Genomic DNA, 57,671 nt, shown 5'->3' with positions numbered 1-57,671 from the left:
AAAGCGGAATCCTATTCGGAAACCATGTATATGTCAAAGCAAGGGATATACGAACAACTGATGTCTGAACATGGTGAAAAATTCACTGAGGATGAAGCCCAATATGCAATTGATAATTTAATAGCTGATTATAATAAAAATGCTTTGGAAAAAGCGAAAAGTTACCAGGAATCAATGAGCATGTCACCTGAAGCGATAAGAGACCAGTTGGTGTCTGAGTATGGTGAAAAATTCACACAAGAAGAAGCTGATTACGCGATTAATAATTTAGATAATTAAAACAGAGAAAATTAATCGGTTTGTAGTAAAATGAACATTAAATAATATTTTGAGAATTCAAGGATTGATGACCGAACATCTGTTATTTTTTATAGCGGATGTTCGGTTCTTTTTTTATGCGACAATGGTAGCGTGGGTGTAAGTAATTGAAATTCATTTCATAAATTGAGACGACTGTAGAAGATGAGTGGAGTGTAGTGAAAAATATATGTCAAATTGAAATCAATTATAAGTTATAACAATATGAGGTGAAACTACAATATACAAAAGGATCAGTATGATTAATACACCCATAATAAAACTAATCCTTGCAAAGATCTTACTTTCCTTGTCGATTATAGGGTATAAAACTATTAATAAAGTTCCAAGTCCAAGCGGTATTAGGGCTAACATTATAGATGCCTCGTTAGATAAATATAACATTATAGATACCTCCTTAGATAAATATAAAACTATTTTACCATTTATTAGATTGAAATTGTCCGAACAACCATGCTTTTTATCAAAATTGCGCGCTTTATTGTCGGAAAAACATGTTTACTGTCCAAACTAGGTGCTATACTGTCGGAACAAACATGTTTACTGTCCAAACTAGGTGCTTTACTATCGGAAAAACTATGTTTACTGTCCAAACTAGGCGCGTTACTGTCGGAAAAACTATGTTTACTGTCCAAACTAGGCGCGTTACTGTCGGAAAAACTATGAATACTGTTCAAACTAGGTGCATTACTGTAGTATCCACTATGAATGCTGTCCAAACTAAGTACTTTACTGTCGTAACAACAATGAATACTCTACACCTCGAGCGCCTTTCTGTCAGTACATCAATATATTTATTAAAAGATCCCCGATCCTATTCACCAAGCTGAAAACAGATCATTTCCTCACTAAAATGGGTTTATACAGTCGAAAATCGAATTTGTTGAAATATATCGAATTTTGTATGATTTAGTCAAACGCTTAATTCCTCATTACTACAGTTGTTATTCTCTCTATTAATCTATCAAGTTTTAACGAGTTTTATTATTTAATTTAAGGAGGTGATTAGTAGCTATACTTCACAATTAGTTTTTCTTCGTAATTCGAGGCCGTTTTCGCATTGTTATACGAACTATGAAATAAGTGAGTATATACCTAGTGTAGTGGATCTTTCTCTTTGTTAAAAACGTCATATGCATAAATTTATTTGTTGATACCCTAAATTAGTTTCAATAGCAAAAGGTTTTGAAAATAGCCTAAGTAAATACCTTTAGCCTAAAATAATTGAAAAGATGGTGAGGTTATGAAAAGTATAGTAAGCAGTTCGACTAAATATTCGATAAACATCATTTTTTTCCTGTTATTATTTGTTTTTATTCCATCAAATGTATTTGGTGCTGTAGATGATGAAAGTGAAGAGCTAGAAGCACCTCCAGGATATGATGTAATTGATAGAGGTACATATCAATTATATTTACCTGATGATTCTGCTGCATCTGGATCTATTTCGAAATCGCTAAAAACAGATCCCACTACTGTACAAGAGGTGGGAGACAAGGGAAACAGCAACGGTTATGTGGAACCGGAATTAATTGTTCCTGCGCTTGATGACAACGAGGCTTTTCCATTCGACACATATGAAAATCGAACAATATTTCATGGAATTGAACCGTTTGAATATATCCCGATAAATTTTATTGTAGATCCTGGGTACAACGATCATTATTACAATGCGGAATATTATGAGAAGCTTGCAGGAGAGTCATTAAGTGTTCTAAATAATGCGTTAGATAAATATGATCCAAATATTGACACGTTCAGAGCAATATATAGTCCTGATAATGGGTTATTAAATTCTGTTTTTCCTGTCGGTACTCCTAGAGAAATTACCTTATTATTGGACAAAAACTCATATTTTGCTGAGGGATTGACATTGGATGTAGAGGAATGGTGGGAGAGAGCTGCATATGGAAATGAGAAAACGGGAGGACCTGCTACGGCTAGTTTTCAAAGATCTTACGGGTTGACTGAGTCACAGCAAGAAATGGCAACACTTACTCATGGGTTTGGCTTAGGTATTTCAACTGAATTTACTAGCAAAGCTTTTGCAGTAGAATTTAAAGTAGGCGTGAGCTTAAATTATAATTACTCTGATTCAAGAAGCTATGCGTTTTCTAGAACGATAAATGAGGCTAACACAGAAACATTTACTAAGCCTTTTGGAACAATAGCTGGTGCAAATCCATATAAATGGGCAGTTTATAACTTAGTTACGCAATCTAAAGTTAATTTTACGCAAGCTAATCATTTTCATGAACTTAGCAAAGCGTTTGAAAATGACTTAGACGATTATGGCCTTAGACCTGATAAAAATTCTTATGTTATTAAAATGGTCAATAAAGGGTATGCAACGATGGAAGTACCAATTTATCCAGAAGATTCTCTTTTAGAAGTCCCATCAAACGTACGTGTAGATTCATCATTTGCTGACTTGACGACAACTTTGTCTTGGGATCAAACTTCTGATCCGAATGTAGACGGCTTTATCGTATATAAAAATGATAGTATCGCCGCACTCATTCAAGACCCAACTGTTACGAGCTGGTTAGACGTGAATGTAGAACCAGAAAAAAATAATGTTTATTGGATCAAGTCTTACCATGAAGATACCCTTTTTGATAATAGAACATTATATAAAACGGTATCACGTCCAAGTAGTGAAGTTTTTGGGAAAGTTGAATTAACAGCTGCATCGTTAAGAGATATTGTTCAAACTAGCTGCTCTATTCCTTTTTCTTGGGAAGATGATCAACTACCAGCTGGAGAGAGAACATATTATAGAGTATATATTGGTAATCCTGAAGCAGGCGGTGAAGAAGTAGGAGCATTTGAAGGCACAGATGCTTCAGTGAATATTTCAGCTGAATTATACGATGTATTAGTTGAAAATGACAATGTAGATTATTATATTGTGAAGGAAGTTTTATATAATGATAAATTAATTAAATCACCTACTTCTAAAATAGCTAATAACTTTGCTGTAACAGAAACTGCATTTCTATTTACTAAAACAGGATTTAACGGCGAGTGTGTTGCAGTCAGTAAAGGTCAAAAAGTTTCTGATGTGAGTTCAATAGATTTTCCGAATAATAGTCTATCATCTATATTAGTAAGAGGAGATGTATATGTTACACTACACAAAGATAAAAGTTATGGTGGTTTAACTCAAACGATATTTGGTAATGCGACTTTCCGCGACTTAGATTCAAAAGAAATAGGCGCTAATACGGTTTCATCCCTAGAGGTACAAGAAAAGAAAGATGGTATTTATCTTTTCACAGGCTCACAGTATATGGGCGACATGCTGTATAAATCTAGAAATAATGATGGAATATCTTCATTTGATGATATTCAAGCAGATATTGGTTTTCCAAATGATGATTTATCTTCAGTAAAGGTTGTGGGGCCGTATGCACTTATAACCTATCAATATAAAGGTTATGATGGTGAAGTTTCTTGGTTTAATGATGGCGGTGACAAAACATTAGATGATAGAGCCATAGGTGATAATCGAGCATCAGCTATCAAAATAGTAAAAGGTGAAGGTGTTCACTTCTTTAAAGATAAAAACTTCAAAGGAGAGCACAATAGGTATAATAATTGGTTATTGTGTGGATTAATTACTAAGGATGGATGTGAAGGTGGCTTTCCTAATGATGCATTAAGTTCAGTACTCGTTATAGGAGATTGGGCTGCTGTATTATATGAACATATGAATTATGAGGGGAATATGTCTTCGTATAAAGATGGTTCAAAGTGGCTATCTGGTTCAAATGTTGGCAAAAACCAAGTTTCATCATTTATGATATTACCAAAAGGAGTTTATTTATTTAAAGATAAAAACTATAATCCACTAAATACGTATAAAAGGATTACTAAAACAGGAGCTTATTCTACTACAGAGGAAGTTGGAATTACAGAAGGTTCATTATCCTCAATATATATTGTCGGGGATTACAAAGCGACTTTGTTTACAAAAACTAATTTTGGGGGAACAAGTCAATTATTTACAGTGAGTGATAAAGACCTAAGTGATAATCCTGTTGGAAACAATAATGTAAAATCTCTTACAGTTGAGGAGAAATAATATAACATAAAGCTCAACACACATTGAGTGCTTCTCCTAGATCATTTTAACAAGATAGGCAGGAACCTTATAACGGGTTCCTGCCTTTATGGTATCATTGTGTTTATTTTTTGGGTGTGTGAATAAAATTATAATTGGGATAAAAAGAGAGGTTGGTAAATACTTATTATTTTTTTAGTTGCTAAATCATTCTATTTTCTGTAAAATAATTAAAAATCAAAATAAGATATAAGTTATGATAGGACATAGTAGTTTATTATCTCACTGTGTATAGAGATCTGATGGGTGGTGAAAATCAGAACAAAGATAAGAACGAATTACCTCCTTGAACTTTCTTTGTGAACACATTTTAGCAAAGAACGGATGATGCGTTATTCGATTTAAGTGGAAGAGAAATCTTCAATTAAGGGTGGTACCGCGTTAACCACGTCCCTTTATATAGGGGGCGTGGTTTTTTATATTTAAAGGAGGAGGAAAAACATGGATAATTTCAAGAAACTTACGAATGAACAAACAATGGAGGTTGAGAGGCAGCTGAGAATTTACAAAAATGGGGTTCAAGAAATTATTCCGGAAACAGAGCTGCAAGACAAACTCTCAAGGTCTTTATTAAAGAATGAACCATTAAAAATTAAATTAGGTTTAGATCCTTCTGCTCCTGATGTTCATTTAGGGCATACTGTCGTATTGAATAAATTGAAACAATTTCAAGATAACGGCCACATCGTCCAATTAATTATAGGTGATTTTACTGGAAAAATAGGAGATCCAACTGGTAAATCTGCAGTAAGAAAGCAATTAACAAATGAAGAGGTAAAGAAAAATGCAAAAACGTATTTTGAGCAATTCAGTAAAGTGTTAGATATGGATAAAGTAGAGTTATATTACAATGCAAAGTGGCTTTCATCTCTGAATTTTGAAGATATCATTCATCTTTCAGCAAAAATAACAGTGGCACGTTTAATGGAAAGAAATGATTTTTCTAATCGAATATCTACAGGAAAACCTATTTCCCTTCATGAATTTTTCTACCCTCTCATGCAAGGCTATGATTCAGTTGTTTTAGAAAGTGATGTTGAGTTAGGCGGAAGTGACCAACATTTTAACGTTTTGATGGGAAGACATCTACAAGAGCATTATGAAAAAGAGAAGCAAGTGGTGATGATGCTTCCATTACTAGAAGGGTTAGATGGTGTAGAAAAGATGTCAAAATCAAAGAATAATTATATAGGTATTGAAGAAGAACCTAGCCAAATGTTCGGAAAAACAATGTCTATACCTGATAGTTTAATTCTCAAATACTTTAACTTAGTAACGGACTTATCAATAGAGGAAAAGCAACAAATATCTCAAGGGTTAAAAGACGGTTCCTTCCATCCAAGGGATGCGAAAATCTACTTAAGTAAAACTATAGTAGATATATTTCATGGTAATGAAGCTGCTGAAAAAGCAGCAGAACATTTTAGAACAGTGTTCCAAAAAGGTTCGATTCCTAAAGACATCCTAGAAGTAAAGTGGAATGAATCTCTGAAGGTACCAATAGTTGAATTACTGGTTAAATTAAAGATGCAGAACTCCAAAAGTGAGGCTAGAAGAATGATTAAAAATGGTGGTATTAGGATTAACACCATTAAGATCAATAACTCTAACCTATTAGTAAATATCGAAGATGGAATGATACTACAGGTGGGAAAAAGAAAATTTGTAAAAATAAAAGTATAAAATGCAACTTCACTTTTATGTAGTCTTTAAGTAAATGAAAATAGCAGCTGTATAACAAGGTGAGGAGCCCATATGTAAAAAGGTTTGGAAAATGGTAACTATTCTATACTAAATATTGTTTATATACTTTCCTTGTTTACTAGAAAGCGACATGCTAATCTTCAAAAACAAATGAATAGGCTAGAATATAAAGTTAAAAACTAAAATAACATTTGGCTATCTAAATTTGTTGAAGGATGTACAATATCCATCGACACCTGTTCACTGTGATCACGTTATAGCTGTATGCCTAACCTTTTATATAAAGTGAAATTATTATTGAAATATAAAAATTGTAAGTGAAAAGTAGTTTCACCACCACCTCAATGACTGTCTATAAATTCTTTGTTGTTTTATAAACACAATTTCCGTTGTGATTATTAATTATTAGATGGGATTTTATAGTATTGTAGATGTAATAAAAATGGAAAATTATTTAGGGTTATTTTTCACAATATTATTAAAGGAATGACTCATATGAGCAAGTTTTTCTCCCCGTTAAACGTATGTATAATCTCGATTGTTATAGCTGTTGCTTTATCATTTACATCTTATGCTGAGATGACTAATTTAATCAGCCTTAGTTTCTACTTATTAATCGTATTATTCATCCATGAGCTAGGACATGTCATTGGTGGGAAACTTGCAGGATACAAGTTTCTATTTATGACAGTTGGTCCAATAACGATTGAACGAAATCCAAATTTAAAAGTTATACCTAATAATAATTGGGTGGCATTTGGTGGGCTTGCTAGTTGTGTACCAACAGAGATAAACTTAACTAATTTAGTGAAACGACATAAAATATTTGTTGCAGGTGGTCCCGTACTAACTGCCATTGCTAGTATTATTAGTTTATTAATATGGAACATGACAGATTCCGAAATAGCAATGATATTCATGATTTTCAATATAGTCATTTGTTTCGCAACCGCAGTCCCATTTCAAGGATCAGATGGTAGTGTTTTTCTTCTCTTGCAAAAAGGTGGAAAAGAGGCAGAAACACATTTAGCAACGCTCTTATTACTGAAAGAAATGATATCTCCAAAAAATCCAATAGATTGGGATAAACAATTGATTAAAGAGGCACAAAACGTAGATGTTTCATCTGATACAATCACAAATGCTTATTTATTGTTCTATTATCACATAGTGACGGCCAATTATTACAAAGCATCTGAATCGATCGCATTGTATAAACAACTTCCAATTACAAAAAAAACGAAAATGAACTTACAGTTTATTACTCATATTCAACAAATTGATTCTTTGCTAAAACCAGAGCCTGATTATCAATTCATTAAAAGCTTACATTTGCAAATGTCTAAAATAATAGAGCCTATTAGCTATAAAAGAAGTGAGGCGATACTTGCTTATATAGATGGTAATGTAGAACATGCAAATCACCTACTTGAAGAAGTGATGGGAAAGTGTATGAAAAGTATCGCTCAATATGGATTTTATGAAGCTGAAGTTCAACTTACTCAAGTTGTAAAGAAACAATTAAAGAATATCCATGCTATAAGGAATGTAGATGAAAGAACACTTTAGTAGAACAATCCTAGTTTATATAAGGTAAACAATCTGGCGCTGATCTGTAACAAGGATTAGTGCTTTTCTTCATTTTAGGGCCATATTGTGGAATAAAGCTTATCGAGCTAATGGATAGAGCACTCATTTAATATTCTTGTTTGGGAATAAAACAAAAGACATAAAATACGTCAAAAGTATCGACATATTTTATGTCTTTTGTTATTATTGACTTAAATTACGTCAAGGAGTGAAGAAAATGAGTGCAAAGAACACTAAAACCATTCGATACATCGAACCATCGCAACGTGCTGGCATGAGGTTCATGCAACAAGGTTATGAGGGTAGCATCATCATGCTGAACCTGCTGCGTTTTCGTGATGTTGCCGATTACACAGCCAATCCTGAGCTAGAATCAGAGCTCCCAATTAGTGGTGCCGAAGCTTTCAACCGCTATATCGAGCACACCCTCCCATTTCTCCGTGAAAGCGGGGGAGAAGTCATGTTTCTTGGCGATAGTGGAGAGTTTCTTATCGGTCCAGAAGACGAAAGATGGGATCTTGTCATGATAATTCGCCAGAACAGCGTGCAGTCGTTTCTTGCTTTTTCAAGTAATCAAGACTACCTAGCCGGTATAGGACATCGGACTGCAGCAATCGAAGATTCACGCCTTCTGCCTATGACAGAACTTCCGATACCGATTTAGTTAAAGGAAAATGCACACATTAGATAAATGTCAATTAACCCCGAAATGATAGCGGATCGAAGGTGAGTTGACGTTTAATTTTCTGTAAATTCATCATGCTTTTCATGTAAGAATCGATTGTATTCTTTTACAGCAAAACTATTAGGAACATATTTTTTTGCTAATTCGTTATGCAACTTAGCTTTTGAATAATCTTCTAAATAAATATAACAAGCGCATAATTTTAGGTGGGGAATCCATGTGTAACATGATTGTTGAAAAATGGGGAATCCACTATCTTCTAATTGAGGTATTTCGAAAGTTGTTGCTATTTTATACCAACTGATCGCTTGGTGAATTTCTTTTTTTAACTGAAAGCATTTTGCCAATCTGCAACATATTTCAGCTCTTGGGGAATCAACCTTAAAGGAGGCTAAGCAATACTCAATTGCATTATCATAATCTTTAAGGTTAATATAAGTGTCGGCAATCTTCCATATAGCAAAAGACTTAAGTTCTTTATCCTGATTTTCTATAGCAAGAATGTTTTTATACAAGTAAATTGCTTGATCATAATATTTATGATCTAAGCATTCATTAGCATAATGTAAAATATCCCTCGGAGAAAACGTTACCCCTTTGGCTATAGCTTTCTCGTATATTATAATATTTCGATTTGATTTCTTTCGCTCTCTTTTATGCTTTATAGTAATATCTGTTTTTAATACTTTACCGGAAACCTCAATTACTTCATGAACATATCCATGCCATTTGAAATTACATTGCCTTTTCAATATACGATTACGATAGGTTGTTACTAGGTTGTCATTTGAGCTACATTGGTTTACCATCATGACAGAATCAGGGTTAAGCTCACCTAGGTTTTTTTTCAATTCAGCAATTTTATGTTGACTTTCTGTTGGCACAATATGATCGGCATCAAGCCACATAATATAATCTTTTGTAGCTTTTGAGAAAGAGTAATTCCTAGCCTTTGAGAAATCGTCCACCCATACAAAGTCATAAACTTTATCAGTGTATTTCATTGCTATTTCCTTCGTTCTATCGGTTGACCCAGTATCAACAATAATAATCTCATCTATTAAATCAACTATGGAAGATAAACATCTATCTAATACTTCTTCTTCATTTTTTACAATCATACATAGACTAATTTCTGGCTTGCTAATGTTATTCACCTCTTTTTTTATATTAATAGAAGGTAAACAATTCTAAAGCTTTTCTCACTATTTTATGACCGATTGGAGGAGGTGTTACATTTTAAACTAAGCATTTAACGTCAAACACATTTTTCATCAATACCTTGGCTAATGTCCTTTGCAAAAGGGTATGTGTATGAATATAAATAAAAGAAGTGTGAAATCTCACTATATTGCTGAAAGGATATGGTAATTATGTCAAAGTGTAAATGTAAAGGAGATCTAAATAAGGGAATTATATGTAATTGTGAATTTGATACTTTTACATTATCAGACGGTAACCCTCAAACTCCGTTTGTGCCTATAGAATTAACGACTGATTCGATACTAGTTAAAGAAAAGGATTGTATCTTAAAGATTGATTCGATGGTAGACTTACAAGCGGACATTATGACTCTAGGGCAGATTGATGTAAATTATGTAGTAGAACGTATTACAGGTGGGGATGCTACAACAATATGTATGTATAATGTGTTTGAAGAAAGGCTGGATAGTGTTTTTACGTTAACCCCAAATAACACAGTTTGTGATACTCCACCAATAGGCAGTCATAGGTATAGATTATCGATTACAGATGCAAATACAGATTTAAATAATATGCTTGATAGTACTTGTCGGTGCATAAATGTCACTACTTTCAAAAAAGATAAGGAAAAGTAAAATAAGTGTATGTTACATTAGCTATTGAAAATTTCCCAGTATGTAAATCCTTTCATTTTTACATGTTAGTCCAAGGTGTTTGTGTCACGATATAAACTACAGCGCAGGGGCGACCAATAAAATGAAACCTTATTAAAATCAACAATAAAAGATATCTTCTTATATGTCACAAAGAAGTGCCTTTAACGGAGAGGTTTTCTTTGAATAATAATAAATCCTGATTTTAATTATACGGAGAGTGTGTTTAAAATGCGTATTTTATTTTTAGAAAAACATCCGATGTGGATTCACGGACTGCCTAGAGGCTTTAAAGACTTAGGTCATGAAGTCAAGGTATGTGAAATAGCATCAAAATCCGAACTTTTTAATACGATAGCTATTTATAATCCTCATCTCATATTTTCAATGGGATGGACAAGAGAGCATAGAAAAGAAAAACAAAACTGGTTAAAGGAATATCTTGAAAAAACAAATATCCCTCATGTTTATTGGGCTACTGAAGATCCCGCACATACAAAAACTTTTACATTACCATTAATTCAAAATAGTAAAATTGATTTTATTTTTACTATTTGTCCTTCTTTTGTGAAAATCTACAAAAAGTTAGGTATACCTTCAGCTCGTTTAGATTTTGGATATCATCCAGACACACATTTTAATACTAAACCTGAACCTAAATATGCAAAGTCCATAGCAGTAGTTGCTAATGCATACCCACATCGTCTTAGAAAAAAAACTAATCTTTACCGTTACAAATCTACTAAAATATTAATTGAACCGTTAATAAAAGCAAATATACGAGTTGATTTTTGGGGAGTAGGTTGGAAAAACATGCTAGATATACTTGATGTGAAAATTCCTGATGATTGGATTCATGGTTATCTCCATTATTTAGAGACCCCAAAAGTATATAGTAGTTCTCATATCATCATAGGCCTTCAAAACCAGCAAAAACAACTTACACAAAGAACTTTTGAAATATTAGGTTCAAAAGGGTTTTTTATAACATCTGATACGCAAGAGATAAGACACTTATTTACACCAGGATATCACTTAATTACATCCTCTTCAGCAGAAGAAACAGTAGAATTAGTAAAGCATTATTTATTAAAAACTGAAGAAAGAGATATTATAAGGAAACAAGGTAAAGACATGGTGGAAAAAAATCATACTTATAAACATAGGGCATTGTATATAATCGACATATTGCAAAGAAATGGGATAATAGAAAATATGATTGGATAAGTGTATTCATAAGATTTCTCTCAGGTTACCATATATAATTAACTCTCTAGCGAAAATTAGAGCAGTCTTTTAATCTCGATTTGATTTATGTTTTTGACAAGTGAATTATTTTCTATATAACCTCGTATTGTTAGGTTGGGATAAGTAATAACATTTTTACCGATAACTGAACCAGGATTTAGCACACAATTAACTCCAATTTTCGAATCATCACCTACAATTGAACCTAGGTAATTTAAATTAGTTGGAATAGTTTTATTATCTATCGTCGTTACTTTTATTTTCCCTCCAAAAGGAACATTTTTAAAATTTGATAAATGTACCCCACCGCCAAGATTGACATTTTTACCGAGTATAGAGTTACCCACAAAATTATAATGAGGAGCACTAGATCCATTTAGTATTATTGAATGCTTGATTTCTGAGCAACTACCAATTATACAGTTATCACCAATGATTACGTTATCTCTAACATATGCCCCGTGATAAATCTTAACATTTTCTCCGATTATAGCGGGTCCCTTAACGTAAGCACCTCGTTCTATAAAACTATTTTTACCAATAAATATATTTTTATTATTCACAGAATTCTCATCTTCTACCTCTCCATTTATAGTAGGATTTTGATTTGAAAATATTGTCTGAATAAAATTAGGTAATATTTGTAATACTTCCCAGTAGTGTTCTTTATCACTAAATATTTTCTTCATAAAAAAATCTTCATAGGTTAAAAGATCTTTTATTTTATACAACCAAATCCCTCCTTTGGCAATTACTAAACTTTGTTACAAAATACTATGTATAAAAGATAGTAATTATTCAAGGTACATACGTGGTGTAAACGTCAAGTATGTGTTATGTTACCTAACTTTCTTTCAATTCTATACATTTAGTCATCGATATGTTAGTCCTGACAAAATTCTATCAATTCTTTCTGATTAAATATTCAAACTAGAGAAATAACACTAGAATAGAGTCCAAGACAAATGATAAACAGTGATGGTAAAATTGTATATGCCGTTGTTATTTGAAAGTCTAATTGATGAGGTAATATGAATAAAAATAGATAGAATACATAAATGGGTTTTTGTAGCTAATGAGTATAGTTAATTATCTTGGTTGTAATTTCACACTACCTTACAGTAACGACAATTTGGATGAGAAGGTTTTTTAAATGATGAAATAAGGAATCCAGTAAAGAAATATTTTTCAACCAAGAATATATACGAGGTTTTTACTGATTTAGGTGTTGGTATGTCGTTTAATGCTAACAACCAAGACCCTTACTATAATAAAAGTAATAAAGAAGAAAAAGAGAGTTTCCTTACGTTATGTGATTTTTTAAAAAGATACCTTAACTAAGGGGATTATTGCGAGTGATATACTTGTTGATTTGGAGAAGACGAAGAAGATAGAAATTATGATTTAGACCAAACTATCGACCTTAATAACATTGAAATCAATAACATCTCGATATTCGAGAAAACTTTATTGATATTAAGGAGATAGTATTCAGTTAACAGTGACTTTCACGAATGAAGCTTCCCTGAAAAAGAAATTCAATCTAAGAGCAATCGACCCGAAACCATAACAGTAGATTATTTTACATAAAAAAGATATCTTAGTTTTTTATTACAGTAGTAGGCCATAAATATGGTAAGTGGATCTGAATCCGCAACACGGTGACTATTATTAGGTACTCCCATTTGTTGTGCTTATCTACCACAACATGGTGCTTGTATATAGAAGTGTGAGTACTACAAAAGTCCAACAGTAGAGATTCTACTGTTGGTAAACGCCATGATCATTTTTATATTTCAACCATTCGTTTATTTCATTCATAAGGTACATTCTTTTATCACCAATTTCAAGATAAGGTAGAAATCGATAGGTATCATAACTAGATAACTGAACTTTTAAACCATCGTCTTCATTAATAATTTCATTTAGTTCATCTTCAGAAATATGTAGATATTCAAGTAATTCAGACTGAGTCAATAAATCATCATACTCTTCTTTTTCTGTATCTTTTTGAGTAGAATTAGAGACTATGTGAGCACTCCAAACTATTGAGGAAGAAAAGATTAAAACATATAGCAGATATAAGAAGTATTTTTTATTTTCCATAGATGTACTACTACCCCTCTCTATCTTAATATACCTCATCTATAATATCATATAACAACAAGTTTTTTATAACTCAGAGTGTGTTATTTTTTTATGGTTTTTATATTTCCACTACTTGTTATCTACTATTAACTTACACGATATGGAGTAAATGTGAAATGCAGGTACGAGTAGATTTTTAATTTTGTGGCATGTTATAAAACTACAAGTTTGCCAGTTATGATAAAATTAGGAAGGAAATATGAAGGTGAGCCCTTAAACATTATGACAGTTTAGTAGATGGGTAATTATGATGAAAAATAACTTATGGTCAGGAATATTGATGTCTTGAATAGTGTTTAATAGTTGGTTGTTAGTAGAATTAATTAACAGCTTCATTAAAGGGGCTGGTTTAGATGGACTATCGTTTTGTTTATTTTTAGTGGGATTAACACTTTTCTTTTATGTAGGTAAAAAGAATGGTGGAATTAGGTTTTAGTTTTCTAATAACAAATATCTTTTTCTACTAACACTTATTAGTTTAATAAAAAATGGAAGTTCTTATCAAATTGACGATAATCTGGAATAAAGGTTAGCCTCTATTTTTATGGCCATATTGTGGAGGAATTCTTAGATCACTTATTGGACATTAACTTTCCAAATTAGTCTCTTCATACTATGGCGCCATATAGCAGATTATTATAAAAAACTATTATGTATTTTGCTAGCTTCAACTATCATTACAAATAGAAGATACATAATAATCCAACATAGGAACAAATGGTTTAGACAATCCTACAAAAAATGATTTTCGTAAATTCACATTTGACTTTGTAGTCGAACACTCTACAACAACTACACGAAAATTTGAATTCCCCGAGCGTTGGATATGGAAGGAAACCACAAACAAAATAGATAACCTTCAAGATAGATATTGGTTTGGTAAAGGATATAGTCGAAATAAGGATAGTGAGCACTTTGCAAATTATGGGTGTGAATTTGTTTTTTACTCAAAAGGGTTGAATGAAGAAGAAATAAAAAAGGCTTTTAATTCCATAATTTTTAAACTTTATTTAGACACAGAAGAAGGAGAAAGAATTGAAAAGGAATATAAAGTTGGTAAGTTAATTAAATTCGATAGCAACGAAAGTTCTTTAAACAACTGGTGAGGTAGTTTTAAAAAAACTATTGATGGGGGTATTGAAATGAAAATAAGCAAAAGCAATGCTGAACATTACATATGGGGGGATAACAGTGACGGGTGGCACTTAGTGAAAAATCAAAATTTAAGTGTTATTCATGAACGTATGCCAGCTAATACGTCTGAATCAAATCATTATCATAAAGAAGCACACCAATTTTTCTTTGTCTTATCAGGAATAGCAACCATTATAGTAAATGGTAAAGAGATAACCTTAAATCCTCAAGAAGGAGTTGAAGTTCCTCCTTTGCTACCTCACCAAATGTGTAACAAGTCAAATAATGAAGTTGAGTTTATCTTGATATCTCAACCTTCAAGTAAAGGTGATAGGTTTTTGGTAGATTAAATTGTTTGAACAATTTGGAGATGTATTCTAAACATAATTTAAGCAACTTCAATACTCTATTTCATCATGATGAAGAATTTTGCTCCTAAAATAAAACATTTAATATAAACCTCGTCCTAAAAGATATTACTTTTTCCAAAATGGGTCAACTAGAAAAATGAATCGCTGATCTTATAATCCGAATGCGCGTTTCTTTAAGAAACGTGCCTTTTTCCTTTTTTTGTGCTTTATCATTTTTCGGTCAGAAGACCCCCACTTCAAACCGAAAATGATGGAGGAGAATCCGTTGTCATAAACACTTACAAAAAACAATTAGGACATTTCAAAATCAACAAGGAAAACTCAATATCAATTGGTTTATCTGATGCTAACCTTACTGGATTTCTTACAGACTATTTCTTTACACACTCAGACACTGGGGAGAAATATCTGTATGGAATAGTGAATATGTCTAAAAATGTAAAAGAAATAAGAGTTAGTTATGATTTACCTAAGACGAACAATTTGCCATCAGAAAGGATTACAAGAAAGTCTTCAGTAGAAAATAATTTGTTCTTGTTTAATATGGGTGATAACACAGAAATGGGTGTAAATTGTTGTTTTCTTTTTATGATGGAGATGGCAATTTAATTAAAAAGTCTTCTGAGTTTGCTTATTAAACAAACAATGGGGGGTCTTGAAGGCTATTATCAATCTCTTTTTTATTTTTATTGAATTCGCACCATTAATAATGAAAAAAAGACAGTTTAAGAGCTATTTGACGGAAAGTTTTTAGAAAGGGTAAACAACGCATAAAAATGTTAAGTGGCGTGTAGTTCAATATATTTTTTATTGCAAGAAATGTCAAAACCTATTATAATTTAAATGGAAATTCAATATTTAGTAGTATAATTAAGTTGATAATACAATATTTTGTTATCTAGTAAAAAAGGTGTCGGAAAATCGACATAGGTGTTCGGAAAATATGGAACATCTCTTTATAGGGAATTTGGTGAAAATCCAAAACTGTACCCGCAACTGTAAGTGCTGATGAAATAAGCGAAACCACTGTGAAGTACGATTTCATGGGAAGGGCTTAAAGTAAAGCGAAGCACAAGTCAGGAGACCTGCCTTTTTTATGAAGTGCTATTTTCTTCGGGAGTTGGGAGAATAGGACGAGGAGAAGAAAAATCATTCAAACATTTTTTTTGAATGATTTTTCTTAAAAGGGTGATAATTCTCTCTTTTACATATCCATCGTTCTGTTCGCTCATCTTACTAAGGATGAGCTTTTTTATATTTTAGGATGAACAGGGTCTAGCTCTGCCTTCTAACCTATTGAATCACCACACAATATAACTAGCTTGTGAAATGTTTTCATTGCATGTAGGTGGCAAGCGAGATTCATACGCATTTTTATTAAAAGGGGATGGAAAGAATGCAAAAGGTATTAGTTGAGTATCAGCAGCTGGCTGATGGTACGTCTGAAATGGTTTTAGATTATGTTCAAAAAATAGCTGATAGATTTCCTCATTTATCATTTGATGAATATCGAGAGAAATTGATGCTAGCATTTGAGAATAAAGATGAATGGCATAATGACCAACTAACTAACGTGTTAATATTATCAGCATTGGAAAGAATTACAGCGTTAGAGCCTGATTGGACATTCTTTGCTGCAAATATATACCTTGATTCGCTTTATCAAAAAGCGGCTAAAAATAGAGGTAAGCAGTCAGGTTGCCAATATGGTTCCTTTTATCAATTGCTATTAAAGCTGACAGAGATGGGAATTTATAGTCCGAAATTACTGGCACAATATTCAAGAGAAGAAATTGATTTATTAGCAGACATTATCGTACCAGAGCGGGATCAACATTTTACATATATCGGTTTATTAACATTATCGGATCGCTATTTGGCGAAGTCTCATCAAGGAGAAGTATTTGAGCTACCACAAGAGCGATTTCTCATCATTGCAATGACATTGATGAGTAACGAAAATAAGGAAAATAGATTAGCACTTATTAAGGAATCGTATTGGGCACTTTCTAATTTGTATATGACGGTTGCAACACCAACACTTGCTAACGCTGGAAAAAGCTATGGTCAGTTATCAAGTTGTTTTATAGATACAGTTGATGATAGCTTGCAAGGAATATATGATTCAAATACAGATATCGCGAATTTATCTAAAAATGGTGGAGGGATAGGTGTTTATTTAGGAAAAATTAGAGCGAGAGGTAGTGACATAAAGGGTTTTAAAGGTGTTTCATCAGGGGTTATACCTTGGATGAAGCAGTTAAATAATACGGCGGTCTCTGTTGACCAGCTTGGTCAAAGGCAAGGAGCGATTTCAGTTTATTTAGATGTATGGCATAAGGATATATTGTCGTTTCTTGATACGAGATTAAACAACGGAGATGAAAGGCTACGTACACATGATCTATTTACCGGAGTGTGTATACCTGATGTATTTATGGAGGTTGTTGAAAAACGAGGTGAATGGTATCTTTTTGACCCACACGAAGTAAGAAAAACAATGGGTTTTTCATTAGAGGATTATTTTGATGAGGAGCTTGGCAAAGGGTCTTTCCGAGATAAATATTGGGAATGTGTCAACAATCCTAGACTTTCAAAAGAAGCTGTAACGGCGATAGATATTTTCAAGGCTATTATGATTTCACAGTTAGAAACAGGAACACCATATATGTTCTACCGAGATACAGCAAATAGAGCAAACCCAAACAGACATAAAGGAATGATATATTGTAGTAATTTGTGTACAGAAATTATGCAAAATATGAGTCCTACAGTTGTTGTTGAACAAAAGGTAGATGATGGACAAATCATTACTGTGAAAGAGCCTGGGGATTTTGTCGTTTGTAATCTATCATCAATCTCATTAGCTAAAGCAGTTCAGGATGATGTCCTTAACCGATTAATAAAAATACAAGTTCGTATGCTTGATAATGTAATAGATTTAAACGCAATTCCTGTATTACAAGCAGAAATAACAAATGAAAAATATAGAGGGATTGGGTTAGGTACATTTGGGTGGCACCATTTATTAGCATTAAAAGGTATAGCGTGGGAAAGTGAAGAAGCTGTCGCTTATTGTGATGAACTGTATGAACAAATTGCGTACGAAACGATTCAAGCTAGCATGGAATTGGCGAAGGAAAAAACACCCTATCCTGCATTTTATGGATCAGATTGGGAATCAGGAGAATATTTCGAATACAGAAGATATCATTCAAAGCAATGGATTGAGTTAAAAGGAAATGTTAAGAAGTACGGTATTCGTAACGGCTATTTGCTTGCAGTAGCACCTAATTCATCAACTTCAATTATTGCAGGGTCTACAGCAAGTATTGATCCGATATTTAGAAAAGAATACTCTGAAGAGAAAAAGAATTATAAAATACCAGTTACTGCTCCAGATTTAACACCTCATACAAATTGGTATTACAAGTCGGTTTATACTATTGACCAAAAGTGGAGTATTATGCAAAATGCGAAACGACAGCGTCATATCGACCAATCGATTTCATTTAATATTTACGTTCGGAATGACATAAAGGCGAAAGAATTATTGGAGCTTCATACACTTGCTTGGCGAAATGAATTAAAAACAACCTATTATGTACGGTCAACATCGACTGCAAACATTGAAGATTGCGATAGCTGTCATAGCTAGAAGAGGGGGATATTGATGATTACAATTGCAAAACGAGAGCTTATGGATACACAAGCACCAAACTGTTCAACAAGTATTGTCAACGGGGCAAGTTCAAATATATTAAACTGGGATGACGTCCGTTTTCCTTGGGCATACCCAAAATACAAAATAATGTTAGCAAACTTTTGGACACCGTTTGAAATTAATATGGGCAAGGATATAAAACAATTTCCTCAACTCTCTCAAGTTGAGCAGGAAGCTTTTTTGAAAATCATTGGATTATTAGCTCTTTTAGATAGCGTTCAATCTGACTATGCAAGTAAGGTTGCTGACTATATTACAGATTCTTCTGTCAATGCACTTATGATTATGCTGGCTCAGCAAGAGGTCGTTCACAATCACTCGTATTCCTATGTTTTATCAAGCATCGTACCAAAAAAAATTCAGGATGAAGTGTTCGAATATTGGCGTACAGAAAGTACATTACGAAAACGTAATGACTTTATCACGAATGGATATAAAGATTTTACTAAACAACCATCCATCGACAACTTTTTGCACTCGATTATTTATGATGTGATTTTAGAAGGCTTGTTTTTCTATAGTGGCTTTGCTTTCTTTTATAATTTAGCACGAAATCAAAAAATGGTTGCAACATCAACGATGATTAATTATATAAATAGAGATGAACAAATTCATGTAGGCTTATTTGAAAAAATATATAAAGAAGTTTTGAAGGAAAATCCAGAGTATAACACTCCAGAACTGGAGCAGTATGCAATTAGTGCATTCCGGAAAGCAGCAGAATTAGAAATTGAATGGGGACGTGAAATAATAGGTAATAAGATGGATGGAATTGTATTTGAGGAATTGGAGCAATACATTCAATATATGGCCAATAAACGTTGTCATCAATTGGGGCATGGTAGAAATGTTTTTCCTCATGCACCGATAAAAAATCCATTGCGATGGATTATCGCTTACCAAGAAGTCGATTTAGGTAAAACAGACTTTTTTGAACAAAAATCTCGTCAATATACAAAAGCATCCGATGTGAATGGTTTTGATGATTTGTAATAAATGAAAGCTTCATAAATGGTTTCTAGAAACTTAAGGGGTATCTGTAAGTGGAATCTTTGTGTTTTTTTAATAATCATCTTACCCACACAACCTTTTAGAGGGGCATTCAAAATGGAATATAACTGAATAGGATATACTATCGTAAAGTACTAGTACCATACATTAAGGATATGGATATTGAAGATTATTTAATTAGAACACGTTAAAAAAAGCATCTCAATCAATAGAGATGCTTTTTGTTTAGAGAACTATTAGCTTCTTAAATGACTTAAAATCCTTGTGAGTACGTATGCCCCCAAAGCATAATTAGTAGCAGAATCAAAAATTCATTACCGCTTCTCATTAAAGTATAAAAAATACCGAGATGTTGGTCATATATGTACAGAATAAACAAAAGTGTAAGTTCTACGATAGTGACGATTGGACAGGAAATTATTATTTTTTACCAACAATTTCTTTAGTTTGGGCAATTACAGTTTCTAAGCTATTTAATTCATTAGGGTCTTCAATGGAAATAGAATAGAATGTATTACCATCAGCTAAAAAAGATGCTATATCAATACTTTCGTATGTAAAGCCTAGTTTCTTAAACGTGTTTAAAATGTTAAAAGCTTCTTGGCTAAAAGCCTCTTTAGAAACAAAGTAAGCATCTGGAGCATGAGGTTTTATGGTAAGGCTAATTCCAATAGGTTCAACTCCAGAGTATATATCCTTAGTAAGGTACTTATTCTTAGGAAGTGTAACATGTGAGCTCATTTCTTCTATGGGAATATTTGTATTTTTATTCAGCATTACCTTGAACATTTTATTTATCAATTCACTTTGACTCTTTTCGATTCGATAATGGTAATCATCGAAAATACTATATTTTTTATAATAAAGTCTTCCTTCATCTCTTCTGTCCTTTTTATTTATAACATCAACAATATGTTCATTTAAAATTGAATTATAATGAACACCTGAAATTTCTAGATCACCATTATAGGTTTCGTTAATGTAGATCATAGCATTATTCTTAGCGGTGAAATACTCTAAAGGAGATCCATAAATTGAACTGTGCACGATTATGGATAAGGTTGCGAAGATAATGCTGAAAAGAAATGAAATAATATACTTAATTTTTCGATAATTTTTATTAAACTTTATAATACACACTCCTAATAAGTAGGCTGCGCAAATTTCTATAATGTTGCTAAATAAAATGAAGATATTAATATCAGTAGCTTTTGAAGCACTTATTATATAATGCACTATTAAAGTGGTGGATAGCATCCACCATATCTTGTATCCAACAAAATATAAACAAAATGCAAGAAGTAATGTAATAGGCAAAGTAGCTAGTAGACCATGATCTAAAACTGTGTAACTAATTATAATAGCTGTTAGTAAAGTTCCACCAACATCCCTGAATTGATGAACTAATTCTTTTGTGTCCATTAGGCATCTCCCCATGTTAAATATTAGGTTTTCTCTATTCTTAACAATATCATATTTTACAAGAAATATTTTTCAATATTACAAGGATTTTTTTGAAGCTACAAGAATACCATCTCCTTAGCATAGATTAAGCTGGCGATAGTCAGCTTTTTTGTAGATCAATCAATGCTGTATTAAATCTAGTTTGTATAATAGCAGTTATGAAAAGTTGTGGAAATAAGTACATTTACATAGATTTCTACACATTTTAATCACGGGATATATGTTAGTCCAACCTTCTGGTTGCCGAATTCCTCTCCAATGGCTACATGGGCAGCAGGACAAACCCTTATAGAAGTTGGGGCAGATATAAATGAACCAATGGTTAAATCAATGATTAATTATTTGATTAGTACAAATGATTTGGAAACAGGGATGTGAGCTTCTGTACTACTTGGAAATAATGATTATCCACATGCACCTTGGTGGCATTGGCAAGTAGGCGTTCAGAACAAATGGATGTTTAACCCTAGTTCAGAGTTGGCTGCCTATCTTGTTCATTGGTCTTCTGAAATAGATGAAGCTGCTGAAATTGGCTGGAACTCCATACAAAAAGCAGTAAATCATTTAATGGATCAAAAGGAAATGGGTAGGCATGAAATTAACACAACAATTATGTAGAATAATAGAGCCTTATGAAGCTATATTTAATTCTAAACTTTCATATACATTACACAACGTTAATGAAAAAATCATGGTGCTGGCCGAGCAATGTGTCGATAAGAATGTATCTGCCTGGAATGAAGGTTATAAAGCTCTTCCCTTAGATTTTATTGCTAGTCCAAAAGATCCTCTTTGTGATAGGTTTGGTCATTAGTTGAACAAAATCTAGATTTTTATGTTAAACAAATGTCTGATGAAGGTATATGGGATTTATCATGGAGTTGGGAGAGTTATGAAGAACAATTCGAAACTGCACGAAATTATTGGAAAGGAATTCTTGTCGTTGATAGATATAATAAACTAAAGAAGTTCGGATTATTGGAATAGAAATTCTATTATTACCTAATGATTTGATAAAACTATTGATTTAGTTCAAATATGTGACTTCAGTCTTTCTCATAAATTGATTATAAGGGACATAAAAATGATAATAAAACAGTGCTTTAAAAGTTGTTAAAACAAATTCAAAGCATAGTAATATTAATAGAGAATTAGAAAGAAATGTGCTTAATAATCTTTTTCTTTTGAGCTAGGCTCTAATGTGTAAACGGGGTTGCTATCAGCAAAATCGAACTGCAAGGTGTGAATTTTTATATAGTTATCATAAATTTACAAAAGAAAAGATGAGAAAAACATTTTTGTATACGTGTTTTTTTCTTAATTTAATAGGCTTTATTTTCTCTTACATTCTAGTAGTATTCTATAATTTTTATAGTCTATAATCCAAGAAAAGATACCCCCTAACGTTAGTTTTTTTCGTGTTTAGTTCTTAGTTCGAAAAGGAACAATCAATGCGAAAACATCTATGAACAAAAGCTTAAATGATTTCTACAGAAAGTTAGAAGTTCATTTTGGGAGGTGTATTTATCTATAAAAAAATAAATACTCTTATTTGTTTATTCATTATAGTAATGTTAAGTGCTGGTTGTATAAAACAACCTAACCAATTATTATCAAATGAATTAGCAAAAACACATCGAAGTAATTTGTCAGAAAATAGTAATGGAGCGTTATACAAGTCAAATGATTTACAGTCACTATCGAAGATGGTCATTGAAGCACCGCTACTTCAACAGTTACCTGAACTTCCAAGAGGTTGTGAAGTTACTAGTCTTGCGATGCTACTTTCATATGCAGGACTTCAAATAGATAAAATGGAACTAGCAGAAAAAATTCCGAAAGTACCTTATTATAATCAAGGATTGTACGGAGACCCTAATGATGGGTTTGTTGGCGATATGTATTCATATGATAATGATGGCTATGCTGTGTTCAATAAACCAATTGAGAGTCTTGCAAATCACTACATGCCTGGGCAAATTATTAATTTAACTGGAAAACCGTTTGAATTAATTGAAGATTATATAAAAAAAGGAGTACCTGTATGGGTAATCACTACAAGTACTTATAATGTTGTACCAAAAAAATATTGGGAAACGTGGGAAACAGCTTCAGGATCGATAAAAATAACTAAAAAGGAACATTCAGTGCTATTGACTGGTTTCGACAATAAGTATGTTTATGTAAATGACCCTCTTGTTGAGGAAAAAAATAGGAAACTAAATCGTGAAGAGTTTTTTAGTGGATGGAAGCAACTAGGAAGTCAAGCCATTACGCTATCTCTTAAATTAAATCCTGTTGCTCACCATAGTTTTTATTAAGTGAATTTGATATAAATCAACTTAATCAATGTCTTACGAGAACCTTTTGACTAGGATTGCCTAGAACAGAGTAACTATAAATCTGGGTGAGAGTTATTTGAATCATTATCATCATGTTGAAAGGTTAGAACCTCTTCAACTGGTTGATATGATTGGCCATAAAACTTTTCGTCTTTATATGTATGAATGTGCTCATACGTTTTTTTCATGCTGCGGAATATCGTTTGTTCAACGTCTTTTTCTGTTTCGTTATGAGGCGTCCAATATAAAATTTCCATCTCATTTACTTTATCAGTTGCTAATGACCGACGACGATAAGTAATATTTTTTGCATGTGTAAAGCCTTCCCGTTTATAAAATCGAAAGCGCTTTTCTGTATCTGTATCTTCATAATCAAGGGGTTCAACTTCAAGTAATATTGGCTTTTTTTGCTGTTTCATTTTGTCAATAAGCTTATGTCCTAGCCCTTGACCTCGCGCATTTTTTGATACAAATAAATAATCGATCATAATGAACTCTTCTGTTTCGACGTACATCAAGACGTGATGAAGCCCTTCGTCCTTGAAATAAATTTTACTCTTTTCTTTTAATAGAGCTTCCATATGCTCCTTAGACTTCATTTCTTCGATAGGAAAGTATTGGTTTAATTTTTCATACCAATTCATAACATAATGTCTCCTTACTTTATTAAGTACAATTCTGAAAAACTAAAATAGATAAGGGTTAAGAATAGCACTACTCATCAATTTATACAACTACTAATAAGAATTGACTATTATGGTAAACAACTCAGTATATTATGACCAGTTGAAAGGTATTAAATTCAACTTAATAACTAAAGTGAAATATATTTTTTCCAATAAATATCAAAAACATATTGATAATTAGCGTGAATATGTTATAATTGCTTAGCATCGAACGTTTGTTATCAAGTTTTATATAATGCCAGTCTATATTTGAATTTTTCTAATTCACTGGCGTGATCATCGGAGTCACAAGGATGAAAGAGAGGTAGGGCTTTCATTGTTTTAGATGAACGAATGTTAATTTGTGCTAGTAATCTTATGAAAGAAATTTAGGTCAAATTATGTATAAATATAGTTAATGGAGTAAATAATTCATGTATTATAAAGAGTTATCACTTCAACATTGGTGCTTTTTATAATATGTGAATTTTTTATTTTGTATAGAAGTGATAATGAAGCATATTATTAAATTTTGGAGGTATTTTTATGCAAACAAACGGTAAAGTAAAATGGTTTAATGCTGAGAAAGGCTTTGGATTTATTGAAGCTAATGATGGCAACGATGTATTTGTACATTTTAGTGCAATTACTGGTGAAGGCTTTAAAACTTTAGAAGAGGGACAAGAAGTTCAATTTGATATCGTTGAAGGTAACCGTGGCCCTCAAGCTGAAAACGTTGTAAAGCTGTAATAGGAACACAATAAATAAACTAAACCCGATGTGTAATCTACACATCGGGTTTTTTTATTTGCAGGTTTGTTTAATAACGCAAGTTTCCACATTTTAAAAGAGAAGATGCCCTATGTTTATGACTTCGATCAATACAAAATAATCTATTTGAAAAAACATACGATAGATGATATCAATACATGTTGATGGAATATTAAGTGACGATTTTGCAAAAGTTTCAGCTAAGAGCGTGTAAATCCTTTATATCTACTCCCCTGAAATGTCAATTTTCCTTGATCGCCTTCGACGAGCATACCATATTCTTTGCCGCTAACTTGTAGCTCAATGCGATCACCACTTTCAACTTCAAAGGTAGCATAATAATTTGTACTAGAGCTAGTAGTAGGATGGTCATTATAGCTACTAGAGCGTCTTCTAACATTCATTCTCTTTGTCACAACAACGGCATTAACAGTTAAGACTGGTTGATTATTATTATGATTCCATTGTTTTACACCCGTTATTGCAGCAAAAATAATAAATCCAAAGACTATTATAAATCCAAATATGACTATATAAGGTATGATTTGGAACAACTCAAAACCTTGTTCAAATCCATTGTTGAATGGCATTTATCTCCCCTCCTTTCGACGACAATTCAAGTAAGAATGAAAAAAATGATGCACATCACATTATAACAAAATCTTTAGAATTAGTTACCAAAAAAGTACATTTGTAGTATCAAACTCTGTAACAAATAATTCCAGTCATTCGTCTAATTGGATGAGGGGGTCAAAATGATGAGAAAAATACTTGTTCTTTTTGTATGTATGTTGATACTTACTTCATGTGGAGGGAAGGAAGATTCAGGAGCAGCTGAAAATAAAGAAACTACTACTGAATCAAGTTTTTCATATGACCAAGCTGCTCCAGATAGTAAAGAAACTTCTCTTCCAAATGGTGCTACTTATGATGATATGTATTTTGAACATTATGGTACAAATCCGTTCGTTTCAACTGAAGATGATTCACTTTCTACTTTTGCTATTGATGTAGATACAGGGTCTTATAGTGTAGTAAGGAATTATTTATCAAGAGGAACGATGCCACCTAATGATGCTGTAAGAGTTGAGGAATTTGTTAATTATTTCGATTCAAATATTACTCCACCAGAAAACGAAACATTTTCAATCCGTGTCGATGGTTCAAATTCACCGTTTGGTGAAGGTTATAAACTGATGAGGGTTGATATTAAAGGAAGAGAAATCAATGTCGATGATAGAAAACCAGCACACTTAACATTCGTTATTGATGTATCTGGGTCTATGGAACAAGAAGGCAGATTAGAGCTTGTTAAAAAAAGTTTGCACTTGCTATTAAGTCAGTTAAAGCCCGAAGATAAAGTAAGTATTGTAACTTATGGATCACATGCACGAGTTGTGTTACGACCGAGCTCCCTAGATAACATAACGGATATTGAACGAGCTATAAATGAACTTGGGCCAGAAGGGTCGACTAATGTTGAGGATGGATTAAAAATGGCTTATGAAATGGCAAGAGAAAACTTTCATCCCGGTGCAGTTAATCGTGTTATCCTTTGTTCAGATGGGGTAGCAAATGTAGGTGAGACAAGTGCGGATGGCATATTAGAACAAATTAAATCATATGCCAAGAAAGACATTACATTGAGTACGTTTGGGTTCGGTATGGGAAATTATAATGATGTGTTAATGGAGCAGCTTGCTGATCGAGGTGACGGAAACTATGCATATATTGATACGTTTTCAGAAGCTCGTCGCATCTTTATGGAAGAGTTAACGGGTACTATATATACAATTGCAAAAGATATGAAGGTTCAGGTGGAATTTAACCCCGAGACAGTGGATCGATACAGGTTAATAGGCTATGAAAATCGGGATGTGGATGATGAAGACTTTCGGAATGATACAGTTGATGGTGGTGAGATAGGTGCAGGTCATACTGTTACAGCACTATATGAACTGAAATTGAAAACGGAAAATCCAAATAATATTGGAGACGTTCACCTTAGGTTTACTGATGTGGAACTTAACGAAATAAATGAAATCACTAAACCTTTATCTATAACAGGAGATGCTGGAACAGATTTTAACTTTATTGCTGCAGTTGCAGAATTTGCAGAGATATTACGAGGTAGCTATTGGGCAAAGGAAGGGACATTTAATCATGTTCTGGAAGTAGCAGAACGAAATGCTAATACTGAGAAGGAGTTTGAATTTGTTCATATGGTAAAGGATGCAATAGGGATCGAAGCTGGAGAAAAATGATGTATCGTTCAATTCGAGCCCAAAGCTTTTCACGGTGTTAAGGAGGAGAGGTTGACCAACATATTTTCAAGGATCTATTTTACTTGATCATTAAATCGAGCATACTTCTATTGCTCAAATTTATAAAGCTGCTATCAAAACTTATTTTGATAGCAGCTTTTTTAGCCGAAGAGTGTAGTAGCAAAGCCATTTCAAAATTAAACGTTGTATTGATGTCAAGATAGGACATGTTAAGTTATTTTCTCAATCTTGATCGCACATGATTTAAATTCTGCAGTCCCAGAGATGGGATCATATTCGTTAAGTGTCAACATATTTGTCGGAACTTCAGACCAATGAAAGCTCATAAAGACAAGCCCAGGGACCATTTTTTTTGTAATCTTCGTTTTCACTTTGACACTTCCTCTACGTGAGCTTACTTTGACAAGTTCCCCATCATCCACGCCAATTTTTACCGCATCGTCAGGGTGCATATCAATTGTCTCTTCTGTTTGCTTTATTTTAACTCCATCAGCGTAGAATTTGGTTTGCGTATGTGTGTTATACGATTCATACCTTCTTCCAGTCGTAAGGGTAAATGGGTATTCCTCATCTGGTAATTCTAATGGTGCTGTATATGAGACAGGAACAAATGATGTTTTTTCGCTAGTAAATTCAGTAGTATGAAACCGATCGTGTAAATATAATGTACCAGGGTGATCCTCTGTTGGGCAAGGGTAGTGAAGCCCATTTTCGCGGTCAAGTCGTTCATACGGCATTCCACCGTACATTTCTTGAGCTAGATTACGAACTTCATTCCAAATTTCTTCACTAGACTGATACTTCATAGGATAGCCCAATCTCGTAGATAGGTCACATAAAATATCCCAATCTTCTCTTGTATTAGGGTTTGGTTCTATCGCTTTCCTTACACGCTGAACTCTGCGATCTGTATTTGTAAACGTACCCTCTACCTCGCTCCAAGAACGAGCTGGTAAGACAACGTGAGCTAACTCAGCTGTCTCAGTAAGAAATATATCTTGCACAATTAATAGATCAAGCTTTTCCAAAAGTTCTTTCGTATGTGACATATGGACATCCGCCATGAGAGGGTTTTCTCCGATTACGTATAATGCCTTTACTTCGCCACTTTCCATCTTTTCGAAAGTTCTCGTTTGAGTATCTCCAGCATGGGGGTTTATTGACACTTGCCACTCTTTTTCAAAGATTTCTCTATGCACCTGACTACTCACTTTGAAACCGCCAGGTAGTTGATTAGGTAGGCATCCCATGTCGCCTGCACCTTGAACGTTATTTTGTCCCCTTAGTGGCATAATGCCATTGCCTTCCTTACCGATATGACCAGTTAATAAAGCTAAGTTTGCTATGTCGAAAACATTATTGACACCACTATGATGTTCAGTAATGCCAAGTGTGTATGCAATCATTGCATTTGGTGCATTGGCATACTGTCTAGCGACGTTAACAATTTGTTCTGGCTGCAAACCAGTGATAGCTGCAGCAAATTCAGGAGTATATTTTGCTACCTGCTGTTGAAGGTCATTAATACCATGAGTAACACGCGATATAAACTCTGAATCATAGAGCTTTTCTTTCAATATAACATGTATGAAAGCGTTCATTAGAGCGATGTCAGAACCAACATTAATTTGTAAATGTTCATCAGCAAATTTAACCATGTCTATTTCCCGAGGGTCAATTACAATGATCTTCAGCCCTTTTTTAACAGCCCTTTTCATGCGGTTAGCAATAATTGGGTGGGCCTCGGTTGTATTCGATCCCATTAATAAAAGTACATCTGCCTTATCGAAATCTTCTAATCTATTGGTAGGGAAACCGCTTCCAAGTATAGTCGCCAGACCGGCGACGCTAGGAGCATGTCAAGTACGGTTACACCCATCAATATGATTATTTCCAATTGCGGCTCTCATAAATTTTTGAGTAATATAGTTTGTTTCGTTTGTAGAACGAGAACATGCAAACATTGTTATTGCATCTGTACCCCAATTGTTTTTAATGTACGATAATTTGTTTGCAATGAAAGATAAAGCGTCTTCCCAGCTAGTTGGTACTAGTTTTCCCGCTTTACGAATGAGAGGGGATGTTAATCTTGATGGTGAATGCACATAGTTATATGCAAAAGCTCCTTTAATACAAGTTTGTCCTTTGTTCACAGGAGCTTCTTTATCACCACGTATTCTAGTAATTTTATTATCGTTTACTTCTAAAACAAGTCCACAACCTGTGCCACAATAGCCGCAAATTGTTTTAACCTTTTTAGACTCTTCCATACTCTTATCCTCCTTTACAATCTAATAAAGATCAAGTTGTTTAACAAAGATGATAAGCTTACTATTATTTTAGCAAATCCTCATTTATGTTTGTGTAAATTTTCTAGTGAAAACATAGAAAATTTCATCATAATTACTCTGGTGATCCTTTGTTATTATTTTTTGAATTATGATTGTGAAGTGAAGAACAAATGCCACGATACTACAATTGTGCACGTGTTTCAATAAGATGTGAAAAGCTATTGTGAAATCAGCTTGTATAAAACACTCGTCTCGTAACTTTGTTGCTATTTAAATTAAATTAGTTCCAAAAATGTGGTTTTATATTGTTAGTCATCGTTTTACAGAAGAAAAGATGCCACGAAGTCTAGTTAAGCACGTATTTATTTCTGAATACGAAAACAACCTTACATAAAAGTGGAGCAGTATGATTAAGTTTTATTATATCTCAATATTTGCAATAAAGAGAAAAGATGCTACGATCACTAAATGTGAAGTACAAATTCTTATATCTTTGAAAGAATTTCAGCAATCAATGTGAAAGCTCCGTATAAAAAAACTCTTGGTCCCATTAATTGGTGACCAAGAGGTGTTTTTTAAGCTTTAAATCAATTGTGGTGAGAAATCTCAGCGTGCAAATTAATAACCAAAACGGCCTACACAAGCACAACCAATTATGATTAATAAAATGAACAACACGACTACTAATGCAAATATACCGCCACCGCCATATTCTGCCACTTATAACCCTCCTTATAGGATAATTAATGAGGCCTAATTGCCTCGTTAAAAATAACATATGCAACCTAGGTAATATTGCTTGGGTCATTCAACTATTTTATGGAGAAATTTTTCATAATTTACAAGGATTTTTTCTTATTATTTGTCGCAAAATTAACTGAAATTTAACAGCTAGATTGAGGATTTATTTTTAGGTGTTGCTCATGATACAAAGGTGGAATGGTATCGCGAACTACAATGGCATGGGTTAATCCAAAACAAAATATAAACTTATATGGCAAAAACAACGTGATAAAAGAGTGAAGGACAGCGCGCTACTTAAAGTTTGTGTTTGGCGAGGGTGTTGACTTGTTTAATCAATTTGATTTGGATGCACTCTTTTTGTAGTGTTCTTTTGTTATTCTTCTTTGCAATTGAGAATCAGTTAGGTCAACAACAAAAAAATTTTGCAATTGAGCTCATTGTTAAATGAAAAAGGCTGTTTCCTAAAGATTATTATTTAGTATAAATAATTGTAAGTCTGGAATTATCTGATAAAATAAATAATTGTGTGAAAAAGTAGAAAAAAGGAGGGTATCAATTGTCACAAGGACTTATACATCATATTGAAATAAATGTTACTGATTTGAAGACTTCAATTGCCTTTTGGAGTTGGGTATTAGAAGAATTAGGCTATGAACCTTTTCAGAAGTGGGAAAATGGTCAAAGTTGGAAAATTGGAGACACATACATTGTATTCGTTCAAACTGATGAAAGATTTATGGACATACCTTATCATAGATGCAGAGTAGGTTTAAATCATTTGGCTTTCCACGCAAGTTCACGACAACAGGTTGATGATATGACAAGAAAGTTAAAAGAAAAGGGTGTAAAAATTCTTTATACTGATAAACATCCCTTCGCAGGAGGGGAAAAGTATTACGCAGTATTTTTTGAAGACCCAGACAGAATTAAGGTCGAATTAGTAGCTCCTTGATCTCTATTTAACCTATATATTTAGAGATCTTATATTATGCATTCCTTAACATCTCAACAGCTGTTAAATTAGACTTTTGACACGTGCATTTGTCTATTCGGTTATCTAGTTAAAAACACGTTGCTTTAAGCTTTCATTTACTGTTATGTGTAATAAATCACCTATTGTAGAATCAATTTCTCCGCATTAACAAGCCCTGTTCCTGCTTTACGAGCAATCATATTGCCCTTGCTATTTTGTCCGAATACAACAGTGGTTTTGAGGTTTGACATGCTCTTTTTCTTGTCTTTCTATTTGTAATTTACCGTTTCGTGCTTCCTTAAAGCAATAAACAACAATTCATTGAGCCTTTGGATAAGACAAACAATAGGTCTACAGACTGAGAACCCTCCGTGCCGTAGCATGTTTTCTTACGTACGAGGTATGTTTATAATAATGGTATAATATTAAAATATTTGACAGATTGCTAGTCGTGTTTCGATCTAATAGGTAATCATTATTCAAAGCAACAATGTTCACTATCCTTTTAAAGTATATTTATAAAATTGGGTGGATAAGAAGGAACATTCAGTATTAAAGTCAAATTATTTATGGGGAGAACACAAGCGAGGTTCTTTTCTGGAGGGTTTATTATGAAAACACTTAGTCAATTTATTTGGGGATTTTTATTAGTTGGAATTGGGATCGTACTATTATTGATGAATATTAATGTTATTACATTAAATGTAAGAGATGTTTTTCACTTTTCATATCCGTTTTTATTCGTCATCATCGGCTTAAAATGGGTGGTAGAATGGGCAATTACTAAGGGAAGAACAGGATGGTTTAAAGGAGTCTTTTTTATAATTTTTGGGTCATTACTTATACTTGATAGATTTTATATGATTGAATTTGGATTTTGGGATGTATATAAATTGTGGCCACTTTTCTTCATTTTTCTCGGGTTGGAAATGTTCCGCAACAGGAAAATTACAGTTATAAAAGTCGAGAAGGATAGTAAAAGGAAGGAAAAAGTGTTGAAAAAGGTCAGTGAATTCTATGATGAAGACGATGATATACCTAACGATTCAAAGGGGGTTATCTTGAAAAATTTTTCTATAGGCACAATGAAATTCGATGACGAAAATTGGGCTGTTAAACCAATTAATATTAAGAATATGATTGGTGACTACTATTTTGATTTTAGCAGAGCCTATATCCCTGATAAAGAAACTGAAATAGTTATTCAAGGATTAGTTGGGGATATTAAAATGCTTATTCCAGAAGATATTGCTTGTAAGATCGACACGACAGTAAACATGGGAGAAGTAAAAGTCTTTGAACTAAGAAAGGATGGAGTCCACAATACTATAAGCTTCGAGTCTGACAACTATTCATCTGCTTCTAGAAAGCTAACAATCCATCTTTCATTAAAAGCAGGTTCAATTAGAGTCGATCGAGTGTAGGGGGAAAAGCTCATGCTTAAAAATATTATAAGTATACGTTTTCAATTTATTCGCTCCCATCTCGTAGCTGCTCTAGTGTCAACGATCCTTTTCTTTGTTGGTTTACAGCTGTTTTTCTTATTTTTTCCTACTCAATCTATATACATTCCTACAATCTTGTGGATGACGTTGTTTGTTACATGTATATCAATAGGATCGGGTGTTTTTATTGGCTACCGAAATAGCATGTCTATCAAAAAGAGAATAGAGGATGTTTCAACATATATAACTGTGTTATCGAGAGGGAATTTATCAGAGCGTATACAAAGCGAAGAAAAAGATGAAATTGGCAGAATTAGTGATGAATTGAACCAACTAGCGATAAAAATCGAGGGACAAGTAGAATCATTACAACGGCTTGCAGCTCAAAAAGCAGAGTTAGCTAATAATGCGCATACAGTCGCGGTTGTTGAAGAACGACAAAGACTAGCTAGAGACCTTCATGATGCAGTAAGTCAACAACTTTTTGCGTTAAGTATGTTATCGTCAGCTGCAGTCCGACTTATTGATGATGACCCGAATTTAGCTAAGAAACAGCTTCAGGAAATAGGAGATATGGCTGGTCAAGCTCAAGTGGAAATGCGAGCTCTCTTGCTTCATCTCAGACCTGTGCGTTTGTCAGGAGAGCCTCTCGATCAAGCAATTAACCAGCTCGTTAATGAGCTTGAGCAAAGATGCCCGATCAAATTTAAAGTTTCTATCCAAAATATAAATGACCTTTCATTTGCAGTGGAGGATCATTTATTTAGAATCGTTCAAGAAGCTTTAGCAAATAGTTTACGTCATGCTGACGCATCAAAGATGAAAATCGAATTATATAAGAGAGATCAATATATTTTTCTACACGTCTATGATGATGGCAAAGGGTTTGATGTAACGAATTTAAAAATGGCTTCATATGGTCTACACACGATGAAAGAACGGTGTGAAGAAATTGGTGGACAATTTAGCGTGAAATCCAACGTTGGAGAAGGAACATATATCGATATTCGCATACCTTTTAAAGGAGGAGAACACGATGGAGAAGAAAATTAAAGTGGTCGTTGTAGATGACCATGAAATGGTAAGAAGAGGTATTATCTCCTATCTTATGACTGAACGGGATATTAAAGTAGTTGGTGAAGGTAAAAATGGCAAGGAAGGAATTGAACTAGTAAAAAAGAACAAACCTGACGTTGTGTTAATGGATTTATTAATGGAGGGAGGTACAGGCATCGATGCAACTAAGCAAGTTATGGCTATCAATCCAGCGTGTAAAGTCATCATTTTAACAAGCTATTATGATGATGAACAAGTATTTCCAGCAATAGAAGCAGGAGCATTTAGTTATTTACTAAAAACATCACGAGCCGATCAAATAAGTGATGCCATTCGCAAAGCATTTCGTGGAGAAAATGTAATTGAACCAAAAGTAGCTAATAAAATGATGAATCGCTTTCGAAATAGTTCTGAAAAACCACATGACAAGCTTACTGATAGAGAATTAGATGTGTTAATATGTTTAGGTGATGGTTTAACCAATCAAGAGATTAGTGATAAATTATTTATTGGGGTAAAAACGGTAAAAACACATGTGAGTAACATCCTTAGTAAACTTGAAGTAGCTGACCGAACCCAAGCAGCCATTTACGCTAATCGCAATGGTTTAGTAGGTTAATAAATAGTTTTTTTATGTTTTATTTAAGTCTCTTCTAGAGAACTTTGTGTTGCCATTGTTCCTAAAAAAGAAGATAACATCTAACAGTCATTTTTATATAGAAGTAAAGATGCCACGTACGCTACGTGTATACGGGTAACACCTTAATCAATTCGTTAACGTTTTACTTTAATTTATAATATTTTAGGAGGTTATTTAGAAGGCATGAAAAGTATAAAAAATTATTGGAGAGAAGAATCCACAATATTTGAAATGCAAGAAGCTATGGACGCTGAACTCATTTCTTCTAAGCAACTTGTTTTGTTTTTTTTACATAGAATAGCATCCTTTGATAGCGAAGGACTTGCGATCAATTCCATTGCACAAATTAATCCTGATGCACTACATATTGCAGAATCTCTTGACAGGGAAAGAAAGTTAACAGGAGCTCGAGGTCACTTGCATGGAATTCCTATTTTATTAAAAGATAATATAGATACAGATGATAAAATGAATACGAGTGCAGGGTCATTAGTGCTGTCAGATTCTTATGCTGCTGATGATGCTTTTGTAGTAAAGCAGCTACGAAAAGCAGGGGCAGTGATACTTGGGAAAACTAACATGACTGAATTTGCTAATTATATGGCTGAAAATATGCCTTCAGGCTATAGTTCAAAGGGTGGACAAGTCTTAAACCCGTACGGACCTGGTAGGTTTGATGTTGGAGGTTCAAGTTCGGGGTCTGGTGCAGCAATAGCAGCTAACTTTGCAGCTGCAGCTATTGGAACTGAGACATCTGGATCGATTCTAAACCCAGCTATAAACAATTCCCTCGTTGGCATCAAACCTACGGTTGGTCTTGTCAGTCGCGATGGAATCATTCCTATAGCTTTCAGTCAAGATGTTGCAGGCCCAATGGCAAGAAATGTAAGCGATGCTGCAATCTTGTTAAGTGCGATTACTGGTATAGATCATGAAGATCCCTCTACAGCCATTAGCATAGGGCAAACGAAGAATGATTATAGTCAATTTCTGAATAAAGATGGTTTAAAAGGAACAAAGATTGGTGTCTTTCAAGATGTTAAGTACGATTGTGCTAGTGAAAGTAAACTCATTCAATCCGTTATTGATGTCATGCGTGAAGAAGGGGCAACAATCGTAGAATCAATTACTATCCCGTCCTATAAATCACACTGGGATTGGAACGTATTGGATTACGAATTTAAGCCAGCAATCAATGCATATTTAAAGAAGTTGAATCATGGTCAAATCCGTACACTTGAAGATATCATTTCTTATAATGACAGTGTTCCTGAGAAAGCACTAAAATATGGACAACACTATTTTTTACAATCCCAAAGTAGAAGTGGGGCATTAACTGAGGCCGAATATATTCATAGTAGAGCGAATGATATTTCTTTATCGAGAGACCAAGGGATTGATTACGCAATAGATAAATACGACGTTGATGTGATTTTATTTCCTTCAGATTCTGGAGCAGATATAGCAGCTAGAGCTGGCTATCCATCAATAAGTGTACCTTGCGGCTTTACTACAGATGGCAAGCCATATGGGTTCACATTGACAGGAAAAGCATTTACAGAACCACAATTAATAGAAATAGCGTACTCATACGAACAAAAAACAAAACACCGTCAACCCCCAAGGAGTCAGCTATCTGGCGTTTAGAAGTGTAATATAGCAGTGGGGGTCTTGAACCCGAAGGAGTGTACATATGCGTGTCGTGCAAAATATTGCAGATTTAATTGGTAATACGCCACTTGTTAAATTAAATCGACTTACAGGTCAAAATGGAGCAACGATTTACATTAAGCTTGAATACTACAACCCGAGTAGAAGTGTAAAAGATCGTGCAGCCTATAATATGATTATTGAGGCGGAAAAGCGCGGGTTGCTAAAGCCTGGTTCAACAATTATAGAGCCTACTTCTGGTAATACTGGTATCGGCCTTGCTATGAATGCTGCAGCGAGAGGATATGAAGCTATTATCGTTATGCCTGACACAATGACAGAAGAGAGAATTAACCTCGTTAAAGCGTATGGAGCAAAGGTTGTCTTAACCCCTGGTGAACAGCGTATGCCTGGAGCGATAGAGAAAGCAAAAGAATTAGCGAAACAGATTCCTAATAGTTTTATCCCAATGCAATTTGAAAACGAAGCAAACCCAAATGCCCACCGTACAACTACAGCGGTTGAAATAATTGAAGCTATGAAGCAAATTGGTAAAACACCGTCAGCTTTCGTTGCGACATCTGGAACTGGCGGTACGATTACAGGAACTGGTGAAACGTTAAAAGAAGAATATGAAAGCATAAAGGTATATGTTGTTGAGCCATCGGGTTCACCGGTTTTATCTGGGGGGCAGCCAGGTAAGCATAAACTTGTTGGAACGAGTCCGGGGTTTATTCCTGCTACGTTAAATACAAACATATATGATGAAATTATCAAAATCGAGGATGATCAAGCGTACAGTATTGTTCGAGATCTTGCATCAAAAGAAGGTATTCTTGTTGGGCCGTCTTCAGGTGCGGCTGTTTACGCAGCTATACAGGTTGCAAAAGAATTACCACCACAGGATATTGTTATATGTATGACCGCTGACTCAGGGGAACGCTATTTATCCAGTGATGTATTCAAAGATTGACTGTTTGTATAGTGCGAAAGACATATCTATATGAATATAACCTAAATAAATCATCAGTCTGTTCATATTATTATTTAGGCAAAGAAATGATTTATCCCTAGATATCCATGTTAACTTCAGTGAGTTTATTAACAAAACAAAGGTAGCAAAGTAATTGCTTTGCTACCTTTTGCTTTGTATTTACTTGGTACTTCTATATATATGATTTTTTTACAATAGATCAAAGCATAGGAAAAGAGCTCCAGAAAAGTACTATTTAGCAAATTTCACTGCAGTACCTGTAGCAACAACCATCATCATTCCATCTCTTAGTGTTTCAAAGTCTAAGTCTACAGCGATTACTGCATCAGCACCTAACTGCTTTGCTTTTCCTTCCATTTCAGCAATTGCTGCACGACGTCCTTCAGCTAACTTACTCTCGTATGTGCCACTTCTACCGCCAATTATGTCTGTTACACTTGCTAAAAAGTCTCGGACGACGTTAGCACCCATAATAGCCTCAGCTGTTACGATACCTAAATACGAGTCAATTTTCTTACCTTCTAACGAATTAGTTGTTGTTACAATCATTCCTAATTCCTCCTTGTAATGGAATCGTGGTTTTGAATTCCTATAATAATTAATACGATTAACTGCAAAAAGAGATTCATTTTTACTTCAACTTTTTTCTAAAGTTGTTTTGTCCTAAGACATACATACTTATACAATAAGAGTTAAAAGCGTTCTTGCTTATAAAAAATGAGAACAAGCTGTTAAGCTTCTGCTAGAAGTTCTAGTTAGAAGGTTACAAAAAGAGCATTCATAAAGTTGTCATTAGATAGACTGAACGTATAGGTCATCATAAGGTAAAATATAGTAGAGAGATTATGTGCTAAACATTGAAATATATTAAACTGCGAACTCTGGTGGAAATATGCATATCATTCATAATGGGGGAGTGGAGCTAATATGAAGCACGCAAAGGTAATTAAGATGCTCGTTATACTTATTATAGTCTTGTCATTGATTTCATCTGTTTATGGTGTTTTCTCAAATCGAGGACCAGGTCAGTTTGAATTTATGTCTGTACGTGGGGAAACAGTAACCGTACAAGGAAATGGGTTATATCAATATGATTCTATAGCCATAGCGTCACAGGCAATTGCACAAGATCTCGTGACGATAGTAGTAGGTATTCCTTTACTTATTATATCTCTCTATATGTCTAGGAAGGGACTAATAAAAGGTGATATTTTACTCACAGGTACTTTAGGGTATTTTTTATATACGTATACTTCGTATTCTTTTCTATCGATGTATAATCCATTTTTTCTTATATATGTACTTTTGATGTCAGCGGCGTTTTTTGCATTTACACTCGCCATGACGTCATTTGATTTGAAAAAGCTAAGCTCTTCGGTTTTCGATAACCGGTTTCCCACAAAGTTTGTAGGTGGATTTTTATTATTCATAGGGGTAACAGTTGGATTGATGTGGCTAGGTAGGATTGTTCCCGCTCTTATTGACAATTCAATACCAATTGGCTTGGAACACTATAACACATTAGTGATACAAGCACTTGATCTTGGATTTCTTGTACCAATTTCTATTTTATCAGGTTATTTAGTACTACGTAAAAATTCTTTCGGTTATTTACTTGCATCAATCGTAACTGTTAAAGGAATCACAATGCTAACTGCAATTACAGGAATGATTATTAGTCAATTATTATCAGGTGTCCACGTCAGTATTAGTGAGATTATACTATTTCCATTGTTTAATGTTGTAGTCATGTATTGTTTGTTTCTGATTTTGAAAAACATTGATGAACAAATTGAGTTTGGACATCATTTAAAGTCTGAGTAAACGAATGATTTGGTAATGCTTTAAAATCTTGGGCTAGAAGGTGAATGACGGATCAATTATACTTCGAAACATGGTTGTACAACAATTTGAAAATTCACTTTAGCTTATTAAACTTAAGCCTTTTCATCTATCCAAGAAGAAAAGGTGCCACGCATATGGAGTTGTTCAAACAGGTGGAGTTCACTCTCCACCTGTTTAGATTTTAGCTTTATTGAACGAGCGCAATTAGTTTGAGACAACTCCTGATTGCTGGTCATCGAAAATCGTAGTTTCTTCCATTTTCACCATAATCCTTTGCTTCTTCAAGAATAACTTTCCGTTGATAACGTATTTGATCGGATTCTAGCTTTTTATCCTCCGATTTCTTTTTCGACATTACTTCGTATATATACATTTTTTTATTTTTAGTCATATTGATACCTCTTTCTGCAAATAAACTGATTCTAATAATGTGAATAATTCACTTTGACTAAGTTCATAGAGATGGCGATCGTCAGGTGATTTGAAAACCCCGTTATCTATAAGTATAGATATCCCTAAATCTTGTATTGCCTCATGTATTGGACTTTCGTTTTCTTCGGTGAAGGTATTCATTATTTCTTTCATTGTTTCAAGTGGAAAATTATTAGCGTCAATATCTACCGCTGACATATTTGCATTAGACTGTTTTTTATCATCTTCATGTTTTGTCTCATTGCTTGTTGTTTCAGAATAAATAACTTTCGATGTGTCAGTATGTTCTTCACTGTTTGCAAGTACATTGTTTGTAGTAAGTCCGCTCAATGTAATTGCCCCTGCTAATGTTAAGGCTCTAAGTTTTTTCATTAAAATATCCTCCAAATTGTTGAGTATGATATGTTAATATACATATTTTTTAAGAATGAATCATTGATTTGTACTGCTCAATGCTTATCATTGTTCATAAAGCTTTATTAAAAAATGAGCATTGGTATTTACTACCTTGACTAGATGTTAACAAAACAATATGTGATAAATGTGTTATAGCCCATTTTTTCTGTAAATTCTTTTTTTCTCTAAACAACTAAACGCTACATGATTGAAATTGATTTCTGTTTAATAGTGTAATAGAGTAGTTAGAAAATGAAACACTATAAATAATTAGATAAGTCTTGTGTCGTAAACTTTATTACTATGTTTACTATGAGACCTCAGTAATTTTAAAAGTAGAAAAAATGCTCCCAACGTTAAGGCGTGTACGCGCTAACTAATAAAGAAACGAAAAGAGCCTTGGATAAAGGGATAGTGAACTCAAAAAAAGTGTGTTTAAACAATTTGGAATTTTTTATACTGACAAAAAAGGGTGAAAATGTGGTAGTATAAAATATTATAAAAATTTAAACAAATTAATGCGTTAATGCAATGATTAACTTGACGGAAAGGTGTTAATGAAGATGAAAGTGGCAAAATTTGGTGGTAGTTCAGTAGCTAGTGCTGAGCAATTTAGAAAGGTAGCTTCAATAATAACTGCAGACGTACAGAGAAAGTTTGTCGTAGTTTCTGCTCCTGGCAAGAGGCATAAAGAAGATACTAAAATGACTGATATGCTAATTACACTAGCAGAAAAAGTTATAGAGAGAGACACGTATGAAGATGCTCAAGCTGCAATTTTACAACGATATGCTGAGATAGCTGCTGGTCTAGAGTTATCAAGTAATATTGTTTCAGAAATTGAAAAAAGCATTAAAGACGTAATTGAATCTTATCAAGATGATGATGAGCAATTTTTAGATAGAATAAAAGCGAGTGGCGAAGATAATAACGCAAAGCTAATGGCATATTATTTGGATCACTTAGGTTTTGAGGCAAATTATGTTAATCCGAAAGAAGCAGGGATTATTGTGAGTGAGGAGCCAGGAAACGCAAATATTTTACCTGAATCATACGATCATTTATACAAACTTAGGAACAGAAGTGGATTTTTAATCATTCCAGGTTTTTTTGGTTACTCTCCTAAAGGGCAATTAGTTACTTTCTCTAGAGGTGGATCAGATATAACTGGGGCTATTGTTGCAGCTGGCGTCCATGCAGATCTTTATGAAAACTTTACTGATGTTGATTCTATATATTGTGTAAATCCAAATATTGTTAATCAACCGAAAGACATAAAAGAATTATCATACCGTGAAATGCGTGAACTATCTTATGCTGGTTTTTCGGTTTTTCATGACGAGGCATTACAGCCAGTATTTAAGGCTAAAATACCGGTTTGTGTAAAGAATACGAATAATCCTGAAGCAGAAGGGACACTCATTCTATCTGAAAGAGAAATTGGTGAAAATCCAGTTGTTGGGATAGCTAGTGATACAGGATTTTGTAGTATTTATGTGAGTAAATTCTTAATGAATAGAGAGATAGGTTTTGGAAGAAGGTTGTTGCAAATTCTGGAAGATGAAGGTGTGTCGTATGAACATACTCCTTCGGGAATTGATAATATGTCAATAATATTACGCGAGCATCAGCTAGATGGATTAAAAGAAGATAAGTTGCTAGACAGAATTCAAACAGAATTGCACGTAGACGACATATCTATTGAGAGAAATTTAGCCATGATTATGGTTGTTGGTGAAGGTATGAATCATAGTATAGGTATAGCGTCTAAAGCTACTGAAGCATTTGCAAAAGCTGAAGTGAATATTGAAATGATCAACCAAGGGTCTTCTGAGGTGAGCATGATGTTTGGGGTTAAAGCATCAGCTGTCGACAGAGCAGTGCGCTCATTATATAAGAACTTTTACAAATAAAAAATAATTAGCTGAAGTAGTTGGCTTGCTTGTTCTTTAAAAGAATGAGTAAGCCTTGTTTATTTTTAGAATAAAATTTGTATTGAATTGTTCTCTCTTTATTATTATATTTGAGCAATTGCTTATGTTATATATGATTATTACCGTCTTTTCATAAGAAAAGATGTTAGGGACAATCGTGGTATTTATATTTAGCTCTTAGTACGAAAAAGCAAAAAATTAATAGGGAAATAGTGATGGAAAAACCTCTTACATACAAAAGATACCTAAATTTTATAGACAAAACTAACTGGAATTCTTTATTATTAAAGGTAGATATTACATTAAAGTAGCGTGGGGGGCTATCATGAATTCAGTTGGGAAAAAGCTCACATTATCATTTGCAGTTATAATAGTAGGAATGTTCTTTGTTGGTGGTCTAGGTATTTATCAACAACAACAAATGAATGAAAAAACAGAAAAAATCACGACAAAGTGGTTGCCTAGTGTCGAATCAATAAATAAATTGAATTATATGAAGGAGCATTTATTCAGATTAGAACTTACATATATAAATAAACAAGAAAAAAACATATTAAATAAAATGGATTATACGATCGAGAAAATAGGCGAAGAAATTGAGTTGTATCAAAATAAAGGTCTATTAATTGAAGAAAATAGATTGTTTAGTGAATTTGTGTCATTGTGGGAAAAATACATCAACTTTCATTATGATTTTATCGATAGAATAGACGAGATGGGAGATAACCAGGATATCGACGAAATTAATGAAATGGTAAATACTGCTAGTAAAATTTTTAATAACACAAACGTATATATTGAGAAATTATTAGCCATTAACAAAGATGAAGCGATAAAAGCAAGCGAGGAAAGTACAACTGTTTTTAAACAAATGAGATTATTAGCAATTGTTGTATCGATAGCAATTATCCTAATAACAATTGTATTGTTACTTGTTTTAAGAAGAAGCATAAAAAAACCATTATTACATGTATTGTATGGACTAGATAGTCTTGCAAAAGGAGATTTCTCGATAGATCCTTTACAAGTGAAAAATAAAGATGAAATTGGTAAGCTAGGTACTGCATTTAATGTAATGGGTAAGAACGTTGCAAATTTAATCCGCAGTGTGATAAAGAACGTTGAACAAGTTGCTGCATCCTCTCAACAACTTACTGCAAGTGCTGAACAAACTAGTAGAGCTAGTGAACAAATTTCTAATGATATTCAAGAAATTACGAGCGGGGCAGAGCAGCAAATGACTGGTGCAAAAGAATCTTCAACTGCGATAAATGAGATTTCTAAAGGAATGACAGAGGTAACTGCTTCAATTCAATCAGTTGCACAAGCATCTGAAATTGCGAAGGAAAAAGCTACATCAGGATCAGCAGTCGTTACTCAAACAGTTGAACAGATGAATCTCGTTCACGATAAGGTAGAAGCAACCTCAATTGTCGTTGATGCATTTGGGGAAAAATCTAACCAAATTGGACAAATTGTCTCATTAATAACTGATATTGCTGATCAAACTAATTTATTGGCATTGAATGCAGCTATAGAGGCTGCTAGAGCTGGAGAGCATGGGCGTGGTTTTGCAGTAGTTGCTGATGAAGTTCGTAAACTCGCTGAGGAGTCTGGTCGTGCTGCTAACAAGATACATCACATTATAAATGAAGTGCAAGTTGAATCTACGAAAGCAATTACAGCAATGAATGCTGGTACAAGTGCTGTTCGAGATGGGATAAACCTCGTCAACCAAACTGGTCAAGCGTTCAGTGAGATTGAATCTAGTATTAATGGCATTGCAGCTCAATCACTAGAAGTATCTACTGTCGTTGAACAAGTAAACACTAACGCTCAAAGTATTATATCTGTAGTTGAACATACTTCATCGATTGCAGAACAAGCGGCTGCAAGTACACAATATGTTGCAGCGGCTGCTGAAGAACAAAATGCTACGATGGAGGAGGTAGCATCGTCTGCAGAAGCTTTAAGCCATTTAGCGATGGAACTTCAGGAGTCAATTAACCAATTTAAAGTATAAGCTTAAATTCCATCAGGAAAGCTACTCAATTTGAGTAGCCTTTTTGTGTTTGAACGCTACTTTTTACCTTGTTATCGCTATTAATATAACAAAGGAGGTGAGAAGCTTGGCGCAAGCAATTATAACAGATTCCCAATTACGGATTATTTACGATTTAGGCACTGATGAGGAAGGAAAGCAGATATTTCGTAATAAAAACTACAACAATGTAAAAACAACAGCAACAACAGATGAACTCTATACTGCTGCTGTAGCAATCATTAGTCTTCAGGAAAATGAAGTGCATCGTGTTGAAAGAAACGACTCTCAACAACTTGTTCAATAATAGTAGCGTTAATTTAGTTTAGTAGATGATGACAATTGAGCATAATCAACCATTCATATTGTAATAAGGAGGTGTAAGTTTTGGCAAAAACTTTAGAGCTGAAGTTCGGGAATGAAGAAGGAAAAGTAGGTACAATCTCTATTGAAAACCCAACAGAACCAGTTGATACTACGCTTGTATCTTCAGTTATGGATACAATCCTTTCATCAGACGTATTCACTTCATCTGGTGGGGGATTAACTAGTAAAAAAGGTGCACGTGTTGTAGAACGGAATGTAACAGACATTCAAATACTCTAAAACCTGACTTAAGTTGAGTGTAATCAACTAGGTCGCCCTCATCATTAATACGTTTAAGGAAAGTTATCAATCAATTTAGTGTTCATGTTGTATGGCGGTCTATTGATCATTTATTATGCTAACTTTTGTACATGAAGGGGGGAATTTGAATGGATCAATGGCTCTCTTACGTAAGTGAAGTTGGCTTCCCCATTGTCATATCATTTTATTTGTTACACCGTATTGAAGTTAAGCTTGATGTTGTGATACGAACCATTAAAAGCTTACAAAATAATAGTGGAGATGAATTTTTACCGAGTAAGAGAAGTAGCTAATTTATAATTTGATTCTGACCTAAGGTCCCATCTTGCAAGGTGGGACTTTTCCATTATTTGTAGCAGTCGCTTCACATGAATTTTACATATACAGTTTATTTTAAAGAATTTACTATCATTCAAGTAATGTATCATAGCTTCACCATTTTGACATTGATAACGGATGAAAAATATGTTAACATAGTTAATGTTTTTTAATGAAGGCTCTTTTTCGTACACTTCATTGTATGAAATTACAACAGCAAAACGAGGCCTTTGTCAGTTGTCATCGTTTTATCGAGGGAAAGATGCCACGAAAATTTCGTTGTATACCTGTTTATTGTGTGAAAAATCAACAGTCATTGCGAAAACAGCCTTAATGAAACTAGGACAAACTCTAAAATTATGGAGGCCATCATGAAAAAGGTAGGATATTTACTTATTAAGATGGTTGGGCTAGTAACATTTTTTACAGCATTTATTTTTAGCCTTGAAGATGTGTTAGAACATCAAACGACAATTTATGTAGGTATTGTTGTTTGGGTGTGCTGTGACATGTTAGCTAATTTTATGATCGAAAACAAATCGATAAAAAACAAATTGGTAGAGCTATCAACTATTTTAACTCTGTTTGTAATTGGACTTCTCGTTCCAAATTATTATTTCAAACTGTCCATACTATTAGCTATGGCGATAATAACATTTATGTTTAATAGAAAAGGTCAGTCTTCGATTGCATAACGAGACTGTCTTTTTTTTAGCTTCCTTTTGATAACTTAATTGCTATATTGATATAGTGAATTACATATTGCAAAGATATCATCGTTGTGATGGTGATAAAAATGCATGAAATTGGTGGATAATATTCTATATATTTACTTTAGCGTAAAATTTTTATATGTATAACAATGATATTTAGTACAACATGTACGGAAATCTTATTAAATAATAGATTTTTCTGAGTGATTAATTTATAATCTACAATTAGAATATTTTTTATGTTTACAATTGAAAGCTAATGGGGTGTAAAAACAGATGAGTATAGATTTTTTAAGTTATCCTTATTCTTCACAACGAATGACAACTATTGCCCGCAAAGGTATGGTAGCCACATCACAACCTTTGGCAGCTCAAGCTGGCTTAGATATTTTGAAAAAAGGTGGAAATGCCATTGATGCAGCCATAGCAACAGCAGCATGTTTAACTGTTGTAGAACCAACTTCAAATGGTATTGGCGGCGATGCTTTTGCATTAGTTTGGACGAAGGGTGAGCTGCATGGTCTAAATGCAAGTGGCCCAGCTCCTAAAAATATTTCAATTGATGCGGTTAAATCGAGGGGTTATGAGAAAATGCCTAAATTCGGTTGGTTACCAGTTACCGTACCTGGTGCGCCAAGTGCATGGGCAGAGTTATCAAATAAATTCGGCAAACTACCATTGACTGATGTCTTGGCACCAGCAATCGAATATGCTGAAAAGGGATTTCCGATATCACCTGTATTAGGTAAGTATTGGAATTCTGCTTACAAAATATTTAAAAAAATATTTACTGATAAAGAATTTACTCACTGGTTTGAAACGTTTGCTCCTGAAGGAAGGGCACCTGAAATTGGGGAGCTTTGGCGTTCTCAAGGACATGCCGAAACTTTACGTTTAATTGCTGAAACAAATGGAGAGAGCTTTTATCGAGGGGAACTTGCAGAAAAAATCGCAGCTTACTCAAAACAATATGATGGCTTTTTAGCATTGGAAGATCTTGCAGCATATAAACCTGAATGGGTAAAACCTATTTCAGTTAATTATCGTGGTTATGATGTGTGGGAGATCCCGCCTAATGGACAAGGCCTTATTGCTTTAATGGCACTTAACACACTAAAAGGATTTAATTTCTCAAATAAAGACGATGTTAATACATATCATAAACAAATCGAAGCAATGAAACTGGCATTTACTGATGGTAAAGCGTATATAACTGATCCAGACCATATGTCTACTTCAGTTAACCAACTATTGTCTGATGAATATGGACAAATTAGGCGAAACGAAATTACTGAACAAGCTATATTACCAGAAGCTGGGAAACCACCAAAGGGTGGTACTGTTTATTTAGCTACAGCTGATGAAGAAGGAAATATGGTTTCATTCATCCAAAGTAATTATATGGGTTTTGGATCAGGTTTAGTTGTTCCTGGCACTGGTATTGCTCTGCAAAACCGTGGACAAGAGTTCTCGCTCGATGAAACGCACGAAAACGCACTACAACCTGGCAAAAAAACTTACCACACTATTATACCAGGATTTTTAACGAAAGATAATGAGGCGGTTGGACCATTCGGTGTAATGGGAGGATATATGCAGCCCCAAGGTCATTTACAAGTCGTAATGAATATGATTGACTTTCATTTAAATCCACAAGCAGCGCTTGATGCCCCTAGGTGGCAGTGGATTGATGGTAAAAAAGTTAGAGTTGAGCATAACTTCCCGAATCATATAGCTCAACAACTAGCTCGAAAAGGTCATGAGATTGAAATTGCAACAGATCGTGGAGAGTTTGGTCGTGGTCAAATTATTTGTCGTGACAAGCAAACAGGAGTGCTCTCTGGTGGTACAGAGTCACGTACAGATGGTACTATTGCGGCATATTAGAAATCCAATGAAATGATTATGGTTTAAAGTATCTTGTACTTAAAGCTTGACTAGAAGGAAATGATGAAGATGAAGCAAATACACCTTTTTTTAGCATTTTTTAGAGTTGGTATGCTAGGTTATGGTGGTGGTCCGTCCAGTATTCCACTAGTACATAAGGAAGTTGTGGAAAAATATAAATGGATGAACGATGATGAGTTTGCAGATGTGTTAGCTTTGGGCAACGCGCTACCTGGCCCCATAGCTACGAAGATGGCGGGATATATTGGTTATCGTGTCGCTGGTATATTAGGGATGATCAATGCAGTACTAGCGACAATTGTTCCAACAATTTTCCTGATGGTGCTGTTATTAACATCATTAACATCTGTCAAAGACCAACCATGGGTTATTGGGATGACAAAAGCGGTAATTCCAGTGGTTGGGGTAATGCTAGCTGTATTAACCTGGCAGTTTTTAAATAACGCTCAAAAAGGACTGGGCTGGACAAAGACAATTTTTTTAGCGCTTGTTAGCTTATTGTTATTAGAAGTATTGAATGTACACCCTGGAGTCATTATTGCCATTTTATTGTTGGTAGCTCTCATGAAAAAAGATAAAATAGGAGGGAGTTCCAAATGATATATTGGCAAATATTCCTTGCTTTCTTTATACCAGGAATACTTGGGTACGGTGGTGGACCTGCTTCAATTCCGTTAGTAGAAAATGAAGTTGTACACCGTTATCATTGGTTAACTGTTAATGAATTTAGTGAAGTTATAGCAATTGGTAATGCATTGCCAGGTCCAATTGCTACAAAAATGGCTGGATATATAGGGTACCAACAAGGTGGTGTCTTTGGTGCAGTCACAGCGATTTTTGCAACTGTCGCACCTTCATTGATTTTAATGGTTACGTTATTAAGTATTTTATATAAATTTAAAGACTCACCAAAAGTGAAGCGCATGACTGCTTTTATAAGGCCTACGATTGCTGTGCTATTAGGGTTAATGGCGATGCGCTTTTTTGTTAATTCGTATGAAGGCTCAGGTACGCTTCAAACAGGTATCTTAATTATTCTTAGCTATTTGTTATTGGAAAGGTGGAAAGTCCATCCAGCTTTTGTGATTGTTGCAGCACTTGGCTATGGTGCGATTTTTCTAGGAGGATAACACCCTAAACGTGGGTGTTATCTTATTTTGAGGAAGGTTTAACTTCGTTAATTTTTCAGCAATGGAATGAACCTAGGTTTATTATTTAGCTCTGTGCTATTCATATATTTCGCTAGCATACTTTCCTCAAGCTTAATGCGATGTTTTAGAACCACTGCATTTAATACAGTAAAAACAAGGGCGGTCAAATAAGCTTCAAACATAATAGGAATAAGAATGAACTCGATAATTACTACTGCATAATTTGGATGTTGAACATATTTATATGGTCCTTTTGTTACATATTCTACGTTCGGTAAAATGATGATCTTTGTGTTCCAATGTTTACCCAACGAATGAAGTGCCCAAACTCGAATAACTTGGGTAAGAAAAAACAAACTTAACAATAAGGGCCAAGCTATAGATAGCGTTTTTCCAAAATAAATAACTTCTACAACTAGTGATAAGAAGAAGCAACTATGTAGTAACACAATGACCGGATAACGATCTTGTTGAATGACTATACCACCTTGAGCAATCATCCATTTTTCATTAGATTTTGCGATAGCAATTTCAGACAGTCGTTGAATAATGATAACAGTTAAAAAAATAGTAAAAATCATACTTACACCTCCATTAATGTTATTTCCATGTTAATAGTGCTAATTCGGCTGAAAATCCTGGTCCTAATGCAATGGCTAAGCCTATTGATCCTTGCTTTACATGCTGTCGCATAACTAAATCAAGTACATACAAAACAGTTGGGGACGACATATTGCCATATTGTTGAAGAACTGTTAACGATGGTTGTAATAAGTCATCACTCATATGTAAACAACTCTTATAAGCTTCAATGACTTTTTTTCCTCCGGGATGTGCAATAAAATGATTAATATCATCAATGTTTAAGTTATGTTGTTCTAAAAAAGAATGGACAACAGGTGACAGCCAAGAGTTTACTAATGTAGGGATATGTCTTGAGAAGATTACTGAAAGTCCGTCATTCGTTACATCCCAGCCCATAATGTCTTCCGATTTTTTCATAAACACTGACTGAGTGCATGAAATATGAGGGAGAGTATTCAGCGTTGATAATTGATCAGCATTTACTTCATCCCCTACAACACATAAGGCAGCAACCCCATCAGCAAATAATGACATTCCGACTATGTTACTTTTTGATACATCGTTTTTTTGAAATGTTAAACTGCATAATTCAATTGATAAGACGATGACCTTTGAATGAGGATATGCTTTACAATAGTCAAATGCACGAGATAAGCCGGCTACACCACCAGCACACCCTAATCCCCATATCGGTATACGCTTCGTATGATTAGAAAAAGGAAGGATATTCATAATTTTTGCTTCTATCGTTGGTGTGGCAATTCCTGTGCTAGATATGAAGAAAATTGCATCGATCTCTTCAAAATGTATATGTTGGTTCAAATATATATCGTTTTGTAAACAATTTTTAATTGCTTCAGATCCGTATTGTACTGAACTTTCAATATAAATATTATTTTTATCTTCAAACGTATGCTCCTGCTTGTACCAATCAACATTTTTAGTAAAATGACGTTTCTCAATTTCAGTATTTTCAAATACACGAAGATACCGATCAAGGTTAGTTATTTTATCTTTAAATAGCTCTTTTGCAATTTCTTTAGTTGCTAATTGGTTAATTTGATATGGAGGGATGTACTTACTTATTGATATAACTTTTGGCATAAAAACACCTCATTTACATGTTATGTTTATTGTGTAACATAATGGAAAATAGTATACTTCCTAAAATTTTTCTCTTAGTTTTGAATCACCATAATATGTTAGTCAAGTCGCAAGTTAATTTTAAAGATGATAGAATAATAGAATGACGAACTATGGTTTTACAGCTAAATGTACACATTTTAGAAGGGGCTTGTTGCTATTGTTACCAAATTAACAAAGGAAGAAGGGGGTTAATATGTTTGATATCATTTTTTAAAAGAAAAGATGCCACGAACGATTGATTGGTCTATGTATCTATTACTTAATTCGTAAATCAACATTCTATGTGCAAACAGTCTTTAAGACATATATATCCCTTGGATCAAATAGGGTACTGTTTAACAACTAATGGAATCATATCATCTGCAGAGATGGTAATTAACTATCTATTAACAAAATGTAAATAAAGAATAGGCTAGGGTGTGTTAATGAATATGAGTAAACTACAATCAAATAACAATGTAACACGCTTATATATTACAAGACATGGTCAAACTGAATGGAATGTTCTAAAGAGGATGCAGGGTAGGAAAGATTCACCCCTAACAGCATATGGGGTTACACAGGCTCAAAGCCTTGGGAGTAGGCTAGAAAATGTCAATATAGATGCTGTATATTCTAGCCCAAGTGGTCGCACATTAGAAACTAGTAAACAAATCATTGGAAAACGAGATATCCCCATACATACAGATGTTCGCTTGTATGAAATGGCAATGGGTGAATGGGAAGGGTTAACGACCGATGAAGTTAGAGAAAAATATCCGAAGGAAAGTGAGTTGTTTTGGTCAAAACCACAGTTTTATGAAAGCAAATCTGGTGAAAACTTTTTTGACGTTCAAAAACGTAGCTTAGATGTGCTTAAATATGTTATTAATGTGAATCAAGGAAGAGATGTATTACTTGTTACACATGCCGTTGTACTTAAAACGATGATGGCCTATTTAGAAAATAGACCTCTCGAAGAACTATGGAAAGGTCCATTTATACATGGTGCAAGTTTATCTGCTGTGGAAATAGGTGATCAAAACAACGAGATACTATTGCATGGTGATACGACTCACTATGAGAAGTGAATGCAGATTGTTTTAATTAATCAATTCATGACTAAAGAGCGCTATATATAAGTTTTATTTTCTATACTAATAGTAATCTAACAAAAGAGTTTAGCTATCTCTACTAAGTATGTAGTTTAAACAATGGAGAAATTCTGTAGTATAAAAGCGCCTTTTTAAGAGCTTAATTTAACTACCTATCAGTTTCAATAATATCATTACTGAATCGATTGGAGGATTCGTTCTAGAAAATGATAGTGATTAAAAATAGATTCTATGAGCAATTGCCGCTTCATCATAATGTCTTCCTATATAAGGTGCAATTCACTTTAACTCACTATGAGTATTGTTCACAACGATTCCTTTATTAGTAGTTGCTATTAATGACATATCATTCAAAGTATCTCACCCAGTTAATTCTCAGGCTTAAATGACCTAGTATTTTTTTCGTTGTTATTTCGTTTGTCTACATTTTTTTGATAACACTTCAACAAATTGCGGTTCCTAATGTGCCTAGCGAAGTGTTTTGAGATAGAAAATGGCTTCCTTTATTTTAATAATAAAGGATCCCATACAAGCATCACTTGATGCAATGGTTCCAGGACGTTTCTTCTTTGTTATAATATTTTAATATTTATAGGATAAATATAAGGTTCCTTAAGGGCATTTATTGTTTTCCACTCAGTAATTTTGATGTAAGGAAGTTCCATTCCATTATAGTTCGTAATATCCAACACTCCTTTGGCCTCGATCCATGTATCCTGTTCAATACTAGAGGCTTCATTGAATTCTGAGAGGAATCCGATGATGCTAGCATCTGCTACACAATGAGTAATTAGAAACCTCGAAATAACAAGCTGATTTTCTTCAAATCCATCCTCCTTGTAAACAAATCCTTTTAATTCAATATTTCTTCCTTTGAATTTATTAACATCTTTACTAATTTCCTCATAATAGGCATTAAAAACAAATTCATTCATTTCAATTATAGGAGTCTTCTCTAGCATTTGTATCAGCTGATCAAATTCTTCCTTAGACATCTCTTTTTTGCTTTCCGTTATATTTGGATTTACAAGGTTTTCATTAATCGAAGCATCACTTTGTGTAGTATTGTCATTCGTATCATTTGCTGGTGTATTATTTGTATCTTTCTGGCTGGATAAAACTGCCATACCTCCTTTTTTATCAGCAATAGAGGAATCGAGAACTTTTGGAGGCAGAAAGAACCCAGTTAATAAAGGAACAATTATAATCATATAGGATATTAACTTCTTAACATTAAAAGCTGAATTGCCATGGTCATGTCCACAGTTATTGTCTTCATGGGAGTAATGTTTGTGGCTATTATCTTTAACACGCCATATTCTTGTTAGTTGGATAAAAAACAAGAATAAAAAAATGACTGAAGCAGACTGACTTAAACCGACATATTTAGGATTGATAAACTTGGTAATGTCTCCAGCATAATGCATCTTTAAGAGCATTGCTGAAAATGTTAATAGAATCAATGCTCTTAAAGCCTGTTGATAAGAAAATTTCACGGTTCTTCCTCCTTAAAGAAAAGTTTGCAGCAGCATGATCACGATAAATACTGTAGATGAAACCAATGCAAGCAAGCCGATAACAAACTTATATCGGAAGACACTTAATAACATTAACGTATTTTTTAAGTCGATCATTGGTCCGAATATTAAAAAACCTAAAATGGACGAAGTAGGGAAAATACTGCTAAAAGACGCACCGATAAAGGCATCCGCTTCAGAACATAAGGATAAAACAAATGCTAATCCCATCATAACTAGTAAAGAAGAAACGGGACCGCTACCTGTCTCCAATAACGTTTTTGCAGGTAAATAGGTTTGTACAAACGCCGCTAAAAAAGCACCAATAATTAGAAATTTTGCCATATCAAAAAATTCATCAATAGCATGAATTAACATAGACCAAAATCGGTTCGTAAAAGATTTGTTATCTGAATGCGTGTGTGAATGTGTAACTTTTATACTAATTGACGTTTTCAATTGGTTACCTTTAAGAACAACGCTTATTGTCAATGCAATCATAATAGCAATTAAGAAACCTAAACCCATTCGTAGTCCAGCAATTTTAAAACTGTTGCCAAATGCCATATAGGTAGAGGCAATGACTATAGGATTAATTAATGGACCTGTTAGCATAAAACCGATGGCTGCAGGAATCGGCACACCCTTAGAAATAAGTCTACGAACAATTGGAACGATTCCACATTCACAAGCAGGAAAAAGCGCTCCTACAGTGCAACTCATAATGACCGCCATTACTTTATTTTTAGGAATCCACCTTTCTATATGTTCTTCGGTTACAAAAATTTGAATCATTCCAGCAATTAATACTCCTATTAAAACAAAAGGAAGAGCCTCTATTAATATACTTAGAAAAATAGTATTCAAATTCAGTATAGAAGGAGGAAAAGTAAAGGTACCACTAAAGCTTGTACTAAACGAAAAAAGAAGAAGAGTTAAAGCAATAATCGCTAACCCTGTTATATCTATAATACTACCTCGTAAAATCTTATTCATTTTAACCTCCTTTTAATAGCCTCCAGTAATTGAGGCTGGGACAAAAGTATTTTAACTAAATAGAAACCGAACAATGGTTGTAGTTGTAGTTACGCCGCTCCTGAAATATACTCCACTTTCCGCGGGAAGCTGGCAAGCCTCCTCGTGCCAGGCACTGCGGGGTCTAGCCGTTGCTTTTCATCCCGCAGGAGTCTACGTATATTTCATCCGCTAAGTTATTACTTTGTTCGGAATTTTAGTTAAACACTTAAGTTATGTCCCAGCCTCATAAATAAATAATAAATATAATAATCAGAAATTTCAAAAAATATAAGAGGAACATATTCCTCGTCTTGAGGTCGATAATTAGTAAACATTCTTTATTGGGGATTTTTTTGAAAAAACTATTAATCATTTAACGCGGTCTTAATGGTATGTAAATTCATTCGCATGATGCTGAAATAGTCATCCTTTTGCTTAATATTTTCTTCTGTCAATGACTCAAGATTATGGAGAGTTAGAGATTCCGCTCCCAATTCCTTCTGGATAGTTTTTACTACTTTTGGTGTAACACTTTGTTCGAAAATAACATAATGAATATCGTGCTTTTTTGATTCTTCAATAATACTTTGTAACTGTTTCAATGAAGGTTCCTGTGTAGGAGATAAACCAGTAATAGCGATCTGTTCAATACCATAACGTTCTTCCCAATATCCATAGGCTGCATGAGAAACTAAAATAATATCCGTCTTGGAGCTTTCAATTGTACTTCTAAATTCTTCGTCAAGTTTTTCTAAGTTATCTTTTAACCGTATATAATTGCTTTCAAATATTGAAGCATGTTCTGGCTTTAATTCACTCAACTTATTTTTGATGTTTTCAGCGAGTTCGATTGCACGGAGAGGATCCAACCATATGTGAGGGTCATAATCACCGTGGTTATGCTCGTCGTTATCCACTTCAACGCTTTCATCTTCATGACCGTGTTCTTCAGCATCAGCATTTTGTTCTTCATGATGATGTTCCTCGTTTTGAGAGGATTCTAATAGTTCAATGCCTTCTCCTGCTTCTAAAATAGTAACACTTTCATTTTTTAATGATTTAATAGCATTTTCTGCAAAAGCATCAATACCAACTCCACTGTAAATAAACAAATCAGCTTTCGCTAGAGCAACCATGTCTTTTGCAGAAGGCTCAAAAGAATGGGCATCTACATTTGGAGGGTAAATACTTTTCACATCAACATAGTTTTCACCAATTTTTTTCGCGAAATCTTCAAGTGGATAAATCGTTGTATAAATTGTTACTTTTTCATTGTCAGATATTCCTGTTTTAACAATTTCAGAGTTTCCGCAGCCAGCAAGAATAAGGCTGATAGCAAAAACTAAAGTATAAAAAGATTTGTTGATTCTCATGTTGTTAGCTCCTAACATAATAAATTTGTGTAATTAAAACGTTTAGTACAAAAAAGGTAAATCGTAATCATTTCGTTTTATATACTAAATCATGTATATTAGTTTGTAAATGGTTTAAGAACAATTTAAAAAATTTTTACAATAGTGTAACATATAAAAAATACTTAAATAACTTTCTAGAAAATGAGATAAGGAGTTTGAAGATATTAATGGGGATTGACATGAACAATGAAGAAATCAAGTTGTTTGATAAATATTTGTAAAATAAAAACAGTTTTCGTATTGAATATTTCTTTTTGTTCTAATCGTGGGTATACACTAAATGATAGTATGTGAAGAAAATAGCCACCTATATAATATTTATTACCGAACTTATTCATATAGGTGACTAGTTATTTGGTTATAATGGAGCTAACTTTACAGCATAGATCTCGTTTACAAAGTGAAAAATTCCTTGAACACTTAGTTTTATTTTACTTTTTCCATATTATTTGCAATAGCTAATAAATCATCTTGAGTAATATTAACTGAATCAGTTGTTATTTTGTATAAAATCATCTGACCATTACTGTTTTCAATCCAGCTTAATATTTTTTCATTATTAGTTGTATATAAACTTTCATTTGTTTCAACGTAAAATGCATCATTTCCGTCTACATTATATTGTTTAAAATCCTCTCCTAAATACGACGTCATTGCAACTAGATCATCTGTAAGGAGGTGATAGGTAATGAAAATTTCGTCGTTTGTTTTTGTTCTATAAATCAAATTTGGTAAGTTCCTTAAGTCATTTGGTTTTATAGAAAAAGACCCTAGATTATCCCAAGTGATTTCTGTTGTAGTCTTTGTTGATTGAGTTTTTAGTGTATCGTAATATTTTTCTGCCATCTCAGGATCAACGCCACCAACTACCGTTTGATAGTGCGCTGCTTTAAGCGTCATTCCGTGATACGATGTTCGAGGTATTTTGTATTGAGAAAAGTAATCACTCATATAGTCTTTCCAATCTTCTATACTTATCTCTTGAGGATTGTTGATGGTCGCTAAAGAAAATGAACCGTTTTGTCCATTATCCAACGCAGAACTGTACATAATTGCAGATTCTCCAGGCTTCAATGATTCACGAATATGTTCGATCGTGTTTTGTATGTGTTCTCTTTCTTTCAAGTTAGGGATGTCTATCATTGTGTCATCTGCAATGTTAAATTCAAAGCTATCAAATGTAAATTCATAGATAATATTAGCTGCGTAAGCAAAACCAGAGAATATCAATAGACACGCCATAGCGATAGCTAACTTGCTAAACCTTTGATTTCGTATTCGTTTCTTATTGGAATGGTAATGTTTAAAAGCAAGTTGTGCATTGGTTTTTATGTTGTCCGGCTCTTTTATACTTTTTGATGTTTTCTCGAATTCACTTTTCAATTCCCTTTCAATGAACATGTAGTGACGCCTCACTTTCAGTTGGCAATTTCTTATTTCGAAGATTTTTTAATGCATGATGATGCCTTGATTTTGCAGTTCCAATGGGAATATTTAATGTGTTGGAAATTTCTTCAAAACTGTTGTCATGAAAGTATCTAAGTACAGTGACTACCTTTAATTTATATGGCAGCCTATTAACATGCTGTAATAGTTGGCTATTCGTTTCATTTGTTAACATTGTTTCTTCTGTTGATCTAGGATGTTCTTCGATTGAGAATAACTGATTTTTCTTATCAAGATTGAATTTTCTCCAAAGTTTTCTATTCCAATTAGCTGTTTGTTTAACGATAAGACCATTTAGCCACGAATAGAAAGGTTTAGTCTGATCGTACTTGGAAATGGAGTTAATCAATTGGATATACACTTCGTTTGCAACATCATTCGTATCTTGTTTGTTATTCACTAAAAAATAAATAGTTCGATAGACATGATGGTGTATTTCTTCATAGACAACTTCAAAAGCTTTTTCGCTTCCAGTTGTCAACTCCTTTAACCAACTATGTAATTCTTCATCAGTCATATTAGAGCCCCCTTTTTTCTCTCTCTCTATTTATTGGCTCGATTGCATGAAAAAGTTCAAAAAATAAATAATAATTTGTAAGATTTTTTTTGTAATCTGTTTTACTATTCATTCAAATAACCATAGCAAAACAAATTGTTAGGGAATTGTCACCGTATAAAAGAAAATGCCCCGAAGGTGTATTTGTAACGTGTCTTCCTTAATACTAAAAAAACGGTTCTATAATAAATGTTGGGGTTTATACACAATTTGAGTGCATAAAAAAGAGCACGATATCACCCATTCTTTTATACTTGAGTTGTCGAGAAACAAGTATGAAATGGGGATACGTGCA

53 protein-coding genes, 2 pseudogenes, 1 riboswitch and 1 other annotated feature (1 of these 57 running past the window's edge) are annotated in these 57,671 nt (G+C 33.8%); of the genes and pseudogenes, 35 read left to right on the top strand and 20 right to left on the bottom strand.

The genetic code is table 11. The features are described 5' to 3' along the window. The 5 genes from ACSVDA_RS03815 to ACSVDA_RS03795 form a co-directional block, all read left to right on the top strand. Positions 1–279, top strand: partial view of an Ltp family lipoprotein gene (locus ACSVDA_RS03815; RefSeq protein WP_485880981.1) — the end only. Its footprint begins 423 nt before the window's first position; only the last 279 of its 702 coding nucleotides appear in the window; its start codon lies beyond the left edge, outside the window; it ends in the stop codon at positions 277–279. A gap of 1,282 nt (positions 280–1,561) precedes the next feature. After that, entirely contained in the window at positions 1,562–4,405 is a 2,844-nt protein-coding gene (locus tag ACSVDA_RS03810) for a hypothetical protein (protein WP_485880979.1), read from the top strand. A 226-nt stretch (positions 4,406–4,631) separates the two neighbouring features. Next, positions 4,632–4,842, top strand: a binding site (T-box leader). Positions 4,843–4,885: 43 nt separating this feature from the next. Continuing rightward, entirely contained in the window at positions 4,886–6,127 is a 1,242-nt protein-coding gene (gene tyrS, locus ACSVDA_RS03805) for a tyrosine--tRNA ligase (RefSeq protein ID WP_485880978.1), read from the top strand. A 516-nt stretch (positions 6,128–6,643) separates the two neighbouring features. Continuing rightward, positions 6,644–7,717 (top strand): site-2 protease family protein, encoded by a 1,074-nt coding sequence (locus tag ACSVDA_RS03800; RefSeq protein WP_485880976.1) that lies wholly within the window; start codon positions 6,644–6,646, stop codon positions 7,715–7,717. Positions 7,718–7,955: 238 nt separating this feature from the next. Further along, on the top strand, positions 7,956–8,402 hold the full coding sequence (locus ACSVDA_RS03795) for a DUF1330 domain-containing protein (RefSeq protein WP_485880974.1): 447 nt from the start codon (positions 7,956–7,958) through the stop codon (positions 8,400–8,402). Between the two features lie 74 nt (positions 8,403–8,476). On the opposite strand, the gene ACSVDA_RS03790 is transcribed toward ACSVDA_RS03795, so the two are convergent. Beyond that, positions 8,477–9,544 (bottom strand): tetratricopeptide repeat-containing glycosyltransferase family 2 protein, encoded by a 1,068-nt coding sequence (locus tag ACSVDA_RS03790; protein WP_485880973.1) that lies wholly within the window; start codon positions 9,542–9,544, stop codon positions 8,477–8,479. A 252-nt stretch (positions 9,545–9,796) separates the two neighbouring features. Here ACSVDA_RS03790 and ACSVDA_RS03785 point away from each other — a divergent pair, with 252 nt between their 5' ends. Together ACSVDA_RS03785 and ACSVDA_RS03780 are read left to right on the top strand one after the other, a co-directional pair. After that, positions 9,797–10,261, top strand: a complete 465-nt coding sequence (locus tag ACSVDA_RS03785) for a hypothetical protein (RefSeq protein WP_485880971.1) — start codon at positions 9,797–9,799, stop codon at positions 10,259–10,261. 249 nt (positions 10,262–10,510) lie between these two features. Then, entirely contained in the window at positions 10,511–11,506 is a 996-nt protein-coding gene (locus tag ACSVDA_RS03780; RefSeq protein ID WP_485880970.1) for a CgeB family protein, read from the top strand. Between the two features lie 56 nt (positions 11,507–11,562). Here ACSVDA_RS03780 and ACSVDA_RS03775 read toward each other — a convergent pair whose 3' ends face one another. Both ACSVDA_RS03775 and ACSVDA_RS03770 read right to left on the bottom strand, forming a co-directional pair. Further along, the gene (locus ACSVDA_RS03775; protein WP_485880968.1) at positions 11,563–12,258 is read right to left on the bottom strand and encodes a DapH/DapD/GlmU-related protein; all 696 of its coding nucleotides are present in this window, start codon (positions 12,256–12,258) and stop codon (positions 11,563–11,565) included. A 1,030-nt stretch (positions 12,259–13,288) separates the two neighbouring features. Then, a complete protein-coding gene (locus ACSVDA_RS03770; protein WP_485880966.1) occupies positions 13,289–13,633 on the bottom strand; it encodes a Clp protease ClpB in 345 nt (114 codons plus the stop codon). A gap of 998 nt (positions 13,634–14,631) precedes the next feature. Between ACSVDA_RS03770 and ACSVDA_RS03765 the strand changes: the two genes are divergently transcribed. The 5 genes from ACSVDA_RS03765 to ACSVDA_RS03745 all read left to right on the top strand — a co-directional run bounded on the left by ACSVDA_RS03765 (position 14,632) and on the right by ACSVDA_RS03745 (position 19,897). Beyond that, positions 14,632–14,781, top strand: coding sequence for a hypothetical protein (locus ACSVDA_RS03765; protein WP_485880964.1), 150 nt, complete (start codon positions 14,632–14,634; stop codon positions 14,779–14,781). Positions 14,782–14,817: 36 nt separating this feature from the next. Next, positions 14,818–15,159 (top strand): cupin domain-containing protein, encoded by a 342-nt coding sequence (locus tag ACSVDA_RS03760; protein ID WP_485880962.1) that lies wholly within the window; start codon positions 14,818–14,820, stop codon positions 15,157–15,159. A 222-nt stretch (positions 15,160–15,381) separates the two neighbouring features. Next, positions 15,382–15,789 carry a hypothetical protein gene (locus ACSVDA_RS03755; protein WP_485880960.1) on the top strand — a complete coding sequence of 136 codons (408 nt, stop codon included), beginning with the start codon at positions 15,382–15,384 and terminating at the stop codon, positions 15,787–15,789. A 285-nt stretch (positions 15,790–16,074) separates the two neighbouring features. Continuing rightward, positions 16,075–16,287, top strand: a riboswitch (cobalamin riboswitch). Between the two features lie 289 nt (positions 16,288–16,576). Further along, entirely contained in the window at positions 16,577–18,838 is a 2,262-nt protein-coding gene (locus tag ACSVDA_RS03750; protein WP_485880958.1) for a ribonucleoside-diphosphate reductase subunit alpha, read from the top strand. Between the two features lie 15 nt (positions 18,839–18,853). Continuing rightward, a complete protein-coding gene (locus tag ACSVDA_RS03745; protein ID WP_485880957.1) occupies positions 18,854–19,897 on the top strand; it encodes a ribonucleotide-diphosphate reductase subunit beta in 1,044 nt (347 codons plus the stop codon). 438 nt (positions 19,898–20,335) lie between these two features. Here ACSVDA_RS03745 and ACSVDA_RS03740 read toward each other — a convergent pair whose 3' ends face one another. Beyond that, the gene (locus ACSVDA_RS03740; RefSeq protein WP_485880956.1) at positions 20,336–21,337 is read right to left on the bottom strand and encodes a hypothetical protein; all 1,002 of its coding nucleotides are present in this window, start codon (positions 21,335–21,337) and stop codon (positions 20,336–20,338) included. Positions 21,338–21,835: 498 nt separating this feature from the next. Here ACSVDA_RS03740 and ACSVDA_RS03735 point away from each other — a divergent pair, with 498 nt between their 5' ends. The 4 genes from ACSVDA_RS03735 to ACSVDA_RS03720 all read left to right on the top strand — a co-directional run bounded on the left by ACSVDA_RS03735 (position 21,836) and on the right by ACSVDA_RS03720 (position 23,700). Then, positions 21,836–21,997, top strand: coding sequence for a hypothetical protein (locus ACSVDA_RS03735; protein ID WP_485880954.1), 162 nt, complete (start codon positions 21,836–21,838; stop codon positions 21,995–21,997). Then, positions 21,972–22,193, top strand: a complete 222-nt coding sequence (locus ACSVDA_RS03730; RefSeq protein ID WP_485880952.1) for a hypothetical protein — start codon at positions 21,972–21,974, stop codon at positions 22,191–22,193. Before ACSVDA_RS03735 ends, ACSVDA_RS03730 begins: the two co-directional genes overlap by 26 nt. A gap of 32 nt (positions 22,194–22,225) precedes the next feature. Then, a complete protein-coding gene (locus ACSVDA_RS03725) occupies positions 22,226–22,366 on the top strand; it encodes a hypothetical protein (RefSeq protein ID WP_485880950.1) in 141 nt (46 codons plus the stop codon). A gap of 524 nt (positions 22,367–22,890) precedes the next feature. Beyond that, complete coding sequence (locus tag ACSVDA_RS03720) at positions 22,891–23,700, top strand: C39 family peptidase (protein WP_485880948.1); 810 nt, start codon at positions 22,891–22,893, stop codon at positions 23,698–23,700. Between the two features lie 74 nt (positions 23,701–23,774). Here the strand turns inward: ACSVDA_RS03720 and ACSVDA_RS03715 are convergent, their stop codons facing one another. Continuing rightward, on the bottom strand, positions 23,775–24,365 hold the full coding sequence (locus ACSVDA_RS03715; protein ID WP_485880947.1) for a GNAT family N-acetyltransferase: 591 nt from the start codon (positions 24,363–24,365) through the stop codon (positions 23,775–23,777). A 567-nt stretch (positions 24,366–24,932) separates the two neighbouring features. Here ACSVDA_RS03715 and ACSVDA_RS03710 point away from each other — a divergent pair. Next, on the top strand, positions 24,933–25,136 hold the full coding sequence (locus ACSVDA_RS03710; RefSeq protein WP_485880945.1) for a cold shock domain-containing protein: 204 nt from the start codon (positions 24,933–24,935) through the stop codon (positions 25,134–25,136). A gap of 221 nt (positions 25,137–25,357) precedes the next feature. Here the strand turns inward: ACSVDA_RS03710 and ACSVDA_RS03705 are convergent, their stop codons facing one another. Next, the gene (locus tag ACSVDA_RS03705; protein ID WP_485880944.1) at positions 25,358–25,747 is read right to left on the bottom strand and encodes a DUF2500 domain-containing protein; all 390 of its coding nucleotides are present in this window, start codon (positions 25,745–25,747) and stop codon (positions 25,358–25,360) included. Positions 25,748–25,915: 168 nt separating this feature from the next. Between ACSVDA_RS03705 and ACSVDA_RS03700 the strand changes: the two genes are divergently transcribed. Continuing rightward, complete coding sequence (locus ACSVDA_RS03700; RefSeq protein WP_485880942.1) at positions 25,916–27,421, top strand: vWA domain-containing protein; 1,506 nt, start codon at positions 25,916–25,918, stop codon at positions 27,419–27,421. A gap of 230 nt (positions 27,422–27,651) precedes the next feature. Here ACSVDA_RS03700 and fdhF read toward each other — a convergent pair whose 3' ends face one another. The 3 genes and pseudogenes from fdhF to ACSVDA_RS03685 form a co-directional block, all read right to left on the bottom strand. Further along, on the bottom strand, positions 27,652–29,547 hold the full coding sequence (fdhF, locus tag ACSVDA_RS03695) for a formate dehydrogenase subunit alpha (protein WP_485881195.1): 1,896 nt from the start codon (positions 29,545–29,547) through the stop codon (positions 27,652–27,654). A gap of 3 nt (positions 29,548–29,550) precedes the next feature. Then, positions 29,551–29,712: pseudogene (locus ACSVDA_RS03690) on the bottom strand (hypothetical protein); the annotation flags it as partial. Between the two features lie 639 nt (positions 29,713–30,351). Further along, positions 30,352–30,453, bottom strand: a complete 102-nt coding sequence (locus ACSVDA_RS03685; protein WP_214481350.1) for a YjcZ family sporulation protein — start codon at positions 30,451–30,453, stop codon at positions 30,352–30,354. A gap of 580 nt (positions 30,454–31,033) precedes the next feature. Here ACSVDA_RS03685 and ACSVDA_RS03680 point away from each other — a divergent pair. After that, complete coding sequence (locus ACSVDA_RS03680) at positions 31,034–31,429, top strand: VOC family protein (RefSeq protein ID WP_485880941.1); 396 nt, start codon at positions 31,034–31,036, stop codon at positions 31,427–31,429. A gap of 114 nt (positions 31,430–31,543) precedes the next feature. On the opposite strand, the pseudogene ACSVDA_RS03675 reads toward ACSVDA_RS03680, so the two are convergent. Next, positions 31,544–31,719 (bottom strand): annotated as a pseudogene (locus tag ACSVDA_RS03675) (IS1595 family transposase); the annotation flags it as partial. Between the two features lie 342 nt (positions 31,720–32,061). Between ACSVDA_RS03675 and liaF the strand changes: the two are divergent. The 5 genes from liaF to cysK all read left to right on the top strand — a co-directional run bounded on the left by liaF (position 32,062) and on the right by cysK (position 37,214). Beyond that, positions 32,062–32,874: a cell wall-active antibiotics response protein LiaF gene (gene liaF / locus ACSVDA_RS03670; protein ID WP_485880939.1), complete on the top strand. Its 813-nt coding sequence runs from the start codon at positions 32,062–32,064 to the stop codon at positions 32,872–32,874. A gap of 12 nt (positions 32,875–32,886) precedes the next feature. Continuing rightward, positions 32,887–33,948: a HAMP domain-containing sensor histidine kinase gene (locus tag ACSVDA_RS03665; protein WP_485880937.1), complete on the top strand. Its 1,062-nt coding sequence runs from the start codon at positions 32,887–32,889 to the stop codon at positions 33,946–33,948. After that, positions 33,932–34,570 (top strand): response regulator transcription factor, encoded by a 639-nt coding sequence (locus ACSVDA_RS03660; RefSeq protein ID WP_485880936.1) that lies wholly within the window; start codon positions 33,932–33,934, stop codon positions 34,568–34,570. Before ACSVDA_RS03665 ends, ACSVDA_RS03660 begins: the two co-directional genes overlap by 17 nt. 204 nt (positions 34,571–34,774) lie before the next feature. Beyond that, positions 34,775–36,238 carry an amidase family protein gene (locus ACSVDA_RS03655; RefSeq protein ID WP_485880935.1) on the top strand — a complete coding sequence of 488 codons (1,464 nt, stop codon included), beginning with the start codon at positions 34,775–34,777 and terminating at the stop codon, positions 36,236–36,238. 46 nt (positions 36,239–36,284) lie between these two features. Next, a complete protein-coding gene (gene cysK / locus ACSVDA_RS03650) occupies positions 36,285–37,214 on the top strand; it encodes a cysteine synthase A (protein ID WP_485880934.1) in 930 nt (309 codons plus the stop codon). 252 nt (positions 37,215–37,466) lie between these two features. Here the strand turns inward: cysK and ACSVDA_RS03645 are convergent, their stop codons facing one another. Beyond that, entirely contained in the window at positions 37,467–37,784 is a 318-nt protein-coding gene (locus tag ACSVDA_RS03645) for a YbjQ family protein (RefSeq protein ID WP_485880932.1), read from the bottom strand. Positions 37,785–38,162: 378 nt separating this feature from the next. Between ACSVDA_RS03645 and ACSVDA_RS03640 the strand changes: the two genes are divergently transcribed. Further along, on the top strand, positions 38,163–39,059 hold the full coding sequence (locus tag ACSVDA_RS03640) for a hypothetical protein (RefSeq protein ID WP_485880931.1): 897 nt from the start codon (positions 38,163–38,165) through the stop codon (positions 39,057–39,059). A gap of 253 nt (positions 39,060–39,312) precedes the next feature. On the opposite strand, the gene ACSVDA_RS03635 is transcribed toward ACSVDA_RS03640, so the two are convergent. Continuing rightward, positions 39,313–39,471, bottom strand: coding sequence for a hypothetical protein (locus ACSVDA_RS03635; protein WP_485880929.1), 159 nt, complete (start codon positions 39,469–39,471; stop codon positions 39,313–39,315). Beyond that, positions 39,468–39,884: a Fur-regulated basic protein FbpA gene (locus ACSVDA_RS03630; RefSeq protein WP_485880928.1), complete on the bottom strand. Its 417-nt coding sequence runs from the start codon at positions 39,882–39,884 to the stop codon at positions 39,468–39,470. Before ACSVDA_RS03630 ends, ACSVDA_RS03635 begins: the two co-directional genes overlap by 4 nt. 587 nt (positions 39,885–40,471) lie before the next feature. On the opposite strand from ACSVDA_RS03630, the gene ACSVDA_RS03625 reads away from it, so the two are divergent. From ACSVDA_RS03625 to ACSVDA_RS03585, 9 genes are all read left to right on the top strand, one after another. Next, positions 40,472–41,821 (top strand): aspartate kinase, encoded by a 1,350-nt coding sequence (locus ACSVDA_RS03625; RefSeq protein ID WP_485880926.1) that lies wholly within the window; start codon positions 40,472–40,474, stop codon positions 41,819–41,821. 346 nt (positions 41,822–42,167) lie between these two features. After that, entirely contained in the window at positions 42,168–43,865 is a 1,698-nt protein-coding gene (locus ACSVDA_RS03620; RefSeq protein ID WP_485880924.1) for a methyl-accepting chemotaxis protein, read from the top strand. 106 nt (positions 43,866–43,971) lie between these two features. Continuing rightward, complete coding sequence (locus ACSVDA_RS03615) at positions 43,972–44,190, top strand: DUF1659 domain-containing protein (protein ID WP_485880922.1); 219 nt, start codon at positions 43,972–43,974, stop codon at positions 44,188–44,190. 80 nt (positions 44,191–44,270) lie between these two features. Then, complete coding sequence (locus ACSVDA_RS03610; RefSeq protein ID WP_485880921.1) at positions 44,271–44,489, top strand: DUF2922 domain-containing protein; 219 nt, start codon at positions 44,271–44,273, stop codon at positions 44,487–44,489. A gap of 149 nt (positions 44,490–44,638) precedes the next feature. Further along, positions 44,639–44,803: a YvrJ family protein gene (locus ACSVDA_RS03605; RefSeq protein WP_320209992.1), complete on the top strand. Its 165-nt coding sequence runs from the start codon at positions 44,639–44,641 to the stop codon at positions 44,801–44,803. 396 nt (positions 44,804–45,199) lie between these two features. Next, positions 45,200–45,523 (top strand): hypothetical protein, encoded by a 324-nt coding sequence (locus tag ACSVDA_RS03600; RefSeq protein WP_485880919.1) that lies wholly within the window; start codon positions 45,200–45,202, stop codon positions 45,521–45,523. Positions 45,524–45,817: 294 nt separating this feature from the next. Beyond that, entirely contained in the window at positions 45,818–47,428 is a 1,611-nt protein-coding gene (gene ggt, locus ACSVDA_RS03595; protein WP_485880917.1) for a gamma-glutamyltransferase, read from the top strand. 69 nt (positions 47,429–47,497) lie between these two features. Beyond that, positions 47,498–48,049 carry a chromate transporter gene (locus ACSVDA_RS03590; RefSeq protein ID WP_485881193.1) on the top strand — a complete coding sequence of 184 codons (552 nt, stop codon included), beginning with the start codon at positions 47,498–47,500 and terminating at the stop codon, positions 48,047–48,049. Then, positions 48,046–48,579: a chromate transporter gene (locus tag ACSVDA_RS03585; RefSeq protein ID WP_485880916.1), complete on the top strand. Its 534-nt coding sequence runs from the start codon at positions 48,046–48,048 to the stop codon at positions 48,577–48,579. Before ACSVDA_RS03590 ends, ACSVDA_RS03585 begins: the two co-directional genes overlap by 4 nt. A 47-nt stretch (positions 48,580–48,626) precedes the next feature. Here the strand turns inward: ACSVDA_RS03585 and ACSVDA_RS03580 are convergent, their stop codons facing one another. Together ACSVDA_RS03580 and ACSVDA_RS03575 are read right to left on the bottom strand one after the other, a co-directional pair. Further along, positions 48,627–49,181 carry an isoprenylcysteine carboxyl methyltransferase family protein gene (locus tag ACSVDA_RS03580; protein ID WP_485880915.1) on the bottom strand — a complete coding sequence of 185 codons (555 nt, stop codon included), beginning with the start codon at positions 49,179–49,181 and terminating at the stop codon, positions 48,627–48,629. A gap of 19 nt (positions 49,182–49,200) precedes the next feature. Continuing rightward, complete coding sequence (locus ACSVDA_RS03575; protein ID WP_485880913.1) at positions 49,201–50,289, bottom strand: type III polyketide synthase; 1,089 nt, start codon at positions 50,287–50,289, stop codon at positions 49,201–49,203. A 473-nt stretch (positions 50,290–50,762) separates the two neighbouring features. Between ACSVDA_RS03575 and ACSVDA_RS03570 the strand changes: the two genes are divergently transcribed. Continuing rightward, complete coding sequence (locus ACSVDA_RS03570; RefSeq protein WP_485880912.1) at positions 50,763–51,401, top strand: histidine phosphatase family protein; 639 nt, start codon at positions 50,763–50,765, stop codon at positions 51,399–51,401. A 596-nt stretch (positions 51,402–51,997) separates the two neighbouring features. Here ACSVDA_RS03570 and ACSVDA_RS03565 read toward each other — a convergent pair. The 5 genes from ACSVDA_RS03565 to ACSVDA_RS03545 form a co-directional block, all read right to left on the bottom strand. Then, positions 51,998–52,921, bottom strand: a complete 924-nt coding sequence (locus ACSVDA_RS03565; RefSeq protein ID WP_485880910.1) for a TIGR03943 family putative permease subunit — start codon at positions 52,919–52,921, stop codon at positions 51,998–52,000. A 12-nt stretch (positions 52,922–52,933) separates the two neighbouring features. Next, positions 52,934–53,938: a permease gene (locus tag ACSVDA_RS03560; RefSeq protein WP_485880909.1), complete on the bottom strand. Its 1,005-nt coding sequence runs from the start codon at positions 53,936–53,938 to the stop codon at positions 52,934–52,936. Between the two features lie 386 nt (positions 53,939–54,324). Then, entirely contained in the window at positions 54,325–55,332 is a 1,008-nt protein-coding gene (locus ACSVDA_RS03555) for a metal ABC transporter substrate-binding protein (RefSeq protein WP_485880908.1), read from the bottom strand. 468 nt (positions 55,333–55,800) lie between these two features. Further along, positions 55,801–56,757 (bottom strand): hypothetical protein, encoded by a 957-nt coding sequence (locus ACSVDA_RS03550; protein WP_485880906.1) that lies wholly within the window; start codon positions 56,755–56,757, stop codon positions 55,801–55,803. 7 nt (positions 56,758–56,764) lie between these two features. After that, the gene (locus ACSVDA_RS03545) at positions 56,765–57,337 is read right to left on the bottom strand and encodes a sigma-70 family RNA polymerase sigma factor (RefSeq protein ID WP_485880904.1); all 573 of its coding nucleotides are present in this window, start codon (positions 57,335–57,337) and stop codon (positions 56,765–56,767) included. Between the last annotated feature and the right edge of the window lie 334 nt (positions 57,338–57,671).

This window comes from Cytobacillus sp. Hm23 (assembly GCF_051842895.1).
Taxonomy (GTDB): Bacteria; Bacillota; Bacilli; order Bacillales; family SM2101; genus Nanhaiella.
Note: the sequence above shows the minus strand (reverse complement) of the source record. Positions and strands in the feature narration are given on the sequence as shown.

Coding starts and splice junctions, on each gene's coding strand:
- ACSVDA_RS03810 (WP_485880979.1), top strand. CDS start 1,562: ATGAAAAGTATAGTAAGCAGTTCGACTAAATATTCGATAAACATCATT.
- tyrS (WP_485880978.1), top strand. CDS start 4,886: ATGGATAATTTCAAGAAACTTACGAATGAACAAACAATGGAGGTTGAG.
- ACSVDA_RS03800 (WP_485880976.1), top strand. CDS start 6,644: ATGAGCAAGTTTTTCTCCCCGTTAAACGTATGTATAATCTCGATTGTT.
- ACSVDA_RS03795 (WP_485880974.1), top strand. CDS start 7,956: ATGAGTGCAAAGAACACTAAAACCATTCGATACATCGAACCATCGCAA.
- ACSVDA_RS03790 (WP_485880973.1), bottom strand. CDS start 9,544: ATGATTGTAAAAAATGAAGAAGAAGTATTAGATAGATGTTTATCTTCC.
- ACSVDA_RS03785 (WP_485880971.1), top strand. CDS start 9,797: ATGTCAAAGTGTAAATGTAAAGGAGATCTAAATAAGGGAATTATATGT.
- ACSVDA_RS03780 (WP_485880970.1), top strand. CDS start 10,511: ATGCGTATTTTATTTTTAGAAAAACATCCGATGTGGATTCACGGACTG.
- ACSVDA_RS03770 (WP_485880966.1), bottom strand. CDS start 13,633: ATGGAAAATAAAAAATACTTCTTATATCTGCTATATGTTTTAATCTTT.
- ACSVDA_RS03760 (WP_485880962.1), top strand. CDS start 14,818: ATGAAAATAAGCAAAAGCAATGCTGAACATTACATATGGGGGGATAAC.
- ACSVDA_RS03750 (WP_485880958.1), top strand. CDS start 16,577: ATGCAAAAGGTATTAGTTGAGTATCAGCAGCTGGCTGATGGTACGTCT.
- ACSVDA_RS03745 (WP_485880957.1), top strand. CDS start 18,854: ATGATTACAATTGCAAAACGAGAGCTTATGGATACACAAGCACCAAAC.
- ACSVDA_RS03740 (WP_485880956.1), bottom strand. CDS start 21,337: ATGGACACAAAAGAATTAGTTCATCAATTCAGGGATGTTGGTGGAACT.
- ACSVDA_RS03735 (WP_485880954.1), top strand. CDS start 21,836: ATGTTTAACCCTAGTTCAGAGTTGGCTGCCTATCTTGTTCATTGGTCT.
- ACSVDA_RS03730 (WP_485880952.1), top strand. CDS start 21,972: ATGAAATTAACACAACAATTATGTAGAATAATAGAGCCTTATGAAGCT.
- ACSVDA_RS03725 (WP_485880950.1), top strand. CDS start 22,226: ATGTCTGATGAAGGTATATGGGATTTATCATGGAGTTGGGAGAGTTAT.
- ACSVDA_RS03715 (WP_485880947.1), bottom strand. CDS start 24,365: ATGAATTGGTATGAAAAATTAAACCAATACTTTCCTATCGAAGAAATG.
- ACSVDA_RS03710 (WP_485880945.1), top strand. CDS start 24,933: ATGCAAACAAACGGTAAAGTAAAATGGTTTAATGCTGAGAAAGGCTTT.
- ACSVDA_RS03705 (WP_485880944.1), bottom strand. CDS start 25,747: ATGCCATTCAACAATGGATTTGAACAAGGTTTTGAGTTGTTCCAAATC.
- ACSVDA_RS03700 (WP_485880942.1), top strand. CDS start 25,916: ATGAGAAAAATACTTGTTCTTTTTGTATGTATGTTGATACTTACTTCA.
- liaF (WP_485880939.1), top strand. CDS start 32,062: ATGAAAACACTTAGTCAATTTATTTGGGGATTTTTATTAGTTGGAATT.
- ACSVDA_RS03665 (WP_485880937.1), top strand. CDS start 32,887: ATGCTTAAAAATATTATAAGTATACGTTTTCAATTTATTCGCTCCCAT.
- ACSVDA_RS03660 (WP_485880936.1), top strand. CDS start 33,932: ATGGAGAAGAAAATTAAAGTGGTCGTTGTAGATGACCATGAAATGGTA.
- ACSVDA_RS03655 (WP_485880935.1), top strand. CDS start 34,775: ATGAAAAGTATAAAAAATTATTGGAGAGAAGAATCCACAATATTTGAA.
- cysK (WP_485880934.1), top strand. CDS start 36,285: ATGCGTGTCGTGCAAAATATTGCAGATTTAATTGGTAATACGCCACTT.
- ACSVDA_RS03645 (WP_485880932.1), bottom strand. CDS start 37,784: ATGATTGTAACAACAACTAATTCGTTAGAAGGTAAGAAAATTGACTCG.
- ACSVDA_RS03640 (WP_485880931.1), top strand. CDS start 38,163: ATGAAGCACGCAAAGGTAATTAAGATGCTCGTTATACTTATTATAGTC.
- ACSVDA_RS03635 (WP_485880929.1), bottom strand. CDS start 39,471: ATGACTAAAAATAAAAAAATGTATATATACGAAGTAATGTCGAAAAAG.
- ACSVDA_RS03630 (WP_485880928.1), bottom strand. CDS start 39,884: ATGAAAAAACTTAGAGCCTTAACATTAGCAGGGGCAATTACATTGAGC.
- ACSVDA_RS03625 (WP_485880926.1), top strand. CDS start 40,472: ATGAAAGTGGCAAAATTTGGTGGTAGTTCAGTAGCTAGTGCTGAGCAA.
- ACSVDA_RS03620 (WP_485880924.1), top strand. CDS start 42,168: ATGAATTCAGTTGGGAAAAAGCTCACATTATCATTTGCAGTTATAATA.
- ACSVDA_RS03605 (WP_320209992.1), top strand. CDS start 44,639: ATGGATCAATGGCTCTCTTACGTAAGTGAAGTTGGCTTCCCCATTGTC.
- ACSVDA_RS03600 (WP_485880919.1), top strand. CDS start 45,200: ATGAAAAAGGTAGGATATTTACTTATTAAGATGGTTGGGCTAGTAACA.
- ggt (WP_485880917.1), top strand. CDS start 45,818: ATGAGTATAGATTTTTTAAGTTATCCTTATTCTTCACAACGAATGACA.
- ACSVDA_RS03590 (WP_485881193.1), top strand. CDS start 47,498: ATGAAGCAAATACACCTTTTTTTAGCATTTTTTAGAGTTGGTATGCTA.
- ACSVDA_RS03585 (WP_485880916.1), top strand. CDS start 48,046: ATGATATATTGGCAAATATTCCTTGCTTTCTTTATACCAGGAATACTT.
- ACSVDA_RS03580 (WP_485880915.1), bottom strand. CDS start 49,181: ATGATTTTTACTATTTTTTTAACTGTTATCATTATTCAACGACTGTCT.
- ACSVDA_RS03575 (WP_485880913.1), bottom strand. CDS start 50,289: ATGCCAAAAGTTATATCAATAAGTAAGTACATCCCTCCATATCAAATT.
- ACSVDA_RS03570 (WP_485880912.1), top strand. CDS start 50,763: ATGAGTAAACTACAATCAAATAACAATGTAACACGCTTATATATTACA.
- ACSVDA_RS03560 (WP_485880909.1), bottom strand. CDS start 53,938: ATGAATAAGATTTTACGAGGTAGTATTATAGATATAACAGGGTTAGCG.
- ACSVDA_RS03555 (WP_485880908.1), bottom strand. CDS start 55,332: ATGAGAATCAACAAATCTTTTTATACTTTAGTTTTTGCTATCAGCCTT.
- ACSVDA_RS03545 (WP_485880904.1), bottom strand. CDS start 57,337: ATGACTGATGAAGAATTACATAGTTGGTTAAAGGAGTTGACAACTGGA.